This is a genomic window from Pseudomonas sp. QL9 (assembly GCF_041409665.1).
In the GTDB taxonomy this organism is placed as follows: domain Bacteria; phylum Pseudomonadota; class Gammaproteobacteria; order Pseudomonadales; family Pseudomonadaceae; genus Pseudomonas; species Pseudomonas knackmussii.
The window spans coordinates 5,829,354-5,885,140 of sequence record NZ_CP166971.1; the positions used below are offsets into that span (position 1 = coordinate 5,829,354).

A 55,787-nucleotide genomic window follows, 5' to 3' on the forward strand; every position below is an offset into this window, starting at 1 on the left:
TCAGGGTTCGCTGGCCCTGCTGTTGCTACTGCCCGGCCTGCTCGCCGCGCTGCTGCTCGCCTTCCGCCAGGCCTGGCGACACCTGGACGCGGGACTGATGCTTCAGCTCTGGCCGCTACACTGGATTCGCCTGCACCTCGGCGGAGCGGCCCTGCTCCTCAGCCTGTTCAAGCGCGACGCACGGAGGCCCGCCCGTGGCTGAAACCCTGTTCTGGCTCTGCCTGCTGCTGCCCATCTACGCCTACCTCGGCTATCCCCTTGGCCTGGCACTGCTCGCCTGGCGCACCCCGCGCGCAGAGATCCCGGCGCAAGCCCCGGCGCTGTCGGTGAGCCTGGTCATCGCTGCGCACAACGAGGCCCAGCACATCGCGCAGAAGCTCGATGTCCTGCTGCACCAGGATTACCCGGCTACGGCCCTGGAAATCATCCTCGCCAGCGACGGCTCCGACGACGACACCGTGCGCATCGCGCGGGCCCTCGGCGATCCGCGCGTGCGCGTGCTCGACCTGCCGCGGGTCGGCAAGGTGGAGGCGCTGAACCAGGCCGTGGAGCTGGCACGACACGAGGTCCTGGTATTCACCGACGCCGATAACCAATGGTCCGCCGACACCCTGCGCGAACTGCTCGCGCCGCTGGCTCATCCCCAGGTCGGCGCCTGCGGCGGGCACATGCTCATCCCCACGCGCGGCCATGCGCTGAGCCTGGGCGACCAGCTGTATCGCTACTACGAACTCTGGCTGCGCCGCGCCGAGAGCCGCACCGGCTGCATGGTCTCCGCCGACGGCGCGCTGCTGGCGCTGCGCCGCGAGCTGTTCGAGGCGATCCCGCCGCAGGTCAACGACGACTTCTTCCTCAGCACCTGCGCCAGCGTGGCCGGCAAGCGCATCGCCTACGCCGAGCGGGCGCGCGTGCTCGACCAGGGTGTCGACGAGGCTGGCAAGCAGTTCCGCCGGCGCCTGCGGGTCACCGTCGGCGGCCTGCAGAGCCTGGCCGTGCGCGCCGAACTGATGAATCCGCTGCGCCACGGCCGCTACGCCATCGCCCTGATCAGCCACAAGCTGATTCGCCGCCTGGCGCCGGTCCTGCTGCTGCCGCTGCTGGCCAGCAACCTGCTGTTGTGGGACGCCGGTACCTTCTACCGCCTGAGCCTGCTCGCGCAGTTGCTCGGCTATGCCGTGGGCCTGGCCGGTTTGCTCGACCGCGACGGGCGCCTGCCGAAACCGTTCCACCTGGCCGGCTTCCTCCTGGTGACCCTGGCCGGCATGGCCGCCGGACTCTGGCAGTTCCTGCGCGGCGAACGCTACGCGCTGTGGAACCCGCAGCAGAATCGCTGAGGTGAACATGCGCCAACAGATCAAACGCCTCGCCGGCACGGCCTACCTGCACTCCCCCATGGGCCGCCGACGCCTGCGCGGCGCCGGGGTGGTGCTGATGCTGCACCGCGTCCTGGCCGACGACAGCGAAGCCGCGCTGCCGCATCGCCGCGCGCTGTGCATCGGCCGGCAGAGCTTCGAGCACCTGCTGCAATGGCTCGGCCGGCACTTCGACTGCGTGCCGCTGGCCGAGCTGCTGGAGCGCCCGCACGGCGCTCGGCCGCGCGTGGCGCTCAGCTTCGACGACGGTTGGCGCGACAACGCCGAGCAGGCCTTCCCGCTGCTGCAGCGCTACGGCATGCCGGCGAGCATCTTCCTCTCCACTGACTTCATCGGCAGCCACCAGCGCTTCTGGTGGGAGGCCATCGGCGAGAGCCTGTGGCGCGACCCCGCGGCCGTTCCCGCGTTGATCGCCAGCCTCGCCGAGCGCGGCCATCCTCTGCCGGCACTATTGCGCGAACCCGGCCACAGCGCGGAACGCAGTGCCGCCCTCGCTGCCTACCTGCAACAGCTCAAGGCACTGGCCCCGACCACCCTGCAGCAACTGGCCGACAGCTGCCCGCCGGCGCCGCAGGCGGAAACCCTCGACTGGAGCCAGGTGCGCGACCTGGAAGCCTCGGGCCTGGTGCGCTTCGGTCCCCACGGCGCCAGCCACTCGATCCTCACCCAGCTCGACGGCCAGGCCCTGGCCGAAGACCTCGAGCGCTCGCGGCGAACCCTAGCGGAACACTGCGCGCAACCGCTGGCGGTGTACTGCTACCCCAACGGCGACCACAGCCCGCAAGTGCGCGAGGCGGTCGCCGCACTCGGCTACCGCCACGCCCTGGCCACCCGCCCCGGGCTGGTAGACGACCGCAGCGAAGCCCTCGGCCTGCCGCGCATCGATGTCGGCCAGCAGGCCGCGCGTAACCCGTCGTTGCTGGCCTGGCGCATCTTTCGCGGAGCACAGGCATGAAGGAGGGAGGCTTCGTCCGCAGCATGCTCTACAGCACCGCCACGCGGGTGGCGATGATCGCCCTGCGGCTGCTGCGCAATATCCTCCTGGCGCGCCTGCTCGGGCCGGCCGATCGCGGCCTGTTCGCGCTGTTCAGCACCCTGCCCGACCTGATCGGCGCCCTCACCAGCGGCGGGCTCAACACCGCCGTCGGCTACCAGGCGGCGCGGCACAAGCCGCTCGGCGTGCTGCTGACCCAGGTGCTGGTCTACGGCTGCCTGGTATCGACCCTGTTCACCCTGTTCTTCGTGGTGGTGATGCGCACCGTCGGCGTCGACCTCGCGCTGTCCCAGGACCTCGGCCTGCTGGCCTGGCTGCTGTTGCTCGCGGTGCCGCTGGCGGTGCTCAAGAGCGGCCTGCTGACCCTGCACAACGCCGACGGCCAGGTGAATGCCTACAACGTGATGCGCCTGCTCGAATCCTTCCTGCCGCTGGTGCTGTTCGTCGGCCTCTGGCTGCTCTGGCGCGATGCCCCCCTGCGCGCGGCGGTGGCGAGCTGGCTGGCTGGGCTGGCGCTGGTGATAGTGGTCGGGGTGATCTGGATGGCGCGGCTGCACAGCATCCGCCTGCGCTGGGAACGCGGCGAACAGGGCGAGTTGCTGCGCTACAGCGGGCGAAGCCACCCGAACGTGATCTTCCAGGAGATGCTGCTGCGCGCCGACTACCTGCTGATCGGCTCCATGCTGCCGCCCTCTGCGCTGGGCGAATACGCCCTCGCCAGCGCGGCGGCCGAGTTGCTGCTGATCGTTCCCGAGGCGGTGACCACGCCGCTGATGAAGCGCCTGCTGCAACAGGGCGAAGGCATCGACGAACTCACCCCCTTCGCCCTGCGCCTGACCGCCACCGTGATGCTCGTCGCCTGCATCGGCATGGCGATCATTGGCGAATGGTTGATAGTGCTGATGTTCGGCGCGCCCTACGCGCCCGCCTACCCGGCCCTGCTGGCGCTGCTGCCGGGGCTGTTCGGCCTGTGCTACGCGAGCATCCTGCGCCTGGACCTGCTGGGCAAGCAGCGACCCGGCGCGCTGTCGATCATGATGGGCCTGGCCGTGCTGCTGAACCTGGTGCTCAACGTCGTGCTCATCCCGCCGCTGGGCATCGTCGGCTCGGGCATCGCCTCCTCGATCGCCTACCTGGCCGTGGCCGTGGCGATGCTGGCGCTGTACTGCCGGATCAGCGGCGTGCCCTGGCAGCGCACGCTGATCCTGCTGCCCGAAGACGTGCGCCAGTTGCGCGCCATGCTGCAAGCCCGGGAGGCGGCATGCTGAGAGCGCTGCTCGGCCTTGGTGCTGCCCTGCTCGCCTCCCTCGCCCTGGCGGACAGCCCGACCTGGAGCGGCCTGCGCGACGGCGTGCTGTACCTGCGGCCGAGCGCCTGGGAACAGCTCGACATCCGCTGGCGCCCGGCCTGGCAGGCCGAGGCCAACCACGAGCAGCTGTACCTGCTCGACGGCAGCGGGCGCCTGGTCCGCCAGCTCGATATCCCCGCCGGCGGCGAGCGCGGCGAACAGCGCCTGGACCTGCCCACCGGCGCCGGTGACTACGCCCTCCACGTGCCCGGCTACAGCTTCCGCAGCTACGACGTCAGCCACGGCGAGGCCACCGCCTCGCAGTTCGAGCCGGCGAAACTGCACTTCTGCGCCGAGGTCGGCGACGGCACCCAGCTGTACTTCCGCGTCGGCCCCGACGAAAACGTGCAGCTCGCCGGCAAGCACTACGGCGGCGTCCACGGCCTGCGCGCCACGCGCCTGAGCGATGGCATGCAGGTCGAGCTGGCGTTGAAGCGCCACGACGCCTACGCCGAGTACGACAAGGCCCGTCTGCCGCTGTCGGCGCGCGAGGAGACCTGGCGCCTGGAGCTGCAAGGCAGCGGCAAGGCGGCCTTCTGGCTGGACGGCACCGCCAACCTCTTCGCGCTGTCGGCCAAGGCGCTGTTCCGCCCGCAATGGCAGCCTGGCCAGGTCGTCCTGACCCTCGGCGACAAGGATCTCGGCCCGGCGCCGCGCCTGGGCACCGCCCTGCCCTATGGCGTGCCGGACGCCACCGGCATGCAGCAGCTGGCAACCATCAATGGCAAGGCGGGCGGCTACTACAGCTTCGTCGACGTGCTGCCGCGCCAACCGCAGCGGGAGATCGCCTTCCGCCAGGCGTTCCAGCAGCAGCTGGGCATCGACCAGGACATCACCCTGCTGGCCGGCACCGGCCGCCGCGCCGTGCTCGACGCCGACCCGCAGACCTTCGCCGGTCTCGACGCCTGGCTGGCCGACAGCGCGCGCCTGCCGGGCAAGGGCCTGCACTACCTGGCCTTCGCCGACGAACCGAACCTCAACTACCCCGACTACGAAAGCTTCGCCCGCTACTTCGACGCCATGCTCCAGCGCGTGCGCGCCAACCCCGGCGCCCGCGCCGCCGGCGTGCGCATCGCCATGCCGGCCAGTTCGCGCCTGCTCGACGGGCCCTTCCGCCCCGGCGCCGAGCAGCGCCGCGGCCTGGACTGGGCACGCCAGTTGCTGGCCGCGCATGGCGACGAGATCGACGCCCTGGCCTGGCACGAATGGATGCAGCGCGACCTGCTCGCCACCCGCCGCTACCGCGACAGCGTGCGCCAGGCCGCCGACCTGGTCGGCCTGAACGTCGACGGCCGCCCGCGCAAGGCCCTGCTGCTGGACCAGACCAACATCTCCAGCGGCGACTCGCTGAGCCCCTACCAGCAGAACAGCCAGTACGCCGCGCTGTGGTGGGCTTCGGTGGTGTTCAACGCGTCCCAGGACGGCCTGCTCGACATGCTCCTGTGGTTCCAGGCGCAGGACGAGGACGCCTACACCAAGGGCATGCTGCGCGAAGACGCCGGGGCCACGCCCAAGCCGGTGGCCCTGGCCCAGCATTTCCTCCTGCAGCACTGGCTGGGCCACGTTCAGGCACTGGACAACTCCGCCTTCGAGGTAGACGCCCTGGCACTGCGCGACGGCAAGCGCCACAGCCTGCTGGGGGTGAACAAGGGTGTGCGGCAGCAGGCCGTGGAAGTCGCCGGAGGCGCGCTGTGCGCCGCCCGGCCAAGCCTGCGCCTGTTCGACAGCCAGGGATTGGAGCGCGACTGGCCGTTGACCTGCGAGAACGACCGGGCGCGCTTCGATCTGCCGGGCGAAAGCCTCTTCGCCCTGCGCTGGGAGGCCACATGATCCGCTTGCGCCACCTTGCCGCCACCCTGCAGCGTCGCGGCCTGCTGGGCACCCTGCAGCTGCTGCTGGAGCGGGTGCTGTTCAAGCACTGGGAACTGCTGGGCGTCGAACGGCGCCTGGACAAGCCGCTGGCGTTGCCGTCGGACCTGCAGTCGCCGCCGGCGCGGCAGATCACTGCCGAGCTGCTGCCGGCCTTCGAGCGCCGTTTCGCCAGCTACCTGCCGGCGATCCGCGCCATGCTCGGCCAGAACCTGCTTGGCCTCGCTCACCTCGACTCGCGCGGCGACGCCTTCGCCATGGTCTGGATCAGCGAACAGGACTACTTCGACGCCGGTCACTACCGCTGCTGGATGCGCGTACCGCCCGGTTGCATCTACCAGTTCGCCGGCGCGGTTGCCGAGAGCTATCGCGGCAACGGTCTGGCGCTGCTGGGCATGCAACGGGTCTGGGAGCATTACCACGCCCAGGGCTTCCACAGCACCCGCGCGCACGTGGACGTGCGCAACCTGCCGGCGCTCTGCCTGCACCAGCGCCTGGGTTTCCGCGAGACCGGCGAGAGCCTGCACGTCTACCGCCTGTTCAACTGCCTGTACTTCAACCGCCGCAGCCGCAGCCGCGAACCGCGCCTGGCGGCCCTGTGCGCCGCCGCCAACCATACCGGGCCGAGCATGGCCGGCCAGAAAGGAATCTGAACATGCGCCTGCAGTGGTGCCGCAGCCTGGCCGCCGCCGACTTCCCCCGCGACGACTACGAAGCGCTGCGCCAGCGCGTCGAGCAAGCCACCCCGTTCAACCGCCTGGGCTGGCTGCAAGGGGCCGAGGGAGCGCTGTCGCCCGGCCAGGACCTGCACGTGCTGCTCGGCTGGGATGGCCCGCGGCTGGTGCTCTGCCTGCCGCTGCTGGAATGCCGCGAACGCCGCGCCGGCCTGCCGTTCCGCGTGGTGCGCCACCTCGGTTATCCGCTGGCCGACCGCATCGCCCTGCTCATCGATGCCGGTCAGCAAGCGGCACTGGACGAAGTGCTGCAGTGCATCCGCCGCGACCTGCCGCACGCCCTCCTGCAACTCAGCGAACTCACCGCCGAACCCTCGCAGCGCATGCCTTGCGAGGCCTGGGCGCAGGCCAGCTGGTTCGCCGAACGGCGCCCCAGCTGCCGCGCGCCGGTCCACCAGATTGGCGAGGACGACCGCCGCGAACCCAGCGGCGACCTGCGCTACAAGCTGCGCAAGGCGCGCCGGCGCTGCGAGGAGATTGGCGCGCGGGTGGTCCGGCTGTGCCCCGATGCGAGCACCGCGCCGGCGCTGATCGAGGCCATCGCCGAAGTGGAGCAACGCAGCTGGAAAGGCGACGAAGGCGTCGGCATCTTTTCCGGCGCCCAGCGTCGTCATTGGATGGACCAGGCATTGCGCGGGCTGGCCGCCGAGAACTGCCTGCGCGTGGTGCTGCTGGAGCACGACGGTCGGGTGATCAGCTACCGCCTCGGCCTGTTCGACCAGGGCCGTCTCTATGACTACAACCTGGCCTTCCTGCCCGAATACGCCGCCCTCGGCGCCGGGCGCATGCTGCTGGACGAGTGGCTGCGCTGGGGCCTGGAAGAAGGCTGGCAATGGCTCGATGCCTCGCGGGTTCGCCTGCGCGGCTCCAACCACCAGTTGCACGAACGCCAGACCGGCGAGGTCGAGCACCTGCGCTGGAGCTTCTATTCGCGGCGCCCCAGCGGCCTCGCCCTGGGATTGGCCTACGGCGCCTGGCGCCAGCTCAAACCGCACCTGCAACGCCGGCGCCAGGCGGCGCCCAGCGCGGAGCCCAGCCCATGACCCAGAGCCGACTGGTCATCGTGAACGCCGACGACTTCGGCCTGAACGACGACGAGAACCGCGTGATAGTCGCGGCCTTCGCCGACGGGCTGATCAGCTCGGCGACCGCCATGGCCAACATGCCGGCCTTCGCCGCCGCCTGCGCACTGGCCCGCGAGCGCGGCTTCGCCGAGGCCGTCGGCCTGCATTTCAACCTGACCTACGGCCCGCCATTGAGCGCGGCGATCCGCAGCCAGCGGCTGTTCTGCGACAGCGCCGGACAGTTCGACCTGAGCCTGCCCCGGCACGCCCTGCGTATTCCCGCCAATGCCGCCGAAGCGGTGCGCGGCGAACTGCAGGCACAGTGGCAGGCCTGCCTGGCCCAGGGCATCCGCCCCAGCCATATCGACTCGCACCAGCACGTGCACAACCTCTGGCCCATCGCCCCGCTGGTTGCGGGTTTCGCTGCCGAACAGGGCGTGCCGGTGCGACTGGCGCGCAACCTGGGGCGCAACATCGGACCGGTGAAACGTGCCTTCAAGCTGCTGCTCAATCGCCGCCTGGCGGGTATTGCCGGCTGCACGGCGAACTGGGTTTGCACCCCGCGCGACCTGCGCGACGGCGTGCGGCTCGGCGGGCCGCTGGAGATAGTCGCCCACCCTACCCAACTCGCCGATGGCGATTTCGGCGACGCCTACCTCCCGGATGGCGAGTCCCTCCGCACACTGCTCGACAAGGCGCTGGCCGGCTATCGGCGCATCTCCTATCGCGAGCTGGTGGCGCTCGGCGGAACGGCCGAGCGCTGCTGCTGATCAGTCGGCCAGTTCCACGCTTTCGCGGCGCTGCCCGAGCAGCAGAGGGACTTCGGCGAGCAACGTCAGCACCACTGCACACCCAGCCAGCGCGAACAGCTCGCGGTGATTGCCGCCGCTGCTGGCGAACAGGTACGAGTAGGCATAGCCGGCCAGTGCCTGGAACAGCGCAAAGATCACCGTGGCACGGCTCCAGGCGGCGCCCTGGGCAACGGCGTCGGTCGGAAGCGCCTGCTGCACGCGGCCGAGGGTGAGCGGCACTATGCCCGGCGGGAAGCTGCCGATTACCAGCACAGCCGCGACCAGCACCGCTGGCTGTTGCGAGAGCACCAGCGCAGCTACCGCAATCACCTGAGCCAGCAGCGCGATGCGAGTGCTCGCAGCGACGCCGATGCGATCGGCCAGCACGCCGTAGCTCATCGGCCCGGCAATGGCGCCGAGTCCGTAGACCACCCAGAACAGTGCGGCGGAATGCGTGCCCCACTGCAGCCCTCGCGCCACGTAATCGACCAGGAACACCATCATCGGCACCAGCGTGACGGCCATCAGCGCGTACTGCGCGTAGATCAGGCGCAGCACCGGTGGCACCGCAACTTTCGCCTGCGCGCGGCTGGCTGCCGGCAGACGCGGCGCATGCGGCCAGCCGGCCCAGGCGATGACGGTCAACAGCAGCGAGAGCGCGCCCAGGCCGATCCAGGTCTGCCGCAGGCCCATCTCCAGCAGCAACGGCACCAGGGTGCCGGAGCCGGCGATGCCCAGGCCCAGGCCGAGGAACACCGCGCCGCTGGCCAGGCCCTTGCGTTCGCCGGGAATGAACGGCAGCACGGTGCCCGCCGCCAGGACCATGATGGCGCCGCCGGCCAGGCCGGAGAGGAAACGCCAGAGGAAGAACCAGGCCACCGACAGCGGGAAGGCACAGGCGACGAACGCCAGCGAGGCAAGCAGCATCATCAGCTGCAGCGCCACGCGCGGCGCCAACCTGCGCGCCAGCGGGCGGCCGACCAACGCGCCGGCCAGGTAGCCGACCAGGTTGGCGGCGCCGAGGTAGACCACGTCATTGGCGGCGAACCAATGGGCTTCGATCAGCGAAGGAATCAGGGGCGTGTAGGCAAAGCGCGCAAGGCCGATACCGACCAGGCTGGCGCACAAGCCGGCGAGGATTGCGTGCAAGGGATGCGGCTGGCGCTGCGCCGCCGCGGGGTTTGCTGGGTTCATGTCGGAATGTCCGCTGGCAAGTGGGAACGGCGCCATGCGCCGGCCGGGAGGCTTCGCCGGGCGCTCTCCTGTGGCCCTCGAAGCAATCTTTGACATGCATGTCATGATTGACAGTGTTGACATGTTTAACAGGCATGTCAACATTCGTCCGTTCACCACTCCCGGAGTCGCCCATGGCAGGCGTGAAGCAATTCGACGAAGACCAGGCGCTGGAACGCGCCCTCGAGGTGTTCTGGCAGCAGGGGTTCGCCGCCACCTCCATGCAGGACCTGGCGCAGGCCACCGGCGTGCTGCGCGGTTCGCTGTACAACGCCTATGGCGACAAGCAGGCGATGTTCCTGGAGGTCTTCCGCCGCTACCAGGAACGCTTCTTCGTGGCCGTGCGCGAGTTGCTCGCGAGCCAGCCCGCGGATGCGGCATTGGCGGCCTTCTTCGACTTCATCATCGAATCGATGACCAGCGGCGACCCCTCGCGCGGCTGCCTGACGACCAAGACGGCGACCGACGAAACCGCCATGGCCGAGCCGATCCGCGAAGCCCTGCGCGCCTTCCTCGACGGGCTGGAAGCGTTGCTCCACGAACGCTTTGACCAGGACGACGCCCGCGCGCTGCTGAACCTGGAGCCCGACCTGGCCGCGCGCCTGGTGGTCACCCTGACCCGCGGCATCGTCGTCATCGAGCGCGTGTATCAGGACCCGCAACGCCTGCGCGAAGCAGCCAATGCGCTGCTGGCGGTGCTGTTCAAGCGCGCCTGAAATCCCGACTCCCGTAGGAGCGAGGGGGACGCCTAGTTCTTGCTCGCGAACCGCACGGCACGAATGCCGACCCCGTAGGGCGAATAACCCCGAAGGGGTTATCCGCCGTTTCCGTGCTGGGCGGCGGCGCATAACCGCGAACGCGGTTATGCGCCCTACGGAGGGATCGGTACGAGGGATTTTCGAGCCCGTAGGAGCGCTGGACGCCCGCTGGAGAAACTCTCTCCATTTCCAATTAGGGAAATGTCCTACGCTGCGACTGCATTGCGGTCCTACAGGCTTCCTGCGTAGTTTTCGCCCGCCGCGATTTTGTCGCGGCCAGGCGTAGAAACCTGGAGTAGAAAAAGCGCTGTAGCAAAGAGGGTCCGGTCGTAAAGACCGGCCCCTCTTTGGCTGTCTATGGCGGACCGTGCAAGGCGGACTTCGGTCCGGCCGGTCTTTCTACCCGGTTTTCTACCCCTGCACGGTCCGCCTCCCTACTCCCGGTATTCCCGGTGGCGGCTTCTTGAACGAGCAAGGAGCGACAGCATGAGCCCTTCCGAATCCGTCCTTACCCCTTCCTTCTTCCTGCGTCACCACCGCCAGCTTCGCGGTGTGCTGATCGACAGCCAGGCCTGGTTCGTCGCCCGCGACCTGGCGCGCCTCACCAACAGCCACATCACCGAGCGGGTCGTCCAGCGGCTGGACGCCGACCAGCACCGCACGGCGCTCCTGGCGGGTCTGCAGGGTGATGTCGAGAAGGAACTGCTGGTCAGCGAAAGCGGTGTCTACGCGCTGTTGATGGTCAACTTCTACCACCCGGAAAACCGCAGCCTGCGCCAGTGGCTGAGCAACGAAGTGCTGCCGGTGCTGCACGACGCCCAGCAGCACAACCCGCACCAGCCCCGCCGCTATTTCGGCCCGGCGCTAGGCAAGCAAGTCGGCCTGCTGGACTGGCAAGGCGCGCTGTGGATGCGCGTATCGGATGCCGTGAAGCTGTGGGAAGCGCGGCCGTAATGCATGTGGCGGTGCAACCGGCGAGAACCTGAACCTGTAGGAGCGGCCCATGGCCGCGAATCGCGCGCATGGCGCGCTCCTACACGGCGGCTTCGGTGCGGGGTTTTTCGCGGATGAGATCCGCTCCTACAGGCAGATGCCGATATCACCGCCTACGCCGAACAGCCCCTCTCCCGCTTGCGGGAGAGGGGGCGGTTTACACCGCTCTCAGCAAGGATTGCCCTTGCCATGAACGCTCTCAGCCGGCGATGAACGCCCGGCGCTGAGCCTCGTCCAGCTCGGCCTGACGCTCCAGGCCGATGAAGCGCATCACCCGCTCGCCGCATTCGCCGTTGCGGATGCTTGCCGGGGCGGCGTCGACCTGCACCTGGCCGTGCTCCATGAAGATCACCCGGTCGGAAATCGACATGGCGAAGTCCATTTCGTGGGTGACGATGACCATGGTCATGCCCTCCTTCGCCAGGTCGCGGATCACGTTGAGCACGTCGCCCACCAGTTCCGGGTCCAGCGCCGAGGTCGGCTCGTCGAACAGCATGATCGCCGGCGCCATCGCCAGCGCGCGGGCGATGGCCACGCGTTGCTGCTGGCCGCCGGAGAGCTGGTGCGGGTACTTGTAGGCGTGGGCCAGCAGGCCGACCTTGTCCAGCAGCGCCAGGGCCTTCTGCTCGCAGATGTCGCGCCCGGCCTGGCCGTGGAAGCGCGGCGCCAGGGTGACGTTGTCGAGGATGGTGCGGTGCGGGAACAGGTTGAAGTTCTGGAACACCATGCCGATGTGCTGCACGCCTTCGCGCAAGCGGGCCGGGTTGGGCTTGCCGGCTTCGATGTAGGCCTTGCCGAACAGTTCGGTGGCGCCGCCGTCGATGCCTTCCAGGCCGTTGACGGTGCGGATCAGCGAGGTCTTGCCGGAGCCGGACGGGCCGATGATTGACACCACTTCGCCGTTGCCCACGCGCAGGTCCACGCCCTTGAGCACTTCATGCTTGCCGTAGCTCTTGCGGATGCCCTTGAGCTGCAGCGCCGGCGGCGCGCCGACCGGCGCTGCGTCGCGACCGGCCACCGGGGTGGCCGGGAGGTTCTTGCGCAGGCTTGCCACGCGCTCGTCGGTCAGGGTTTCCGGCTTGCGGGCGTTGAGGTCCAGGCGGTGCTCCAGGTACTGCAGGCCCCAGCCGAACAGGGTGACGATCAGCACGTAGTAGATAGCCACCGCGGAGAGGGTTTCCATCACCAGGAAGTTCTGCGCGTAGAGGCGCTCGCCGACCTGCAGCAGTTCGGTGAGGGAGATCACCGAGACCAGCGAGGTCAGCTTGACCACGGTGACGTATTCGTTGATCAGCGTCGGCAGCGAGATGCGGAACGCCTGCGGGATGACGATCAGGCGCTGGATGCCGATGCCGCCCATGGCCAGGGCGCGACCGGCTTCCTTCTGGCCCTTGGCCACGGAGATCAGGCCGCCGCGATGGATCTCGGCCATGTACGCCGCTTCGGTCAGCACCAGGGCGAGCAGGCCGGCAATGAACGGATCGGACAGCAGCGCGCCGCTGGCCGGGAAGAGTTGCGGCAGGTTGTAGACGAAGACCACCAGCACCAGCAGCGGCACGCTGCGGAAGAACCAGATGTACAGCCCGGTGGGCACGCGCAGCCAGCGCGAGGTGGAAAGCTTGGCGCAGGCGAGGAAGAAGCCCAGGACCATGCCGATCAGCCAGGTCAGGGCGCTCAGTTCGATCACCGTGACGCAGGCCTTCCAGAAATCTGGGAGGGAGAAGAGCGAGAAGAAGTAGTTCCAGTCGAATTGCATGGGTACCTCGGCGAACGGGCCCGGCGCGAGGCCGGGCCCGTCTTTCATGTTGCGTTAAAGCGGAATCACTCGGTCGCCGGAGCTTCTTCGAGAGCGTATTTCTTCAGCAGGGCAGCGAATTCGCCGCTGTCCTTGGATTGCTGGAAGGCAGTCTTGAGTGCGTCGTACAGCTCCTGGTTGCCCTTCTTCACGTACATGCCCAGGGTCTGCTTGTAGATCAGCTCGTTGGAGCTGACCACCACGCGGCCCTTGGAGCGCTCGGCGATCATGTGCGCGGCGCCGGAGATTTCCACCTGGGCGTGGACGTTCTTCGACAGCAGCGCCTGGGTCACTTCCGGCGCGGACGGGTATTCGCTCACGCTGATGGCGCCCTTGCCGTTGGGCACGCAGTAGGTCTTGGACAGCTCTTCGAACTTCGGCACCCAGGTGGTGCCCTTCTCCAGGCCGATCTTCATGCCGCAGAGGTCTTCGGGCTTCTGCGGGCGCTCCTTGCTGTCGGCCGGGACCATGATGGCCGCGCCGGTCTGCGCGTAGGGAATCGCCATGGCCTGGGCGGCACGCTCGGGGGTGACGTACATGCCCGAGATCACCGCGTCGAAGTGGCCGGCGTTAAGGCCCAGGATCAGGCCGGAGAACTTGGTGTTCACGAAGCTCGTCTTCAGGCCCATGTGCTTGGCCAGCATTTCGGCCAGCTCCGGATCGGAGCCCACGACCTTGTCGCCGTCATAGGACTCGAAGGGCGGATAGGTGATTTCCATACCGACCTTGAACTGCCCCGGCGTGGCGGTCACGGCGGCGCTGGCGGTCTGCAGGGTGCCCATCAGGGTGGCGCCGACAACGGCTGCGGCCAGGAGGGTGCGGGTGGTTTTCAGCATCGTGATTGCTCCAGTCGAGGGTTTTATGCGCGGCTTAAGAAGGCTGCGTCTGTTTTTTCAGGTGGCCGAAGCTGGACGGCTTGCGCGCCCGCTCCGGCAGTGCCAGTTCACCGTCGGCGACCTTGCGGCGCAGGTAGCTGTAGGTCTGCAGCGCCTGGCTCCACATGTGCTCGCCGATGGCGATGGTTTCGTACTCCTGGCCGCCGTTGTCGAACTGCGGCAGCGGGCGGATCTGCGTGTGGTAGTCGCAGGCATAGAACAGCGGGAACGAGTAGCGCTCCTCGCGCACCGTGCGGACGCGGTGAGCGGTGGCGACGAAGGCGCCGTTGGTCATCACTTCCAGCATGTCGCCGATGTTCACCACGAAGGCGCCCGGCACCGGCGGCGCGTCGATCCACTCGCCGTCTTCGTTCATCACTTCCAGGCCCGGTTCGGTGGCGTGGAGGATGGTGAAGCACTCGTAGTCGGTGTGCGCACCAATGCCCGGTGCATCCTGTGCTTCGCCATCGAAGGGGTAATGGATCAGGCGCAGCTTCGACGGCGGCCGGCTCACCAGCGGGTCGAAGTAGCCTTCCTCCAGACCCAGGGCCAGGGCGAAGCCGTCGAACAGCTTTCGGCCGAGGGCGAACACTGCCTGGTAGTAGGCGCTCACCTGCGACTGGAAGCCGGGGATCTCCGGCCAGCGGTTGGGCCCCAGCAGCGGCGTGCCGGCCAGTACCAGCGGATCGTCGGCGGGCACTTCGAAGCCGACGTCGAAGGCTTCCTTGTGGTCCGGCTTACCCTTGGAGTAGACCTCCTCGCCTTCCGGGACGAAGCCCTTGTGGCTTTCCGAGGCGCCGATGTAATGGCGCATCTTGGCTTCCAGCGGCTGGGCGAAGTAGTCCCGTGCTGCGGCTTGCAGACCCTCGATCAGCTTCGGATCGAGGCCGTGGTTGCGGATGTAGAGGAAGCCTACTTCGCGGGCCGCCTTGCCCAGTTCGGCGGCCACCGCCTGGCGGTCTTCCAGGCGTTCGCTGAACAGCCCGCCGATGTCGACGACGGGAATGGAAGTGAAAGCCTTGCTCGCTTGCTCCTGCATGGTCGATGGCTCCAGAAGGTCAGGATTCGAGGAAACGCTGGAAGTGACGGCGCTCTTCCTGCGCCATCCAGCGGTTCAGCGCCCACAGATCGGCGATCGGGGCATTGGTGAAAGGCAGGTGATGCAGGTAGCCGTCCGGGCCGAATTCCGGGGTCAGCGTGGTCACCTGCTGGCCGCGAGCCTGCTGGGCGCGCCACACGGCTTCCCAGTGCTTCTGGTGGAAGGCCAGCGCGTTGGCGTATTCCGGCGCGCCGGGGTGCGGCACCTGCGGGCCCTGGTCGTAGCCGACGCGGGCCTGGATGTGCTGCACGCGCTCGACGAAGGGCGTGAGGTCGTCGGCGGGGTCGTCGAGCAGGCGCTCGCAGACCACCACCCAGTGGCTGATATCGGTGGTGAAGCGCAGCTCGGGCACCTGGCGAATCAGCTCCAGGGTCACCCAGGGGCTGTACAGCGAACGGGCGCGGTGAATCTCGAAGAGGCAGGTCAGTTCCTGCGCGGCGGCCAGTTCCAGGGCGCGGCCGAAGAAGTCGACCTGCGCGGCCAGCGACCAGCGATCGTTGCCGGCCAGGGTGTTGACCAGGCGCGGCGACAGCTCGGCGGCGTAGCCCAGCTTGCGCTGCAGGTCGTCCAGGTGCACCTGCGGGCTGGCCGACTGGTCGGGCAGCACGTCGTGGGCGGTGAACAGGGTCGCGATGTAGGGCACCCCTTCCGCGACCAGCAGCCGTGCGTACTCGGCGCGAAGGGCGGGATCGAGGGGCAGGCGCGCTTCCAGGCCGTCGAAACCGGCCTCGCGCAGTTCGGCGATGGCCTGCGGCCAGCCATGGGTGTAGCCCCACAGGGTGCGGAAGATCTCGAGTCGCATGAACGAACTCCGGACAGGGTGAACCGCGCCGTCAGGCACGGCGAAGCATTCGGCGGGAGGTTCAGCGCACGGGCGCAGCGACTGAGAGCGTCAGGCGGCGATACGGATCGGCGGACGTTGGGGAGGATGCGGAACGGGAGAAATGCGCAAGCATGGACACGGTGGTATTCCTCTGACAGACCGCTGTTTCGCGGACCTGTACTCGCCGATTGTTGTTGTGCGCCTGGCGTGTTGCCGGCGGGCTTTGGCAGTAGGAACAGCAGCGCGGTCGAAGCTTTTCAGGTGCCCCGATCCGCGTACGCCAAGGCCTCTGTGGCTTGGCGTGGGTGCAGTTTTCGCAGCTTGCTGCAGCGGGAAAAATAGCCCTGCGCAAATAATTACTTCAGATATTTCTGAAGTAATCCTGGCGGTAAACCGTGGGAATTTTCGCTCAGACGAAAGCATCGACCAGCGCGCGGTCTAGATCGCGGCTTGTCGTAGGAGCGGACCTTGTCCGCGATCGCGGGCATGGCCCGCAACTACGGATTGGTTACCCGTTAAGCCCCTGCTGATACACCGAGAGGTGCACGTACACCGCCTGCAGCAGCGGCGTGTCCAGCCCGGCTTGCTGACCGCGTTGCAGCAAGTCGCCGATGATCTGCTCGGCCTCCACCGGATGGCCGCCAATGAGATCGCGGTACATCGACGAAGTCTGTGGCGACCCGCGCAGGGTCAGCAGGCGCCGGGCCTCGCCGAGAAAGGCCTCGCTCGGCGGCTCGCCCACCGTGCGGACCACCGCGACCACTTCGTCGATCAGGCGCAATGCGAAGGCACTGCCCTGGGGCGCCGCGACCACCTCGCCGATGCTGCCGCGCATCAGGCAGGTGATGCCGCCCAGGGACGCCAGCAGAATCCACTTCTCCCACATCTCGCGATGGATGCTGGCAGACAGGCGCGCGTCGAAGCCGGCGCCGCGCAAGCATTCGTCCACTCGCTGGATGCGCTCGCTCTGGCTGCCGTCCATCTCGCCGTAGGCCAGCTCGTTGAGGGTGCCGTATTGCACGATGCGGCCTTGTGCATCGAGGGTCGAAGCGATCTTGCAGACACCACCCAGCAACACCCCGGCGCCGAAGCGCCGGGTCACCGCGTCGACGTGATGCATGCCGTTGAGCACCGGCAGGATCATGCTGTCCGGGCCGATGGCGGGTGCCAGATCGTCCAGCGCAGCTTCCAGCGCATAGGCCTTGACCGTCAGCAGAACCAGGTCGTAGGGGCCGTCCAGGCTGTCGGCGGTGACCAGGCGAGGCGCCAGGCTGAAGTCGCCGTGGGAGCTGAGCACTCGCAGGCCATTTTCGCGCAGCACCTGTTCGCGCGCCGGGCGCACCAGGAAGGTGACATCGCGCCCCGCCTGCGCCAGGCGCGCGCCGAAGAAACCACCGGTGGAACCTGCACCCACTACCAGAATGCGCATCGCGTTTCTCCCGTCGAGCCCTTAAAAGGATCTGCCCAGAACATTGCGTGTATATACGCGCAATGCGCCGAAAATGCATTCGCGGGCGCGGATAGGTGCATCTCAGGCCGGATAGTGGCGGTCGAGGAAGTCCAGCAGTCGTTCGTTCACCGCCTCCGGACGCTCGTTCTGGATCCAGTGGCCGCAGTCCAGCCAATGCATTTCCAGCTGCGGCACCACATCCACCATGCGCTTGAGGGTGTAGGCCTCCAGGCGTGCCACCGGATCGTGCTCGCCCACCAGGAACAGGGTCGGCTGCCGCACCTGGCGGCCGGCCAGGGACTCGTTCCGCTGCCAGTTGCGCTCGAAATTGCGGTACCAGTTGAGCGCACCGCGGAAGCCGCGGCCGGCGAAAGCGCGGATATAGAAGTCGAGATCGTCACGGCTGCACCACGCGGGCAATTGCTCCGGCGCCGACTGGCCGTCGAACAGGCGCGCGCCGGCCGGTTTGTCCTGGAGGAACGGGTCCTCGTCGCCGGGATCGCGGAAGAACAGGCGCAAGCTGCGTTCGATGTCGGCATCCAGCTCCGCCTCGGCGACGCCTGGCTGCTGGAAATAGAGGATGTAGTTGAAGCGCTCGGCGAAGGCTGCGGCGAGGATCTCCGTGGCCGGGCGCTTGGGCCGGCCGGCATAGGGGACCGAGAGTGTCGCCAGGGCGATCACCCGCGCTTCATCGAGCAGCGCCAGGTGCCAGGCCACCAGGGCGCCCCAGTCGTGGCCTACCACTGCCACGCGCTGCTGACCGAAAGCGTCCATCGCCGCACGGATGTCGCCGCACAGGGTCGGCAGTTCGTAGTCCTCGACCGCCGGCGGCGCGTCGCTGGCGCCATAGCCACGCATCTCCGGTACGAACACGCGATAACCGGCGGCGGCCAGCGCGGGAATCTGCGCGCGCCAGGAATGCCAGCACTCGGGGAAGCCGTGCAGCAGCCAGACCGGTCGCCCGTCGGCGGGCCCGGCCACGTGCACGTTCAGATGAATGCCGTTCAACGGCAGCAGGTGTTGCTCGATTGCGTCCATGTCCACCTCCGATCGAGCGGCCACGCTAGCAGGCACCCGACGACGGCGAAACGACCATTCACTGGCGCAATGCCACGGCTGTCGATATAGCCAAACGGCAGCAGGGTAATCGCCAGTGGTGCTCAACGGGAGTGCGGCGCGTCCCACTCCGGCAACTTCCGACGAATGGCCCGGCGCCTCTGGGCTCTGCCTTACAGCCCGAAGACGGACGCTGTAGGACGGCGCTGTCGGAAGTGTCATACGCACGTTACAGATGCGCTGCTAAGCTTCTGTTCCCGGCGTAATTTTCCGCAGACCCGAATCTCTTCAACGAGCGAGAGGGCGAGTGCGATGGAAATACCCTACCCGCTGTTCAAGGAACTGGTCGAAGACGAGTTCCAGGGCATGAGCTGCCACTGCGCGCTGAATCAGGACCGCACCGCGACCCTGGCGTTCCGCCTGAACGACCCCAAACGCACGGCCTACGAGATTCCCGCGATCGATTTCGCGAGCGCCAGCTACTGGGACCTGAGCCTGCTGATCATCGACCTGCGCAACCACCTCGAAGCCGTCGAGGCACACGCCTCGCTGCGACTTAGCGCCTAGATCGCCCTCACTCGGCGCCGCCCTGGCGAAACTGCCCCGGCGCCATGCCGCTCCAGCGGCGGAACGCCTTGGCGAAGGCGCTTTCATCGGAGAACCCCAGCCGCTCGGCGACTTCCGCCAGGCGCGGCGTCTCGCGCAACAGGCGTTCGGCCATGCGCTGCAGCACCTGTTCGCGCAGCAGCTTGAAGCTGCTGCCCTCCTCCGCCAGCTTGCGGTTCAGGTGCCGGCCGCTGAGGTTGAGATGCTCGGCAACCCGTTCCTTGCCCCACTGCGGATGCACCTGCAGCAGTTGCTGCACCTGCACGGCCAGGCTCTGTGCGCCCAGCCGGCGCAATTGCTCGTCGGCCAGTTGCCGCAGATGCTCGCGCATCGGCCCGTTGGCCTGGATCAGCGGCGTGCGCAGGTCGGCCACGGCGAAGCTCAGGCCAGGCTCGGGCGCGTCGAAGACCGGGGCGATCCCGAGCAGATCGGCATACAGACGCACCTCTCCGCGCGCCGCATGCGCCATCTCCACCCGCTGTGGCCGCGCACGTTCGCCGGTGATCCAGGCGGTCAGGTGCACCAGGCTAGCCAGCACCGCTTCCACCCGTTCGGCGCGACGCACCCGGTAGCTCGGCAAGTAGCGCAGGGTGACGGCATCGGCCTCGCGCTGCAGGACGAACTCGCTGCCCTCGCCAATGATCGGGTAGTACTCCAGCAGCCCTTCCAGGGCCTCGCTGAGGGTTTCGCAGCTCATCAGCAGCGCGCCGACCATGTCCAGGTGGCCGACCTGCAGGGCACTACCCAGGCGCAGGCCGATCAAGGCATCGCTGCTGGCGGCGCACAGCGCCTCCCAGAACTCGTCCTGGCGCGCCAGCGGGATGCGCGCCTCGTCACCCAAAGCTCGCAGCGCCGGCGGCACGGCCAGGCCCAGACGCTCGGCGGCCTGGAGCACGCCCTGGGCGTAATGCACGGTGATGGAGGGAGATCGGGTCATGACGTCCTGAATTAACCGGAAAAGGTCCTGATTCGCCATTACAGCGGGGCGGGCGGGCCCATATGCTTGCCCAATACGACAACAAAAACAAACCGAGCCCTTGCATGCCTACCACCCTTGCCACCGGAAGCTCCGGCACCACGCGGGAGCTGCCTCGATGAACAACGTGCACCTGGAGTTCGCCAACAGCTCGATGCTCGCGCTCAACGCGATCATCGCGCTGATGATGTTCGGCGTGTCGCTGGAACTGCGCCGAGAAGACTTCACCCGCATCCTGCGCGCACCCAAGGCGCCGCTGATCGGCATGCTCGTGCAGTTCCTGCTGCTGCCGGCGGGCGCCTGCCTGCTCGCCAACCTGCTGCCGATCGACCCGCAGCTGGCCCTGGGCATGATCCTGGTGGCGACCTGCCCGAGCGGCAGCTTCTCCAACGTGATGACCTGGCTGGCGCGCGGCAACGTTGCGGTCTCGGCCAGCGTGACTGCGGTGTCGGGGCTTTCCGCCGGCTTCTTCACGCCGTTCAACTTCGCCCTCTACGCGAGCCTTGCGCCGAACACCCGCGCGCTGCTCACGCAGATCCACATCGACCCGCTGGAGCTGGTCGGCACCGTGGTGCTGGTGCTGCTCCTGCCAATGCTCGCCGGCATGTTCCTCGGCCGTCAGCGCCCGGGCCTGGCGCGGCGCCTGGAAAAGCCCATGCGGATATTTTCGCTGCTGGTGCTCGCGGCCTTCGTCGGCATGGCTTTCGTGAAGAACTACCAGCAGTTCCTCGGCTACTTCCACCTGTTCTTCTGGCCGGTGCTGCTGCTCAACGGCGGCGCCCTGTTGCTCGGCTACCTCTGCGCGCGCCTGTGCCGGCTGGGCGAAGCGGACGTGCGCGCCGTGACTCTGGAAAGCGGCATCCACAACTCCGCCCTGGGCATGGCGCTGATCCTGACCTTCTTCCCCGAGGCCAGCGGCATGTTGCTGATCGCCGCCTTCTGGGGCTGCTGGCAGCTGCTCTCCGGATCGCTCCTGGCGCTCTACTGGTCGCGCCGCGCGCCCGCCGCCGGCAGCGCGCTCGCTGCCGGAACCCGGTGACAGCGCCATGCCTTACGCCATGCCCGCCCTCGGCGGCTTCATCCTGCTCGCCTACACCCTCGAAGCGGTCACCGGCTTCGGCAGCGTGGTGGTCGCGCTTTCACTTGGCGCGCTGCTGCTGCCGATCGACCAACTGTTGCCGGTGCTGGTGCCGCTGAATGTCGGCCTGACCGGATTTCTGGTCTGGCGGCACCGCGCGCTGATCGACACCCGCCTGCTGTTCGCCACTCTGCTGCCGGGGATGCTGCTCGGCATGCTCGTCGGCTACCTGCTGCTGCCGCACCTGCAACCGCAACTGCTCAAGCGCGGCTTCGGCCTGCTGATCCTCTGGTTCGCCGCCCGCGAGCTGAGCCGCAGCTGGCGCGACGAAGCCCCGCGCGGCCAGACCCCGGCCTGGCTGCTGCGCCTGACGACCGGCGCCGCCGGCATCTGCCATGGCCTATTCGCTTCCGGCGGGCCGCTGCTGGTCTACGGCCTGGCAACGCTGCGCATGGACAAGTCGCGCTTCCGCGCAACGCTGGTCAGCGTCTGGTTCACCCTTAACGGCCTGCTCACCCTGGCCTTCCTCGCCGACGGCCGCCTGCTGCCCGCCCTGCCCCGCGTGCTGGCCTTCGCGCCCTTGCTGCCGCTCGGCCTGTGGCTGGGCGAACGGCTGCACCGGCGCTGCGCCGAACGGCATTTCCGCCTGACCATCCACCTTCTCCTGCTGCTGAGCGGGACCCTGCTGCTGTCGCCCTGGAGCCTCCCATGAGCTACGACGTCATCATCAAGAACGGCCTGTACTTCGACGGCAGCGGCGCACCCGGCGAGCTGCGCCACCTGGGCATCCGCGACGGCCGCATCGACACGCTCAGCCTCACCCCGCTGGACGAGGACGGCTGCCCGCAGGTGCTCGACGCCGCCGGCAAATGGGTCATGCCGGGCTTCCTGGAAATCCATTCGCACTACGACGCCGAAGTCATAGCCGCGCCGGCGCTCAAGGAATCCGTGCGTCATGGCGTGACCACGGTGTCCGTCGGTTCCTGCTCGATCAGCATGGTGCTGGGCGAGGCCGAGGACTGCTCCGACCTCTTCACCCGCGTCGAGGCGGTGCCGCGCGACATCGTCCTGCCGATCCTCCGCGACAAGCGCACCTGGCGTGACGCCGCCGGCTACCGCGCCTTCTACGAGCAGCAGCCGCTGGGGCCGAACCTCTGTTCCTTCCTCGGCCATTCCGAGCTGCGCGTCGCGGTCATGGGCCTGGAGCGCGCCATCAGCGGCGCCAAGCCGACCGAGGCCGAACTGCAGCGCATGGAGCAACTGCTCAACGAGGCGCTGGATGCCGGCTGCTTCGGCCTCTCGGTGATGACCACGCGGCTCGACAAGATGGACGGCGACCGCGCCTGGTCCAGCCCGCTGCCCTCCACCTTCGCCACCTGGAAGGAATTCTCCCGCCTGTTCGCCGTGCTGCGCCGGCGCAATGCGCTGATGCAGGGCGCGCCCAACGCGGTCACCAAAGTCAACGTGTTCGCCTTCCTCTGGCAGGCCCACGGCTGGTTCCGCCGGCCGCTGAAGTCGAGCATGCTCACCGCCCTCGACCTCAAGTCGCAGCCCTTCATGCACCGCGTCACCCGCGCCTCCGGCTGGCTGGCCAACCGCGTGCTGCGCGGCCGTTACCGCTGGCAGACGCTGCCGGCGCCCTTCGTGGTGCGCATCGAGGGGCTGAACATGAACGGCTTCGAGGAGTTCGGCGCCGGCGAGGTGCTGCGCGACATCAAGGACCCGGACGAACTCTACGCGCGCATCCAGGACGCTGAGTTCCGCGCGCGCTTCCGCAAGGACATCAAGGCCACCCTGAGCATCGGCCTGTGGCATCGCAAGCTGTCCGACTGCTGGGTGCGCGAGTGCCCGGACGCCAGCCTGGTTGGGCGCAACTTCGAGGAAATCGGCCAGGCGCGCGGGCAAGACGCGGTGGACGCCTTCTTCGACCTGGCCCTTGAACATCGCAATGCACTCAAGTGGACCACCTGCTACGGCAACCACCGCCCGCAGGTGATGCAGAAGTTGCTGAGCAGCCCCTGGACCCAGCCGGGCTTCGCCGACTCCGGCGCGCACCTGGCCTCCCACGCGCAGTACAACTTCGCACTGCGCTTCCTGAAGTACGTGCACGACGCCGAGAAAGCCGGCCAGCCGTTCATGGACACCGGCCACGCGGTGCGCCGCCTGACCGGCGAGCTGGCCGACTTCGCCGGCCTGGACGCCGGCTACATCCGCGTTGGCGACCGCGCGGACGTGGCGATCATCAACCCGGCAGGCCTCACCGACGAGCTGGACGAAGTGCAGGAAGCGCCCATGGAAAACCTCGGCCTGGTGCGCCTGGTGAAGCGCAACGACGACGCCGTCGAAGCCACCCTGATCAACGGCCGCGTGGCCTACCAGCGCGAACAGGGCTTCGCCGAGGCGCTGGGCAAGGAGCAGGGTTTCGGCCGCTTCCTGTCCGGGAAGGATGTGCTGCCGGCATAGCCGCCGGCACTGCTCTTCGTAGGAGCGAGCTTGCTCGCGAACCAGGACCCGCTGCGAGGCTGTTCGCGAGCAAGCTCGCTCCTACAAGTTCAGTCTCAGGTGCGGCTATACCAGGCGACGCCATCGGCGTCGTCACGGACTTCCACCAGCCCGCGCTGCAGCAGGTAGTTGAGGTTCGCCAGGCATTCACCGGTGGCCAGCGGCAGCAGGTCCTGGTCGATGCGCCGGGCGAAGAGCGCGCCGAACAGGTCGATGGCGCGTTTCGGGCCTTCTTCCAGTAACGCCTGCAAGCGCTCCAGGGCCAGGCCATGGCCGCGTTCCAGGTGATCCATGCGCGCGTGCAGCGGGCGAAACGGCTCGTTGTGCGCGGGCAGCACCAGCACGTCGTCGGGCACTTCACGGCGGATCTTCACCAGCGACGCCAGCCACTGGCCCAGCGGGTCGGCCGCTGGTTCCGTGGGGAACACCGAGACGTTCGGCGAGATGCGCGGCAGCACCTGGTCGCCGGCGATCAGCAGCTGCAGGTCCGGGCAATGGAAGCTCGCGTGCTCCGGCGAATGGCCGCTGCCGACCACCACCCGCCATTCGTGCTGGCCGATGCGGATGCGTTCACCATCGCGCAGGCGCCGATAACTCTCCGGCAGCGGCCAGATGTGCTTGCCGAACCCGCCGAAGCGCGCGCGGTACTGCGCAATGGCCGCGTCGTCCCAGCCGGCGCGGCGGTAGAAGCGGATGCCTTCGGGCGGCGCCTCGCGGCCGTTGTCGGCAACCAGCACGCGGCAGTTCATGTATTCGCCGAAGGTCATCCAGAGCTCGCAGCCGAACTCGCGGGTGAGCCAGCCGGCGAGGCCGACGTGGTCGGGATGCATGTGGGTGACGAACACCCGCGTCGGCCGCCGTCCGCCCAGCGGGCCTTCCGGGCCGAGGAGCGTGCGCCAGGCGTCGAGTGTGGCTGCGGTGTGCATGCCGGTGTCGAACAGCGCCCAGCCGTCGCCGTCTTCCACGGCCCACAGGTTGATGTGGTCGAGGCTCAAGGGCAGCGGCATGCGCAGCCAGTGCACACCGGGGGCGATCTCGCGGCTTTCACCGGTCAAGGGCGCGGGGCCGCAGGGGTAATCCAGGGGAATGCGTTCGGGCTTCATGGCAATGGCCTGGCTGAGTGGGTTGCCGTCGATTCTCGGGCATATCACGCCACCGCGCCCCCTCAAAATGGGTGATTCGGCCAGCGAATGGCGCATATACCCTCGAAAATATCGCGTTCACCCCCGCCCCCACTTCGCGAGACTCGCCGGTCGGCCACGCCTGCGCTATCGTCGCCGCCGGCGCCAAAGGCGCACTCCATCCACCTGAGAGGAAGAACAACAAAGATGAGCACCGCAGACACCACCCTCGGCATCCGCAAGATCGGCGTGATCGGCGCCGGCACCATGGGCAACGGCATCGCCCAGGTCTGCGCCGCGGCCGGCCTCCAGGTGGCCATGATCGACGTCAACGACGCCGCCGTGCAGCGCGGCCTGGCGACCATAGACGGCAACCTCGAGCGCCTGATCAAGAAGGAAAAACTGGCCGCCGCCGACAAGCCCGGCATCCTTGCGCGCATCACCGGCAGCACCGACTACGCCGCGCTGAAAGACGCCGACCTGGTGATCGAAGCGGCCACCGAGAACCTCGAACTGAAGCTGCGCATCCTGCGCCAGGTGGACGAGTTGGTAGCGCCCGAGTGCGTGATCGCCAGCAACACCTCGTCGATCTCCATCACCCAGCTCGCGGTGGTCGTGCGCAATCCGCAGCGTTTCATCGGCATGCACTTCTTCAACCCGGTGCCGGTGATGGGCCTGCTGGAAGTCATTCGTGGCTTGCAGACCTCCGACAGCACCCACGCGCTGGCCATGAACTTCGCCAGCATCGTCGGCAAGACCGCGGTGAGCGTGAAGAACGCCCCGGGCTTCGCGGTCAACCGCATCCTGGTGCCGATGATCAACGAGGCGGTCTTCGTCCTGCAGGAAGGCCTGGCCAGCGCCGCGGACATCGACGCCGGCATGCAACTGGGCTGCAACCACCCGATCGGCCCGCTGGCCCTGGCCGACCTGATCGGCCTGGACACCCTGCTGGCGATCATGCAGGTGCTCTACGACGGCTTCGGCGACTCCAAGTACCGCCCCGCGCCGCTGCTCAAGGAAATGGTCGCTGCCGGCCGCCTCGGCCGCAAAGCCGGCCAGGGCTTCTTCAGCTACTGACCCGCACGCTGGGAGCCCCAGGCTCCCGGCCGCTCGCCCAGCCCTTTCGCACGATCCCGTTGGCCGCCTCTATTGCCCCCGGCCATATGCACTATCAAGCGCATTCATCATTAGCCAGCCAACTATTTGCTAATTTGAACGCCATCAGGTTCTAGCACCTGGTTTTGAAGCATCAGGCCATTACCACTCCCCGCTTCCCCCGCGACTCGGTAATGGCCTTTTTTTCGTCCGCGAAAAAGTGCACCGTCAGAAAGGCTTGTCGCCGAGGATGGTCGCGCGGTGCATCACCCGGCGCTGCGGGCGGTAGTCGTCGACCGCGTAGTGCTGGGTCACGCGGTTGTCCCAGAAGGCCACGTCGTTCTCCTGCCAGCGCCAGCGCACGCTGAATTCCGGACGGCTGAAATGGGCGAACAGCAGGTCGAGCAACGCGCGACTTTCCGCGGCCGAAACTTCGTTGATGCGCGTGGTGAAACCGTCGCTGACGAACAGCGCCTTGCGCCCGGTCACCGGGTGGGTGCGGATCACCGGATGCGAGCGCGGCGGGTTCTTCAGCCGTGCCTCTTCTAGGCGCGCGAGGTCGGCGTCGGTGGCGCCGAAACGCTCCTGGGGGAAGGACTTGCTGATGTCGTGGGTGGCGGTCAGGCCGTCAAGCAACTGCTGCAGCGGCTTGGACAGCGCCTCGAAGGCCGCGATGCCGCTGGCCCACAGGGTGTCGCCACCGTAGGCCGGCAGTTGCTTGGCAGCCAGCACGGCGCCGAGCGCGGGGGTTTCAAGGAAGGTCACGTCGGTGTGCCAGATGGCGTTGTCGCGCACGTCGGTGACGGCAGTGTCGAGGACGATCACCTCGCGCTGCTCGGGCACGCTCGGGTAGATCGGGTGGATGTGCAGGTCGCCAAAGCGGCGGGCGAAGTTCACATGCTGCGCCGGGTTCAGCGGCTGGTCGCGGAAGAACAGCACCTGGTGCTGCAGCAGCGCCTGCTCGATGGCCTGCTGCTGGGCGTCGTCCAGCGGCTGGCGCAGGTCGATGCCGGAGACAACGGCGCCGAGGGCCGGGCTGATGGGTTCGATGGTCAGGGTGGTCATTTTTCTCTCTCGAAGTCTCGTACGCGAAGCCGGGCCCGTGCCCTACTCCCAGGATGCAAAGCGACGCTGCAGCCAACGCAGGCCCAGTTCGAAGCTCAGGGCGATGGCGGCGATCAGCAGGATGCCCAGTACCACCACGTCGGTGGCGAGGAACTGCGCGGCCGACTGCACCATGAAGCCCAGGCCGCGGTTGGCGGCGATCAGCTCGGCGGCGACCAGGGTCGACCAGCCCACGCCCAGGGCGATGCGTAGGCCGGTGAGGACTTCCGGCAGCGCGCTGGGCAGGATCACGTGGCGCACCACCTGCCAACGATTGGCGCCGAGGCAACGCACGGCCTGGATGCGCGTCTTGTCGACACGACGCACGCCGGCGGCGGTGGCGATCAGCAGCGGCGCGAACAGTGCCAGGTAGATCAGCAGCACCTTGGACAGCTCGCCGATGCCGAACCAGATGACGATCAGCGGCAGGTAGGCCAGCGGCGGGATCGGCCGGTAGAACTCCACCAGCGGATCGAGCGCGGCGCCCACCAGCGGGTTGAGGCCCATGAGGATGCCCAGTGGGATGGCGGTGAGAACCGCCGCGCCAAGCGCCAGCAGCACGCGCAGCAGGCTGGTGCCTATGTGCTGCCAGAGGCTCGCGTCGACGTAGCCTTCGCCAAGCAGGCGCTTGAAGGTTTCCACCAGTTGTTCGGGGGCCGGCAAGAACAGGGTGTCGACCCAGCCGAAGTGGGTCGCCAGCCACCAGAGCGCGAAGAGCGCACCGAGGCTGCCGGCGGCGGCCCAGCGGCGCGGATCGCGCGGGCGCGCCACGGCGCTGCGACGGTTTGCGGGCAACTTGGTGGTCAGGGTATCAGTGGGCATGTTCGGCCTCCGGCTCTTCCAGGAACTCATCCAACAGCGCCTGACGTAGGCGACCGAACTCGGGATCGGACTTGATCGAACGCACCGGCTCGCCGGCCGCGTAGCGCCGCGCGAAGTCCGGGCGCAGGCGCTTGACGATGCGCGCCGGCGGGCCATCCATGACCACCAGGTCGGTGGCCAGGAACAGCGCCTCGTCGACGCTGTGGGTGATCAGGAAGAGGCCCTTGCCGGTCTTGCGCCACAGGTCGAGGGTCAGCACCTGCATGCGCTCGCGGGTCAGCGCATCGAGGGCGCCGAAGGGTTCGTCGAGCAGCAGGAAGTCCGGCTCCACCGCCAGCGCGCGGGCCAGGCCCAGGCGCTGCCGCTGGCCGCCGGAAAGCTGCGAGACACGGTAGTGCGCGTGCTCCTGCAGGCCGACCAGGGCGAGCACCTCGCGGGCACGGGCCTCGCGTTCGGCACGGCCCAGGCCACGGATGCGCAGGCCCAGGGCGACGTTGTCGAGGGCATCCAGCCAGGGCATCAGGGCGTCGTCCTGGAACACCACGCCACGCTCGCCACCGGGGCCTTCGAGGGTGCGGCCATCGATCTGCACGCGGCCGCGGTCGGGTTGCTGGAAGCCGGCGAGAACATTGAGCAGGGTCGACTTGCCGCAGCCGGAAGGGCCGAGCACCACCAGGGACTCGCCCTTGGCCACGTCCAGTGTGAGTTCATGCAGCACGCGCCGGGTCTGGCTATGCTGCTCGAAGGAGAGGCTCACGGCCTCGGCCGTTAGACGGCTCATGTTTCTGCCCTCCGTAGGGTGAGAAGGAATCCTGGGTATTTCCTGATGACCCTGTAGGAGCGGCCCATGGCCGCGATTCGCGCGCATGGCGCGCTCCTACAGGGAATCGTTCTTGTGCGAAGGGCGAATAACCGCGTAGCGGTTATCCGCCGCCACCGCGCCTCAGCGCTGCCCGACCTGCACCGACTCCGCCTGGCGCACGTACTCGGCGCTGACGTACGGCGAGTAGTCCTTGAGCACCGAAGGCACGCGCTTCTGCTCTTTGAGGAAGGCCGCGGTACCGGCGATGTCCTTGGCGGTGCCGCCGCCCAGCAGAGCGCTGGAGAGCTGTGCCTGGGTCTCGGGGAAGGCCGAGCCGGCGAGCAGTTCAGGCACGTCGGCCGCAGAGGCGCCGGTCAGCCGGGCGATCTTCTTTGCCTGCTCGGAATCGGCGGTCCACTGCGCCTTGTGGGCGTTGTAGTCGGCGAAGGAATCCAGGGTCACGCGGGCGAACTTGGCCAGCACTTCCGGGTGTTTCTCGGCGAAATCCTTGCGCGCTACCCAGACCTCGAAGGTCGGTGCGCCCCACTTGCCCACTTCCGCGGCGTCGGTCAGCACCTTGCCGCTCTTCTTGATCTCGCCCAGGGCCGGCGACCAGACGAAGGCGCCGTCGATATCGCCACGACGCCAGGCGGCGGCGATCTCGGTGGGGTTGAGGTTGACGATCTTCACCTTGCTCGGGTCGATGTTCCAATGCTTGAGCGCGCCCAGCAGGCTGTAGTGCGAGGTGGAGACGAAAGGCGTGGCGATGGTCTTGCCGACCAGGTCTTCGGGCTTCTCGATCTTGCTGCCGTTGCGTACCACCAGGGCCTCGGCCGCGTTGATCTGCGCAGTGACGATGAAGGCCACGATCGGCAGGCCGCGCGAGGTGGCGGCGGCCAGCGGGCTGGAGCCGAGGTTGCCGAGCTGCACGTCGCCCGAGGCGATGGCGGTCACCACTTCGGCGCCGCTGTTGAAACGTCGCCAGTCGAGCTTCTCGCCGATGGCTTTTTCATAGGTGCCATCGGCCTGGGGAACCTTGGTCGGATCGATGCCGGTCTGGTAGCCGAGGGTGATGTCGGCCTGGGCGACGCCGGCGATACCGGCCAGGGTGAGCGCGGCCAGCAGGCGGCGCGGGGCGAAAATGGATTTCATGGCGTTGCTCCTCAGGGACTGGGCGGCCGCCTGCTGAGCGAGGACGGACCACGGGACGTTTTCAGGGGGATCGGGGCGTGTCCGGTGGTCCGGTAGGAGCGAGATTACAGATATAAGAAATTAGAAATAAATACTTTTTGGTTATTTGCATATGGCGCCTGGATTGAGTCCACGATCAGTGTCCAGGCCCCTTTTGGCGGGCGTTCCCGACATCGAGCCGATCCAGGGCACCGAGCACCCGCTGTTGCGCGTGCATCCGGAAAGCGGCAAGCGCGTGCTCTTCCTCAGCGTGCACACCGAGGTGGAAATCCGCGGCGCCGATCCGCAGCAAGGCAAGGCGCTGATCGAACGCCTGCGCGCGCACCTGCAGAAACCCGAGCTGATCTACACCCACAAGTGGCAGGTCGGCGACATCGTCTGGTGGGACAACCAGGCCACCCTGCACGCCCGCAACGCCTTCCCCGCCACCGAGCGGCGCCGCCTGAAGCGCATCAGCCTGAGCGGCAGCCGGCCGTTCTGAGGCCATTGGGTACGAGCCGCGGCCGACCGGTCGCGGTTCATCGTCGCCCCTCGACAGTCGCGCTCCAGCGGCAATCCGCGCGGCAGAGCCCTTGCTGGCTTTCTGTGCGCCCAGGCGCAAAAACACGTACGCCAAACGCCAATCCTGACCGAACGCTTTTCCTTACCGTTCTGGAGCCTCTCACTCCATTACAAGAAGGGTTACGGTCATGGCTGGCGCACTTTCCAACACGCAAACGACTCCCGAACTCCCCATCCCCGAGGACCAGCGGCTCGGCCGCTGTTCCCTGACCATGGCCTGGTGGGGCATCTGCAGCGCGATGTTCTACCTGGTCGTCGCCGCCGCCCTGGCCATGGGCTACGGCACGCTGAACGCACTGATCGGCCTGGTGCTGTCGGTGCTCAGCTACGGCGTCATCAACGCCGTCATAGCCCGCCACGCCATCGCCAGCGGGCTGTCCGTCGCGCAGTTTTCCCAGGTGCTGTTCGGCCGCAGCGGCGCGGCGCTGGCCACGCTGATCTTCAGCGCCACGGCCATCTACTACAGCGTCTTCGAAGGCTCGGTGATGGCGGTGGCGCTGCACCGCTACCTGCCGGGGCTGGAACTGCACGCCGCGTTCCTGGTAGTGGTCGCCTACAGCGTGCTGCTGATCTTCGGCAATGCCATGCGCTGGCTCGACAAGCTCAACGGCGTGCTGCTGCCCTTCTACCTCCTGGGCCTGGTGGCGGCGGTGGCGATGGCCATCGGCGAGTACGGCTACTCCTCGGCCTGGTTGAGCCTGGCGCCCAAGGGCGGGCCGGTGGCCCACGGCTGGTGGAACTGCTTCACCTACTTCATGGGCGTCTGGGTGCTGATGATGTACACCTGGGACTACGCCCGCTTCGGCAAGCCCGAAGACAGCACCTACCACGCGCGCTTCAACTTCGGCATGCCCTTCTACACCGTGGCCTTCCTGCTCAACGGCCTGGTCGGCATCTTCCTCGCCGCCACCATTCCCACCGAGGGCGGGCTGAGCGAGGTCTCGGTGGTACTGGCGATCATCCAGCTCATGGGCCTGGGCGGACTGCTCTTCGTGTGGATCAGCCAGACGCGGATCAACACCGGCAACTTCTTCCTCGCCGCCACCAACCTGCAGGCCTTCTGCAGCCACTTCGGCCTGCGGCGCGTGCCCTACGTGGCCTGGGCGCTGCTGACCGGCGCGCTGGTCTACCTGCTGATGCTGCTCGACGTGTTCAGCTACATCCTCCAGGCGCTGGCCTACCAGAGCCTGTTCATCGTCGGCTGGGTCGCCATCACCCTGGCGCACCTGCTCGGGACGCGTAGCGTCCGCTACCGGCTCGACCAGCAACCGGCCTTCCGCGTCCGCGGCCTGCTGGCCTGGTTGCTGTCCGCCGCCGCGGGCATCGCCCTGCAACTTTCCGGCAACGCCGACCTGGCCACCGCCGCAGCGCCGGCCGCCTTCGTCGTGGCCTTCCTCGTGTACCGCGCAGCGCCCCTGCTGCTGCGTCGCAACCAGCTCCAGGGCGATCTGGGCTGACTTCCGGCCGCCCGCCGGGGCGGCCCCTCACCTGCAACCACAACAAGAAACCCGGAGCGGTTCATGTCACTGCAACGCACTCGGCTTACCTCGATTTATGCAGCCCTTCTCACCCTCGGCCTGGCCCAGCACGCCAGTGCGGTGGAAGTCACCGATAACCTCGACCTCGGCGGCGCCCTGCGCGGGCGGCTCGACTACGACCCCGACCGGGACATCTCGAAGCTGAGCTTCGACACCTTCTTCCTCACCGCCGACTACCACTCCGACACCTGGATAGCCGCCGCCAAGTACCGCTTCTACGGCGACGCCTATCCCTACCAGTACACCGACCGGGTCGGCGACATCGCCTTCGCCGAGTACGCCTGGGTCGGCTATCGCTTCACTCCGGAACAACAGTTGCAGGTCGGCCAGACCGCCATTCCCTTCGGCCTGGCGCCGTATTTCGGCAGCACCTTCTTCGAGACCCTCGGCAACGTGATCGGCCTGGAGGACACCCAGGACATCGGCTTCAAGTACCTGGCCCGGCAGGGCGAATGGGACCTGCAGGCGGCCTACTACCCGATTCCCGCCGAACAGGGGCGCGGCACCAGCCGGGGTGGGCGCACCTACGGCACCAGCGTCGCCAGCGCCGACAGCTATGTCGTCGACGGCAGCGACAACCACGAGAAGAACATCCTGGTCGGCCGCGTCGCGCGCAGCTACCAGGCCGACAGCTGGAATGGCGAGGTCGGCGCCTCGCTGCTCACTTCCACGCTGGAGAACCAGGACACCGATCGCGACGGCCACCGTGTCGCCGCCGCCCTGCACGCCACCGCGCAGCACGGGCCCTGGGGGCTCCAGGGCCTGGCGGCACGCCAGCAGATGACCCCGGAGAATCCCGGCGACGACCGTCTGGTGAGCTTCGGCAGCTTCGACGGCACCTTCAACGTCGCCGCCAAGGGCAACCTCTACGTGGCGGACCTCAGCTACAGCCTGCCGGGGCAATACGGCTGGCTTTCAGGCGTGAAGCTCTATGCCAACTACAGCCTGTTCGACAAGGACGAATCCGCCTTCAAGGACTCCCAGCGCTTCATCGCCGGCACCTCGTTCAGCCTCGGCCCGCTGTGGATCGCCCTGGAGTGGCTGCACGGCCGCAACGACCCCTACATAGGCGGCGGCAGCTACACCCAGAGCCTCGGCGCCGGTGGCACCAGCCACTGGGAAAACCAGCTCTACAGCAACATCGGCTACTACTTCTGACCCCGGCGGGGGCGCGCTCCGCCGAGTGCGCCCAAACGCAACAAGGGGTACACCCAGCGACAAGCCAGCCACCCCGCCCCGGCCTTAGCGTATGCAGCAAGGGCCGCCTGCGGCGGTCCTCACCCGAAGCACAAGAACAAGCGTTGGTGCCCTATGAAAACAGTTGATCCGATCACCCTTGCGGTTGTCCGTGGCGCGCTCGAAACCGCGCAGCGCGAAATGACCCTGACCCTGGAAAAGACCGGCCGCTCCAGTGTGTTCAACCTGGCCCATGACTACTCCAACTCCCTGTTCGACCACCTCCCGGAGATGATCCTGCAGGGGCAGGACATCCCGATCCACCTGGGCTCGCTGATCCCGGCGATGAAATGCGTGGCCGGCTTCTTCGGCGACGACATCGCCGAAGGCGACGTGATCTACCACAACGACCCCGCCTACAAGGGCAGCCATATCCTCGACTGCTGCATGTACAAGCCGGTGTTCTACCAGGGCGAACTGGTCTTCTGGGCGGTCTGCAAGGGCCACCTCACCGACATCGGCGGCCCGGTGCCGGCCGGCTACAACCCCGACGCCAAGGAGATCTACGCCGAAGGCCTGCGCATCCCCCCGGTCAAGCTGTGGGAGAAGGGCCAGCGTCGCGAGGACGTGATCAACCTGCTGCTCACCAACATGCGCGCCCGCCCCTATCAGGAAGGCGACCTCAACGCGCAATACGGTGCGTGCAGCGTCGGCGAGCGCCATCTGCTGGAGCTGCTCGACAAGTACGGCGTAGAGCAGGTGCGCGCCTGCATCGCCGAGCTGAAGAACATGGCCGATCGGCACATGCGCGCCCTGCTGCGCGACGTGCCGGACGGGCACTACAGCGGCACCGCCGTGCTCGAGGACTCCGGCCATGGCCTGGGCGAGCTGGCGATCACCGCACACGTTGAGATTCGCGGCGAAGAGGCGCACATCCGCATCGAAAGCCCGCCGCAGGTGCCCTACTTCATCAACTCCTACGAGGGCAACTCGGTCTCCGGCGTCTACCTCGGCCTGATGATGTTCGCCCAGGTCGCCCCGCCCTATAACGAAGGGCTGTACCGCTGCGTCAGCGTGGATGTCGGCCCGCGCGGCACCCTGTGCAACGCCGAGGAGCCGGCGCCTCACGTCAACTGCACCACCACGCCGATGGAAACCCTGGCCGACGCCGTGCGCCAGGCCCTGGAGCAGGCCTCGCCGGAGCGCGTGACCGCCTCCTGGGGTCACGCCAGCGGCATCAACATCGCCGGCCACGATCCGCGCAACGGCAACAGCGAATACGTGACCATGGTCCTGGCCTCGATTATTTCCGGCGCCGGCGCCAACAAGGTGATGGACGGCTGGCACGCCTGCGGGCCGCTGTGCTGCTTCGGCGCGCTGATGAGCGGTGACATCGAGCTCCTGGAACACGCCTACCCGATTCTGATCCACCGCTACAGCCTGATGGCCGACAGCGGCGGCGCCGGCGAATTCCGCGGCGGCTCCGGCACCCGCCTGGAGATCGAGCCGCTGGAACACGCGATGACCGTGGTCGGCTTCGGCGAAGGCCGCCAGTTGCCCACCGCCGGCGCCGCCGGCGCGCGCAACGCACTGGTCGAACCCAAGCTCGGCCGGCTGATCCACCGCCGCGCCGATGGCGAGGAAACCCACTACACGCAGAACCCCATGCTGAGCGTCCAGCCGGGCGAGCGGATCATCAACATCAACCCCGGTGGAGGGGGTTACGGCGAGCCACAGCGTCGCCCGCTGGCGGCGGTCCTGCAGGATGTCCGCAACGGTCTGGTGTCGCCGCAGGGCGCGGCCCTCGACTACGGCGTGATCCTCAACGCCGATGGCCACCTCGATGAAACCGCCACCCGCGCCGCGCGCGGCCAGTTCTGACCGGAGATCCGACATGCGCAACCAATATCGCCTGGGCATCGACGCCGGCGGCACCTTCACCGACTTCATCCTGGCCGACCGCGACGGCGGCGTGCAGCTGTTCAAGGCCCCTTCCACCCCGCAGGACGGCACCCTGGCCATCCGCGCGGGCCTCGCGCAGATCGCCGACGCCACCGGCCGCACGCCGGCCGAGGTGATCGCCGCCTGCGACCTGTGCATCAACGGCACCACAGTCGCCCTCAACGCGCTGATCGAGCGCACCGGCGTCAAGGTCGGCCTGCTCTGCACCGAAGGCCACGAGGACAGCCTGGAAATCCGCCTCGGCCACAAGGAAGAAGGCTACCGCTACGACGCCCACTACCCGCCAGCGCACATGCTGGTGCCGCGCCACCTGCGCCGCCCCATCGGCGGCCGCATCCTCGGCGATGGCCGCGAGCACAGCCCGCTCGACGAGCGCGCGGTGCACGAAGCCATCGAGTACTTCCGCGCCGAAGGCGTGGAAGCGGTGGCCATTTCCTTCGTCTGGTCGGTGCGCAACCCCAGCCATGAAAAGCGCGCCGCCGAACTGGTGCGCGCGGCGCTGCCGGGCGTGTTCGTCTGCAGCGGCAACGAAGTCTTCCCGCAGATCCGCGAATACACCCGCACCTCCACCACCGTGGTCAACGCCTACCTGAGCCCGGTGATGGCCCGCTACGTGGAACGCATCGACAGCCTGTTCGAGGAGCTGGGTGCGCAGCAGCCGGTGCGCTACTTCCAGTCCAACGGCGGCCTGGCCCCGGGCCATGTGATGCGCGACCGCGCGGTGAACGCGATCAACTCCGGCCCGGCGTCCGCGCCCCAGGCAGGCCTGTCGGTCGCCCGTCCGTTCGGCATCGACAACGTGATCACCGTGGACATGGGCGGCACCTCCTTCGACATCACCCTGACCAACGCCGGGCGCACCAACTTCAGCAAGGACGTCGACTTCCTCCGCCAGCGCATCGGCGTGCCGATGATCCAGGTGGAAACCCTCGGCGCGGGTGGCGGCTCCATCGCCCATCTCGACGAGTTCGGCATGCTCCAGGTCGGTCCGCGCAGCGCCGGCGCCAAGCCGGGGCCAGTCTGCTACGGCAAGGGCGGCACCGAGCCAACCGTCACCGACGCCAACCTGGCGCTGGGCTACCTGCCGGATGGCGCGCTGCTCGGCGGCAGCATCCGCCTCAACCGCCAGGCCGCGCTGGACGCCATTCGCAGCCGGATCGCCGAGCCGCTGGGGATCAGCGTCGAACGCGCGGCCTTCGGCATCACCACGCTGGTGAACCTGAACATGGTCAACGGCATCCGCCGCGTGTCCATCGAGCGTGGCCACGACCCGCGCGACTTCGCCCTGATCGGCGCCGGCGGCGCGGCGGGCATGCACGTGGTGCGCCTGGCCGAGGAAATCGGCATGCAGACGGTGCTGATTCCCAAGGTCGCCTCCGGCCTCTGCGCCTTCGGCCAGATCCTCTCGGACGTGCGCTACGACCAGCTGACCAGCCTGCCGATGCGCCTGGACGCCGGGCACGTCGACCTGCCCCGGCTCAACCGCGCCCTCACCGAGCTGCGCCAGCAGGGCCTGGTCAACCTGCGCGACGACGGCTTCGGCGACGAAGCCAGCAGCTGCCACTACACCCTGGAGATGCGCTACCTCGGGCAGATCCACGAGTGCAGCGTGGAGCTCGAGCGCCACCAGCTCGACGAAAGCAGCCTGGCCGAGCTGATCGAGTCGTTCCACAGCCGCCACCAGACGCTCTACTCATACAGCGAAGCCAGCAGCCCGGTGGAGCTGGTGAACCTAGAATGCTCGGTAATCGGCCACCTGCCGCGTCCGCCGCAGCCGGAGCTGCAAGGCCCGCCGAACCCGCCGCGCGCGGTGCCGGACAGCCTGCGGCCGATGCTCTTCAGCGCCGGCGGCGACTGGCAGTCGACCGCCGTGTTCGACGGCAACCGCCTGCTGCCGGGGCAGACCGTGCAGGGCCCTTGCGTGATCGAGGAAGACACCACCAACATCGTGGTACCGCCAGGCTGGCAGGCGACCCTCGAACCCTCGGCCACCTACCGGGTGACGCGCGGCGCTTGATGTAACGTGCCAGCGCGTCGATCATCGACCCGTTACCAGCCCGGCAGCCCAGCGCTGCCGGGCTGTTCACACAATAACAAGAGCTGCTTGAGTAGCTTGCTTGCAGTTCCTTTTTTCCAGGCTGCCCTGTTCGAAAAAGGACGAACCATGCCCCAAGAACTATCGACGCACAGCTGGGCGCAGCCGGAGCGCCAGGCGCGCTGGGCAGAAGCCATCAGCGACACCTATTTCGCCCTGAGCCTGGAGTTCGCCGCCGACCGTCCGTTCGACGGCCAGCTGCAGCGCTGGAGCACACCCAGTACCGCACTGAGCCTGTCGCGCCTGCGTTCCAGCGAGCTGGGCTACTCCCGCAGCAAGGCACAGATCGGCCAGGACCACGACGCCTTCTACCTGGTGACGGTGCCGCGTCGCGCCGATGTGCACTTCGAGCAGGATGGCCGCCAGCTGAGTTGCAGCCCCGGCGGCTTCATCGTCGAACGGGGCGACTCGCCGTACCGTTTCCACTACGGCGCCGATAACGACCTCTGGGTCCTCAAGCTCCCGGAGCGCGCGCTGAAGAACCACCTGCGCGGCCCCGAGCGCTACACCCGCTACTGCTTCGATGCCACCCAAGGCCTGGGCCGGGTCTTCGTCGAGCAACTCGACCTCTGCGCCCGGCATTTCGACGACTGCCCGCCGGAGGCTCGCCACCTGCTGCTGGAGCAGAGCCTGTCGACACTGCTGCTGGCCCTGCAGCAGGACGAGCGCGTGCTCGGCAGCGAAGGCTCGAATCTCAGCACCCTCCACCTCACCCGCGTAGAACGCCATGTGGCGCAGAACCTCGGCGACCCGGACCTGTCGCCGCAGTCCATCGCCAGTGCCTGCGGACTGTCCGTGCGTTACCTGCACAAGCTCTTCGCCAGTACGCCTTTCACCCTCGGCGAATGGGTGCGGCAACAGCGCCTGGAAGCGGTGCACCGCCAGCTGCGCGACCCGCAGTGCCACCTCTCCATTGGCGAACTCGCGTTCCGCTGGGGCTTCGGCGACCAGGCGCAATTCACCCGCGCCTTCCGTCAGCAATTCGGTTGCACCGCGCGGGAAGTACGCAACTCCATCACCCACTGAAGCGTTCGAGGCTGGCGCGCATCCGTCGCGCCAGCCCTGTTTGCGACAAGTCCTTCGGCAATCGCAGCGCCCGTACTGGTCGCCCCGCCACTGCCCTTGCTACCCTGCCGCGCGGCGCGACCGAGCGGTCATGCGCCGCTCCCTTCAGCTGCCTGCCGCCCGCCACGATGAACAACCGCTCCGCCCGCCTCGGCCTCGCCTGCCTGGTCGTCACCTCCACCGGCTGGGGCCTGAACTGGCCGGCCATGAAACTCCTGCTACAGGAATGCACGCCGCTGTTCGCCCGTGGCACGTCCGGGCTCTGCGCGGCGCTGCTGATCGGTGCGCTCGCGGTGTTCTCCGGGCAGTCCCTGCGGGTGCCGTCGGGAGAGCGGCTGCGCCTGGTCGCGGCAGCGTGCTTCAACGTGGTGGTCTGGATGGGCTTCTCGACCCTGTCGATGCGCTGGCTCAGCGTCAGCCAGGGGGCGCTGCTGGTCTACAGCATGCCGGTGTGGGCGATCCTGCTGGCCTGGCCGATCACCGGGCGGCGGCCGAGCCTGGCCGCCGTGCTCGGCCTCGGGCTGTGCCTGGTCGGCATCGGCCTGCTGTTCGCCGGCAGCGCCCATCCGCTGACCCTGGACAAGGCGCCGGGGGTGTTCTTCGCCCTGGCCGCGGCCGTGTTGTTCGCCCTCGGCACCGTGGCGATGGACCCGCCACGCCTGCCGCCGCTGAGCAACGTGGCCTGGCAGCTGGTCATCGGCTGCTTGCCGATGGCGCTCTACGGCTGGTGGTTCGAGCGCCCCGACCTGGGCCGGCTGACCGGCACCGGCTGGACGGTGTTCGTCTACATGACCCTGGTGCCCATGGGCCTGTGCTACATCGCCTGGTTCGCCGCGCTCAAACGCCTGCCGCCGGCGCTCGCCTCGATCAGCACGCTGTTGACCCCGACGGTTGGTGTGCTGGCGGCTGCCGTGATGCTCGGCGAGCCGCTGGGCCTGCGCGAGTTCGCCGCCCTGGCGCTGACCCTCGGCGGCATCGCCTGCGCGCTGCTCAAGCGCTGAAGGCGGGGCCTCCAGGCGGCCCCGCGTACGCCCATCAGTCGCCGTCCGGGCAGTTCTGACCCCACACCGGATAGCGCAGCAAGTGCTGCTGACCCTGGTGATCCTCATAGAGCATTTCCACTTCGCGGATACCGCAGAAATCCAGGTCGGCCGGGCGCAGCACCTTGGCGATGTCCGGGTGGCTGCCGTAGCGGTAGTCCTCGACCGGCGGCGTCGGGCCGGCGGCGAAGGCGGCCGAGGCACCGGCCAGGCTCAGGGCGAATAGCAGCGGTTTGAGGGTGTGGATTTTCATGGGCGTTCTCCCGGTACAGGGGACGGAGTGGCGGCCGGCAAGCGGCCGCCGGTCATGCTGGCCAGGACGCCATCGCGGCGGACCAGGCCATGGAACAGGGCTGCCGCGATGTGCAGCAGGATGGTCGCGATCAGCAGCAAGGCGATGACGCCATGCGCGCTACGCAACAGGCTGTGAAGCCACACTGACGGGTCGACCAGCGCCGGCAACTCGTGGCCTTCGACCAGCACCACCGGGTAGCCACCGGCCGACTGCATGGCCCAGCCCACCAGCGGCTGCAGGATCAGCAGCACATAGAGCACGACGTGCGAAGCGTGGGCGATGCGCTGCTGCCAGCCAGGCATCTCGGCCGGCAACGACGGCACCTGGCTGCGCAGGCGCACGAACAGGCGAATCAGCACCAGCACCAGCAGCAGCGCACCGAGCGGCTTGTGGATCGACACCAGCAGCGCATGGCGCGGCGAGACGCTGGCGACCATGCCCAGGCCGATCAGCAGCATGGCGATCACCAGCACGGCCATCAGCCAGTGCAGGACGCGCAGGGTCAGCGGGAAATACTCGGGACGGCGGCTCATGGGTGCTGCTCCTGGGCCGGCAGCGCGGCCTGTTCGCGGGTACGGCGGTTGAAGGATTCCGAATAGGCCGCGGAGCGCGCGCTCAGCAGCGGATCGTCCGAGGCGCGGATGCCATCGGGCAGGACCAGCGGGTCGTAGTTGACGTCCTGGCAGGGCCCGCCTTGCTCGGCCACGGCGCGCTCGATGACGACTTCGCCGGCATCGATGCTGCGGCGGTTCTGCGGCCATGCACGGGTGGCGTCGTCGGTGGGGTCGCCGGGCTCGCCGAGGGTCAGTTGCAGGTGCCAGCGCACCGGGCCCTGGGCCAGGCGCTGCTGCAGGTCGGCGGCGAGGAAGTTCGCTTCGTTGCGCTGCTCGGCGGCGAGCGGCTGGTAAGGCGTTTGCGGCTGCACCGACCAGCGCACCGGGTGCTCGCGGCCCTGGGCGTCGACCAGCAGGAAAGCGTTGAGGCCGTAGTAGGCGCTATTGGCGTAGCTCGACGAGGGCACGGCGGTCTTCACCCAGCTGAGGAAGGCGGCGCTCTCCGGGTGCGCCTTGAAGAACGCCCCCATCTTCGCCGGATCGGGCTTGCCGGTGCCCGGCTGCGGCTGCGAGGCCTGCTGCAGTTCGTAGAAGGACTGGGCATCCTTCACCACGAACACCGGCATGGCATTCATCCCGGTGCGCCATTCCTCGCCGTGCTCGGGCAGGAAGCGCAGGGCCAGGCTGCGGATCGGCGCGGCGCCGTCGCTGGCGGCCGGGTTGCCGCCGGGAATCGCCAGGCGCCCCACTATCGGCACCGAGCCCTTGGCGAAGACAGCGGCGCGGGAAACCTCGCTGCCAGCGCCATTGCTCTCGAAATGGCCGACCACGCAAATGCCCTTGGCGTGGTTGCGCCGGTAGGCCGGGTGCACGCCGCCGTTCTGCTCCAGCACGTTGACCAGCTTCGCCGGGGTCAGGCGTTGCGGGGAGAACAAGCCGGCGGCAAAGGCGAAGGCGGCGGCCAGGCCGCCCACGGCGACGGCTATCGCCGCCAGGCGCAGGGGCAGGTTCGGTGGCGCCGAAGTGGGTTCGGTCATGGGGTGCGTCCTCGTTCGGGGTTCATGAGCCCGTACGACGCACCGCGAACCGGGTTATTCCCGCGACGGGAAAATTTCCGAAAGTCGAGGGGCGCTGGAATAAACTCCACGGGGGTTCGTCATACGGGCTCAACGACCATCGGAGCCGGCCCCGCCGCATCGAGATGAACACACTGGACGACCATCAACTCCGCGAACTGCTGCCGCGCCTGCGGCGCTTCGCGCTGTCCCTGACGCGCAATGCGGCGAGCGCCGACGACCTGGTCCAGGCCACCCTGGAAAAGGCCCTGTCCGCTTGGGGCGGCAAGCGCGGCGACGGCGACCTGCGCGCCTGGCTGTTCGCCATCCTCTACCGGCTGTTCGTCGACGGTCAGCGCCGCGCCCGCCGCTACGCCCGCATCCTTTCGCTGTTCGGTGGCGAAGAGGAGCACAGCGCCTCCACCGAGGACATCGTCAGCGCCCGCTCGACCCTGGAAGCCTTCGAGCGCCTGCCCGCCGAGCAGCGCGCCCTGCTCACCCTGGTCAGCGTCGAGGGGCTGAGCTACCGCGAGGTCGCCGAAACCTTGCAGATTCCCATGGGCACCGTCATGTCGCGCCTGTCGCGAGCGCGCCAGGCCTTGCGCGCGCTGAGCGAAGGCAGCAGCGGTTCCCCTTCCCTACGGGTACTCAAATGAACGCCATGACTCCCAACGACAACGACCTGCACGCCTACGTCGACGAGCAGCTCGACCCCGAGCGTCGCGAGTGGGTGGAAGCCTGGCTCGCCAACCACCCCCACGAAGCCCGGCGCGTCGAGGCCTGGAAGCAGGACGCCCAGCGCCTGCGCGCCGCCCTCGCCAGCGCGGCGCTGCCGCCGGCCCCGGAGCTGGATCCGCAGCACATCCGCACCCGCCTGCGCGCGCGCCGGCAATCGCGCCTGGCCATTGCCGCCGCGTTGCTGGTGGCCCTCGGCGTCGGCAGCCTCGGCGGCTGGCAGGCCCGCGACATGAGCCTGGCCAAGGTCGACAAGCCGATGCAGGACGCGGTGCAGGCCTACCGCCTGTTCGCCGAGAACGGCAGCGGCGCACGCCTCGACACCGCCTCCGGCGACAACGTCCGCGCCTGGCTCGGCCGATACCTGGAAAACGCCAGCCTGCCGGCCGACCTCGACCAGCTCGGCCTGCGCACGGTCGGCGCCCGCCTGCTCGCCACCGAGCAAGGCGCGGCAGCGCTGGTGGTCTACGAGGACGACCAGGGCCACCGCCTGAGCTTCTTCATCCGCCCGCCGGGCCCGGCCAACCACCTGTTGCCCCACGGCCAGCGCCAGGATGGCGAGTTGCTGACGCGCTACTGGAGCAAGGGCAATTACAACTACGCCGTGGTCAGCCGCAGCGACGATCCGCGGGTGGATCAGGTGGGGCAGTTGCTGGGGTTCTGAGTGCCCTGCCGCAGTTGTCGGCGTGCCCTTGTAGGAGCGAGCTTGCTCGCGAACCACACGACACGGTGTTCCCCCGTAGGAGCGGCCCATGGCCGCGATTCGCGCGCATGGCGCGCTCCTACAGGTGGGAATCGATGTGGGGATTTTCGCGGATGAATCCGCTCCTACAGGATGACGCCGGGATTTTGCGCAGACGCCGACCAGCCCCCTCTCCCGCTTGCGGGAGAGGGTTGGGGAGAGGGATTGCAGCCAAGCCAAAATATCGACGTATCCGGGGAGCTCTGTTCGCGAGCAAGCTCGCTCCTACAGCAGGGAATTGGTGCGGATGAGGGTCGGGCCCGGTCTTGGGCCGCTAGAACCCACCCGATGACGCGGAAGCACTCGGCGTATGGCACGCCTTGCACGAGCGCACCGGGCCGGTCTGGCGGAAGGCTTGCAGGTTCTTGAGGTGGCAGCTTTCGCAGAGCTGGTGGAAGTCGTGCTCGATGGTGACGGCCAGCTTCGGCGTCTCCTTGTGGCACAGGATGCAGGTGCGCGTGCCGGTAGGCGCCGGAGCTGAGTGGTCGTTGAAGTCGTGATGGCACACCACGCAGTTGATGCTGCCGTGGTTGCTGTGCTCGAAGTTCATCGGCAGCACCGGGTGGGTGCTCACCAGGCGGTCGTGACCGCTGCGCGCGCCTATCGCGAAGGCCACCAGGAACGGGATCAGCAGCAACCAGTACCAGCGCTTCATAGCAGCGGCAGGTCCACGCTGCTGAGCAGCGAATAGGCGCCGGCCAACACCAGGCCGGCGACGAGCGCGGCGACGCTCAGGCGCGTGGCCAGGTAGGCGCTGTGCCGGCGACGTCCACCCTCGGCGTAGTGCGGGGTCTTGCGCGGCAGCAGCGGCCAGGCCAGCGCGGCGACGCTGAGCGCGCCCCACAGCAGCAACTTCCAGGTCGCGCCGCTGTAGTAGCCGGCACCGATCATATGCCCCGCCGCCAGGGCCACGATCAGCGCGCTGGCCCAGTAATGCGTGCGGCGGAAGTCCGCGTGCTTGCGCCACAGCTTGCGACGTACGGCGGTGAGGCTCAGCGGCACCATCAGCAGCAGGATCAGGGTGGCTGCGTCGCCGGCGAGCATGTGCCAGGCTGCGCCGGGCAGCAGCTCTTCGCGCACCAGCGGCTCGTCCACCAGCAGCACGCCGATGTGCAGGGCGAGCAGCGCCACGGCGACGAAGGACAGGTCGCGGTGCAGCACCATGAAGAATTTGCCGTCGTGCCGCGGCTGGGCCATCGGCTTGCCGGTGTAGGCAAACAGCAGGAGGAAGAGCGCGCCGGCGAGCATGCCGGCGGCGTTGGCGAAATCCCAGGCCGGGCTCACCCCGGGCATGGCGCCGAGCAGGAAGATGGCGGCGAACGGCAGCAGGCAGCCCAGCGCGAGGCGCAAGGTCAGTGCGTACATTCGATCACCCTCCTCCTTTTGAACGACTCCACCAGCCTATGCCGCTGGCGGATGAAGCGGCGCAGCGTGCCGCCAGGCGGCACGCTGCGCAAGCCCCATCAGTGGGCGATGCACACCGACTTGATCTCGGTGTAGGCCTCGACCACGGCGCGGCCGAACTCGCGGCCCATGCCCGACTGCTTGACGCCGCCGAAGGGCATGCTCGGGTCGAGCAGCACGTGGGCGTTGACCCAGACGGTGCCCGACTCGATGCGCGGCACCAGGTTCATGGCCTTGGTCAGGTCGTTGGTCCAGAGGCTGGCGCCCAGGCCGTACTCGCTGTCGTTGGCCATCTCGATGGCTTCGTCCTCGGTCTTGAAGGACAGGACAGCCAGCACCGGACCGAACACCTCGTCGTGTGCCACGGACATGCTCTGCTTGACGTCGGCCAGTACGGTCGGACGCACGAAGAAGCCGTTGCAATCCATTGGCTCACCACCGCAGACCACGCGCGCGCCTTCCCGGCGGGCGGTCTCGATGTGCTTGAGCACCGAGGCCTGCTGCTTGCGCGACACCAGCGGGGTGATCTGCGAGCTGTCGTCCATGCCTTCGCCGATGCTCATGCCGGCGACTACGGCGCCCAGCTTCTCGACGAACTCGGCGTAGCGCGACTCGTGCACATAGAAGCGCGAGGCCGCGGCGCAGACCTGGCCGCTGTTGAGCAGGCCGCCCAGTAGCGCGCCTTGCACGCATTTGTCGATGTCGGCATCGGCCAGGATGATCATCGGGTTCTTGCCGCCCAGTTCCAGGGCGAAGCGGGTCATGTTCTGCATCGCGGCGATGCCGACGCTGCGACCCACGGCGGTCGAGCCGGTGAAAGAAACCTTGCTGATCAGCTTGTGCGAAGCCAGGCCGCCGCCGATGCGCGCGCCGTCACCGGTGACCAGGTTGAACACGCCGGCCGGCACGCCCGCCTCGAAGGCCAGCTCGGCTAGGCGCAGGGCAGTCAGCGGGGTTTCCGACGCTGGCTTGATGACCACGGTGTTGCCGGTGGCCAGCGCCGGCATCAGCTTCCATACGGCGATCATCAGCGGGAAGTTCCACGGCACGATGCCGGCGACCACGCCTACCGGCTCGCGGCGGGTGAAGGCGGTGAACTTGGTGCCCGGCGGCAGCGGGATGGAGACATCCAGCGACTGGCCTTCGATCTTCGTCGCCCAGCCGGCCATGTAGCGCATGAACTCCACAGTGGCGCCGACGTCGAGCATGCGGGTCAGGTTGATCGACTTGCCCTGGCTCAAGGTCTCCAGCTGGGCCAGTTCCTCGGCGTTCTGCTCCACCAGGTCGGCGAAGCGCAGCAGGATGCGCTCGCGGTCGGCCGGACGCAGGTCGGACCAGACGCGCGACTTGTAGGCGGCGTGGGCCGAGCGCACGGCGCGGTCGAGCATGTCGGTATCGATGTCGGCGATCTGCGCGATGGCTTCGCCGGTGGCCGGGTTGAGCACGTCGCTGGTGGGGCCGTCATAGGCCACCCAGGCGCCGTCGATGAAGCAGCCGTGGCGGCGCTGGAGGAATTCGGCGACCTGCGGCAGGGTTGCAGTGATGCTCATGGTGACTCCTGTTCTTCGTTCCCGCGGGCAAGGCCGCGATCAGGCAGGGAACCGCAGCCCCGGCAGGCGCCGGGGGCGGCCAGGGAAATTCAGTGCTGTTGGCTCAGCCAGAGGCTCAGGGCCTTGCGCTCGTCGGCGTCGGCCAGGCCCTGGTACGGCATGTAGGTGCCGGGCACGGCGGTCTGCGGCTGGGCCAGGAAGGTTTCGAGGTTGTCGCGGGACCAGGTGGCGCCGTGGTCCTTCATCGCCTGGGAGTAGCTGAAACCAGCCAGCGAGCCGGCCTTGCGCCCGACCACGCCATGCAGGTTCGGACCCATGATGTTCGGGCCGCCGGCATTGGCGGTGTGGCACAGCGAGCAGTCGCGCTCGAACACGGCCTGGCCCTTGGCGGCATCGTCGGCCAGGGCGAGGCCGGACTGGACGGCGCCCAGGGCCAGCAGGAGGCCGCAGAGGCCGGTCTTGATTCGGGTTTTCACGGTGAACAGCATGGCGATCGCACTCTTGTAGATTTTCTTCGGACGCACCTGGGGCACGGCCGGTCGAGGTCGATTGTCGCCACGCGGGTGGATGCGGGTCTTTTTGTCTGTGCCAGTCGTGTTGGCAGGAGTGCCAATAGCGGGGGTCTAGTCCCTGTGCCGTTCGCTTCTAACCCGTAGGAGCGCGCCATGCGCACGATTCGCGGCCATGGGCCGCTCCTACAGGGACACACCGTGCCATGCGGTTCGCGGTTATGCGCCGTCGCCCGGCACGAAAACGGCGGATAACCCCTTCGGGGTTATTCACCCTACGAAGAGCGCCGGCACGCGTTGCTCTTGGGTCCCTGCGTTCGCGGGGAAGACGGAGATGGCGGGGATGGCGTGAACGTGTGCAGGAGCGGACCTTGTCCGCGAAAAGCATCGCGGATGAGATCCGCTCCTACAGAGGCATTGGTGCCGCGAGGGGCGGTGTCGCCACCGCCCCGCCCTCAATGCGCGTAGCGCTTGCGGTATTCGCCCGGCGACACGCCGAAGCGCGACTTGAACGCCGTCGAGAAGTAGCTCGAATCGGAGAAGCCCCAGGCGTAGCCCAGCGCCGAAAGCTTCTGCTCGCCGGCGGCGTTGCGCAGGGATTCGGCGCAGAAGTCCAGGCGGCGGTTCTTGATGTACTGCGCCACCACCAGGCCTTTCTTGGCGAACATGCGGTACAGGCCGCGCACCGACACGCCCACTTCGCGGGCGATCAGCTCCGGGCAGAGCTCTTCGGCGCCGATGTGCTCGTCGATGAAGGCCAGCGCCTTGCGGAATAGCCGCTCATGGCTGTCGCACTCGGCCTCCTGGTTTGCCAGTGCCGGGCGCAGCAGGCTGACCAGGGCGTCGAGGGTCGCCTCGCTTTCCTGCATGCCCAGGCCGTCCTGGCGGCTGGTTTCGAGCACCAGGGTGTTGGCCAGGATCGCCACCGGCGAGCTGGCCGGAATGCGCCGCGCGCAGGCGATGCCGGTGTGGCGCAGGCCGCGTTCGAGCACCTGGCGCGGGAGGATCAGCGACAGTTGCCGCGAGTTGTCCTCGTAGGTCATGTCGCACGGGCGGTTGGCGTCGACCAGGGTGATGTCGCCGCGCGACAGCACCACACGGCTGCCGTCCTGCTCCAGGTGCGAGCGGCCTTCCAGCTGGAATACCGCATAGAAGTGGCCATTGCCGCTGGCGCTGACTTCCTTGCTGGTCCGGTACAGGTGCACCTGCGCCATGTCGACGACGCTGAGCTTGATGGCACCTTCCTGGTACTCCCGCAGCTTTCCGTGGAAGGACGGCCCCAGGGTGCGCGCGTCGAAACGCCCGCAGGCCTGGTTGACCTGACCCAGCCATGCCTCGAAAGCCTCATCCCGGTAGATCGATGATGGGTTCATGACCTGCAAAGCCTCATACACGCATTTGTTGTTATCAGCGGACGCCTAGGCGCACATCCGTCATTTCCGATCTCGCGACCGGTGGTTCCGCAGCGCCGCCTCAGTACGGCGCTTTCAAAGCACGGTTCGGGCCAATCCGCTTCAGTTCAGCCCGCCGAAACGCCGGTAGAAGCTCTCGCCCACGTCCGGCAAGGGGCCGTCGGCGGTCTCCAGGGCGCTGTTCAGCCACTCTTCCGCCTTGGCGTACACCAGGCGGTAGAGGTTGCGACACAGCTGGCGCGCGGCCCGCCCTTCCCAGTCGCCAGGAAGCAGCTCGTCGGGCAATTGCGGGTCACGCAGCAGCAGCTTGCGGTATTCGTGGATCAAAAGGGTGCGCGCCAGGAAACAGTCCTGGGCGTCCAGTTCGGCCTGCTCGCGCAGCGCCTGCCAGAGCGGGCGGAACAGGCGGATGAATTCGCTGTAGTGCTGGCCGAGCTCGTCGATCTTCCAGCTCTCGCGCACCTGCAGGCGCATGGCGCGGGAGGCCAGCACTTCCTGGGCGTGGGTCTCGAAGACGATGCTGTCGTCCAGCGCGTCCAGGTCGAGCAGGGTCGCGGTGACGTCGGCGCGCTCGCAGCGCGGGCAGGCCAGCACGGTCGGGGCAATGGCGCCGAAGCCCTGCCATTCCAGTTCCTCGCGCACCTGCTTGCGCTTGTCGGCAGACAGCTGCGAGAGCATGACCAGCGTCCAGGCGCCGTCCCAGCCCTGCACGCCAGCGCTGTAGACCCGCTTGAAGGCCTTCTCGAAGCGCCGCCGGCCGGTGCCGGTGAGGCTGTAGTAGCTGCGCCGGCCGACTTTCTCGGCGGTCAGCCAGCCTTCCTTGGTCAGGCGGAAGATCGAGGTGCGGATCAGCCGCTCATTGATCCCCATGGGCTCCAGCAGGCCGATCAGGCTACCCAGCCAGACGGTTCCGCCGTGCGGTTCGATCGCGTCGCCATAAAGGGTGATGATCAGCGAACTGGCGCGGATCGGCGTCTGTTCCTGGAAGCGGGTAATCAGCTGGTTCAGCGGGGCGAGACTGCTCATGGCTCGGTTGGGCGCGGAGAAAGCGCCGACTATACCCGTCCGCCGTACGGCCTGGCCATTGGAGCGAACCCCAATGCTCATGCGCCCTGCCCCTTCGGCCGGAACCCCGAGTCGCCCATGCGCGGACGGCCCTCCTCGACCGCCGCCAGCGGCTGGCATTCCACCAGGCTGGCCAGGCAGCGCTTGGCCAGCTCCTGGTATTCGGCGGTGCCACGCTGTTTCCAGGCGATCTCTTCGGCGCTCAGCTCACGCTTGACGCTGGCCGGCGAGCCCATCACCAGGCTTTGCGGCGGGCACTCGAAGCCGGCCTTGACGAAGGCTGTGGCGGCGACGATGCAGCGCTCGCCGATGCGCGCCTTGTCCATCACCACCGCGTTCATGCCGATCAGCGCGTCGACACCGATGACGCAACCGTGCAGCACTGCGCCGTGGCCGATATGACCGTTGCGCTCGACGACAGTGTCGCTGTCGGGGAAGCCGTGCATCACGCAGGTATCCTGCAGGTTCGCCCCTTCTTCCAGGACGATCCGCCCAAAATCACCGCGCAATGCCGCCAGCGGACCGACATAGCAGCCCGGGCCGACGATGACGTCACCGATCAGCACCGCCGTCGGGTGCACGTAGGCGGTCGGATGAACCACCGGGGTCAGGCCGTCGAGGCTGTAGCAAGGCATCTCAGGCTTCTCCGCGAGGGTCAAGAGGCTCCAGCACGGCGGCTCGGGCGAACGGCATGGATAAGGCTCCTTTTTGCACATCGGCACTCGTGGGCGCCAGCAAGGCGGGACGGAAAGCACTCCGTCATGATTCGTCGTTTTGAAAATCTTGTATCACAACAAATCCGAACGTCAATGGAGCAAATGCTGTATCGCTTTTCAAAAGCCCGCCAGCAGACCAACGGCAACCCATGAATACATGGCTTGAAGGCCCCATATACCGGCCCTTAGGAGCACACCCGGTAATCCGGGCTCACCGCAGAGGCCTCCATATGAGACACATAAATAACTTTTATTCTTGTTGTTTTGTATCGCTTTAGGCATATACTGAATCCACGCCAGGCTCCGCCCGCCCGTCATTCGGCCAGCGCAGCCCATAACAATTCCAACGAAGCCGGCCCAGAGCCGTGCGTGCAGCCTGAGGAGCTTTCCATGCCTCGTACCCTCGCCGTGCAGGCGCCAGAGGACGGCGTCCGCTTGATCACCCTGCAGCGCCCCGAAGCGCTCAACGCCCTCAACACCGAGCTGCTCGGTGAGCTGGCGGCGGAGCTCGACGCCGCCGAACGCGATGCCGAAACCCGCGTGGTGGTCATCACCGGCAGCCGCAAGGCGTTCGCCGCCGGCGCCGACATCAAGGAAATGGCCGAGCGCGACCTGGTCGGCATCCTCAACGACCCGCGCGTCGCCCACTGGCAACGCATCACCGCCTTCTCCAAACCGCTGATCGCTGCGATCAACGGCTTCGCCCTGGGCGGCGGCTGCGAACTGGCGATGCACGCCGACATCCTCATCGCCGGTGAAGACGCCCGCTTCGGCCAGCCGGAAATCAACCTCGGCATCATGCCCGGCGCCGGCGGCACCCAACGCCTGCTGCGCGCGGTCGGCAAGTCGCTGGCCATGCAGATGGTCCTCACCGGCGAAGCCATCGACGCCCGCCTCGCCCAGCGCGCGGGCCTAGTCAGCGAAGTCACCCAACCCGAATTCACTGTCGAGCGCGCCCTGCAGATCGCCAAGGTCATCGCGCGCAAGGCGCCGCTGGCCGTGCGCATGGCCAAGGAAGCGCTGCTCAAGGCCCAGGACACGGATCTGGCCAGCGGCCTGCGCTTCGAGCGCCACGCCTTCACCCTGCTGGCCGGCACCGCCGACCGCGAGGAAGGCATCCGCGCCTTCCAGGAAAAGCGCCCGGCCCAGTTCAAGGGTCAGTGACGGCCCGTCGCCGCTGATCCGCCTACTGTTAATGACCCGATTGAAATCACCCGATTGATGGAGCGAGCCCGCCCATGAACTTCGAGCACATCCTGTTTTCCATCGAGGACGGCGTCGCCTTCCTCAGCCTGAACCGCCCGGATCAGCTGAACAGCTTCAATACGAAGATGCACGGCGAGGTGCGCGAGGCGCTCAAGCTGGTGCGCCAGAGCGAAGAAGCCCGCGTGCTGCTGCTGACCGGCGAAGGCCGTGGCTTCTGCGCCGGGCAAGACCTGTCCGACCGCAACGTCGCCCCGGGCGCCGAGATGCCCGACCTGGGCGAGTCCATCGAGAAGTTCTACAACCCGCTGATCCGCGCCCTGCGCGACCTGCCGTTGCCGGTGATCTGCGCGGTCAATGGCGTGGCCGCCGGCGCCGGCGCGAACATCCCGCTGGCCTGCGACCTGGTCCTGGCGGCGCGTTCGGCCAGCTTCATCCAGGCCTTCTGCAAGATCGGCCTGATCCCGGATTCGGGCGGCACCTGGACCCTCCCGCGCCTGGTCGGCATGGCCCGCGCCAAGGCCCTCGCACTGCTGGGCAATCGCCTGTCCGCCGAGCAAGCCGAACAGTGGGGCCTGATCTACCAGGTGGTGGACGATGCCAACCTGCGCGAGGAAGCCCTCAAACTCGCCCGCCACCTGGCCACCCAGCCGACTTACGGCCTGGCCCTGATCAAGCGCAGCCTCAACGCCAGCCTGAACAACAGCTTCGACGAGCAGTTGGAACTGGAGCGCGACCTGCAGCGCCTTGCCGGCCGCAGCGAGGACTACCGCGAGGGCGTCGGCGCCTTCATGGAAAAACGCACCCCCAGCTTCAAGGGCCGCTGATCATGCAAGCACTCGAAACCACCGCACTGGTCGCGGTGATCGGCGCCGGCGCCATGGGTGCCGGCATCGCCCAGGTGGCGGCCCAGGCCGGCCACCCGGTGAAGCTCTACGACAACCGCCCCGGCGCCGCCGCCCAGGCCGTCGAAGGCATCGACCGGCAGCTCGGCAAGCTGGTGGAGAAAGGCAAGCTCGCTGCCGAACAGCGCAGCGCCATCGTTGCGCGCCTGCAGCCGGCGGAAGCCATCGAGACCCTGGCCGACGCGCGCCTGGTGATCGAGGCCATCGTCGAGAACCTGGAAGTGAAGCGCGGCCTGCTGCGCCAGCTGGAAGAAATCTGCGCGGCAGATTGCATCCTCGCCAGCAACACCTCTTCGCTGTCCATCACCACCCTGGCCGCCGGCCTCAAGCACCCCGAGCGCGTCATCGGCATGCACTTCTTCAACCCGGCGCCGATCATGGCGCTGGTGGAAGTCGTCTCTGGCCTTGCCACCGCGCCGGAGCTGGCCAAAGCCCTGCACGCCACCAGCAGGAACTGGGGCAAGCAGCCGGTGTACACCCGCTCAACCCCCGGCTTCATCGTCAACCGCGTGGCCCGTCCGTTCTATGCCGAAAGCCTGCGCCTGCTGCAGGAAGGCGCAGCCGATTGCGCCAGCCTCGACGCCCTGCTGCGTGACGCCGGCGGCTTCCGCATGGGCGCCTTCGAGCTGACCGACCTGATCGGCCACGACGTCAACTACGCCGTGACCTGCTCGGTGTTCGACGCCTACTACGGCGACTTCCGCTTCCAGCCCTCGCTGATCCAGAAGGAGCTGGTCGACGCCGGCCGCTTCGGCCGCAAGACCGGCCGCGGCTTCTATGACTATTCCGAGGGTGCGGAGCGCCCGCAGGCTGCCGACCTGACCAGCGCCGCCGAAGTGGCGAGTTGCTTGGTCGAAGGCGACCTGGGCGTGGCCCAGCCGCTGGTGCAGCGCCTGAAGGACGCCGGCGTGCAGGTGATCCAACGCGCCGGCAGCGGCCTGCTGCGGGTCGGCGATGCCGTCCTGGCCCTTTCCGACGGCCGCCTGGCCAGCCAGCGCGCCAAGGAAGACGGCCTGCGCAACCTGGTGCTGTTCGACCTGGCGCTGGATTACGCCAAGGCCTCGCGCCTGGCCATCAGCTGGTCCGCCGACACCACTCCGCAGGCCCGCGATGAGGCAGTCGCCCTGCTGCAACGCGCCGGCCTGAAAGTCACCGCCCTGGCCGACCTGCCGGGCCTGGCCGTACTGCGTACCGTGGCCATGCTCGCCAACGAAGCCGCCGACGCCGTGCTGCAAGGCGTTGGCTCGGCAGCGGACATCGACCTGGCCATGCGCGCCGGGGTGAACTACCCGCGCGGCCCGCTGGCCTGGGCCGAAGCCATCGGCATCGGCTACGTGCTCGACACCCTGGACAACCTGCAACGCAGCTATGGCGAGGAGCGCTACCGCCCGTCCCTGCTGCTGCGCCGCAAGCACGCCGAAGGGAGCCGCTTCCATGACTGATCGCAGCCCCGAACAACTGGCCCGCGCCTGCGCCGACGCCATGTTCAGCCGCGACCAGGCCTCCCAGCGCATGGGCATGCGCCTGCTCGACGCCGGCCCCGGCAGCGCGAAGCTGGCCATGCCGGTGCGCGAGGACATGATCCAGGGCCACGGCACCTGCCACGGCGGCTACCTGTTCGCCCTGGCCGACTCGGCCTTCGCCTTCGCCTGCAACAGTTACAACGACGCCACCGTGGCCATCGGCTGCAGCATCGACTACGTGGCCCCGGCGCGCCTGGGCGACGAACTCACCGCCACCGCGAGCGAGCAGAGCCGCAGCGGCCGCACCGGCAACTACGACGTTCGAATCGAAAACCAGCACGGACAGCTGATCGCCCTGTTCCACGGCAAATCCTACAAAGTGCGCGGCACCGTGCTGGCGCAGGAGACCTCCGAATGACCGACCTGACTGACGCCCTGATCATCGACGCGGTGCGCACGCCCATCGGCCGCTACGCCGGCGCCCTGAGCGCGGTGCGTGCCGACGACCTCGCCGCCGTCCCGCTCAAGGCCCTGATGCAGCGCCACCCGGAGCTGGACTGGAGCGCCATCGACGACGTCATCTACGGCTGCGCCAACCAGGCCGGCGAAGACAACCGCAACGTCGCGCACATGGCCTCGCTGCTGGCCGGCCTGCCGACCTCCGTACCCGGCACCACCATCAACCGCCTGTGCGGCTCGGGCCTGGACGCCATCGGCAACGCCGCCCGCGCCCTGCGCTGCGGCGAAGCCGGGCTGATGATCGCCGGCGGCGTGGAATCCATGTCCCGCGCGCCCTTCGTCATGGGCAAATCCGAGCAGGCCTTCGGCCGCAGCGCGGAAATCTTCGACACCACCATCGGCTGGCGCTTCGTCAACAAGCTGATGAAGGCCCAGTACGGCATCGACTCCATGCCGGAAACCGCGGAGAACGTCGCCGAACAGTTCAACATCTCCCGCGCCGACCAGGACGCCTTCGCCCTGCGCAGCCAGCACAAGGCTGCCGCCGCACAGGCCCGTGGCCGCCTGGCGAAAGAAATCGTCCCGGTGGAAATCGCCCAGCGCAAAGGCCCGGCGAAGATCGTCGAGCACGACGAGCACCCGCGTGGCGACACCACCCTCGAACAACTGGCCAAGCTCGGCACGCCCTTCCGCGAAGGCGGCAGCGTCACTGCCGGCAACGCCTCGGGCGTCAACGACGGCGCCTGCGCCCTGCTCCTGGCCAGCCCGGCGGCTGCCCAGCGCCACGGCCTGAAGGCACGCGGCCGGGTGGTCGGCATGGCAGTGGCCGGGGTCGAGCCGCGCATCATGGGCATCGGCCCGGTGCCGGCGACCCGCAAGGTGCTGGAGCTGACCGGCCTGTCGCTGGCGCAGATGGACGTGATCGAACTCAACGAGGCCTTCGCCGCCCAGGGCCTGGCGGTCCTGCGCGAACTGGGCCTCGCGGACGACGACGAGCGGGTCAACCCCAATGGCGGCGCCATCGCCCTGGGCCACCCGCTGGGCATGAGCGGCGCGCGCCTGGTCACCACCGCGCTGCACGAACTGGAAGAACGCGGCGGCCGCTACGCGCTGTGCACCATGTGCATCGGCGTCGGCCAGGGCATCGCCCTGGTCATCGAGCGGCTGTAACGGCCCGCGCCCGACGGACGGTGCCTGCTGCGGCAGGCATTCCAAAGAGCCTGTCCAAGGGCGCAAAGACCACGAAGAACAGGGGGCGTATCCTGCTCCCATGACACTCGCAGCCCGCACGCGGGCTGGCGCACAAGAACAATTCGAGTGAACCCATGAACATGTACTACGACGCCGAACGTGCCCTGCTTGACCCGATGGAAACCGCCAGTATCGACGAGCTGCGCCAGCACCAGCTGGAGCGCCTGCGCTGGAGCCTCAAGCACGCCTACGAGAACGTTCCGCTGTACCGCAAGCGCTTCGACGAAGCCGGCGTGCACCCGGACGACCTGAAATCCCTGGACGACCTGGCGAAGTTCCCCTTCACCGGCAAGAACGACCTGCGCGACAACTACCCCTACGGCATGTTCGCCGTGCCGCAAAGCGAGATCGTGCGCCTGCACGCCTCCAGCGGCACCACCGGCAAACCCACCGTGGTCGGCTACACGCAGAACGACATCGACACCTGGGCCAACGTGGTGGCGCGCTCGATCCGCGCCGCCGGCGGGCGCAAGGGTGACAAGGTGCACATCTCCTACGGCTACGGCCTGTTCACCGGCGGCCTGGGCGCGCACTACGGCGCCGAGCGCCTGGGCTGCACCGTGATCCCGATGTCCGGCGGCCAGACCGAGAAGCAGGTCCAGCTGATCCGCGACTTCCAGCCGGACATCATCATGGTCACCCCGTCCTACATGCTGAACCTGGCCGACGAGATCGAACGCCAGGGCGTCGACCCGCACAGCCTCAAGCTGCGCCTGGGCATCTTCGGCGCCGAGCCGTGGACCGCCGAGCTGCGCCGCGCCGTGGAAGAGCGCCTGGGCATCACCGCCCTGGACATCTACGGCCTGTCCGAGATCATGGGCCCGGGCGTGGCCATGGAGTGCGCGGAAACCAAGGACGGCCCGACCGTCTGGGAAGACCACTTCTACCCCGAGATCATCGACCCGGCGACCGGCAAGGTCCTGCCCGACGGCGAATACGGCGAGCTGGTGTTCACCTCGCTGTCCAAGGAAGCGCTGCCGATGATCCGCTACCGCACCCGCGACCTGACCCGCCTGCTGCCGGGCACCGCACGCCCCATGCGCCGCATCGACAAGATCACCGGTCGCAGCGACGACATGCTGATCATCCGCGGCGTGAACGTGTTCCCGACGCAGATCGAGGAGCAGGTGCTGAAGGTCAAGCAACTGGCCGAGGTCTACGAGATCCACCTGTACCGCAACGGCAACATGGACAGCATGGACGTGCACGTCGAACTCAAGCACGACCTGCAACTCGATGCCGAGCAGCAGAAGCAAGTCGCCAACGAGCTGGGCAAGCAGATCAAGACCTACATCGGCATCAGCGCCCGCGTGCTGATCCAGCCCTTCCACAGCCTCAAGCGCTCCGAAGGCAAGGCCTGCCACGTGTTCGACAAGCGCAACCAGGGCTGACTCTCCCTGCAGCGCCCTTCAAAGCCCCGCCTTGTGCGGGGCTTTTTCTTTGCTGGGGCGGCGCGGCCATGCCATCCGCGAACGGCCAT

General features: G+C 67.9%; 52 protein-coding genes and 1 pseudogene (1 of these 53 only partly in view). 30 read left to right on the plus strand and 23 right to left on the minus strand.

Annotation, left to right across the window (positions count from 1 at the left end; genetic code table 11):
- The 8 genes in view from ACA097_RS27065 to ACA097_RS27100 are tightly spaced (at most 2 nt apart) and all read left to right on the plus strand, a layout consistent with a single transcriptional unit that may run on beyond the window.
- Positions 1–202 carry the 3' end of a glycosyltransferase gene (locus tag ACA097_RS27065; protein ID WP_371367338.1) on the plus strand. The gene continues 764 nt to the left of window position 1, outside the view, so the window shows 202 of its 966 coding nt (coding positions 765–966); the start codon falls outside the window, past its left edge; the stop codon is at positions 200–202.
- Entirely contained in the window at positions 195–1,334 is a 1,140-nt protein-coding gene (locus tag ACA097_RS27070; protein WP_371367340.1) for a glycosyltransferase, read from the plus strand. Before ACA097_RS27065 ends, ACA097_RS27070 begins: the two co-directional genes overlap by 8 nt.
- A 1-nt stretch (position 1,335) precedes the next feature.
- A complete protein-coding gene (locus tag ACA097_RS27075) occupies positions 1,336–2,328 on the plus strand; it encodes a polysaccharide deacetylase family protein (protein ID WP_371367342.1) in 993 nt (330 codons plus the stop codon).
- On the plus strand, positions 2,325–3,635 hold the full coding sequence (locus ACA097_RS27080; RefSeq protein ID WP_371367344.1) for a lipopolysaccharide biosynthesis protein: 1,311 nt from the start codon (positions 2,325–2,327) through the stop codon (positions 3,633–3,635). Before ACA097_RS27075 ends, ACA097_RS27080 begins: the two co-directional genes overlap by 4 nt.
- Positions 3,629–5,545, plus strand: coding sequence for a hypothetical protein (locus ACA097_RS27085; protein WP_371367346.1), 1,917 nt, complete (start codon positions 3,629–3,631; stop codon positions 5,543–5,545). The genes ACA097_RS27080 and ACA097_RS27085 overlap by 7 nt, the downstream gene beginning before the upstream one ends.
- Positions 5,542–6,237: an N-acetyltransferase gene (locus ACA097_RS27090; protein ID WP_052355277.1), complete on the plus strand. Its 696-nt coding sequence runs from the start codon at positions 5,542–5,544 to the stop codon at positions 6,235–6,237. The genes ACA097_RS27085 and ACA097_RS27090 overlap by 4 nt, the downstream gene beginning before the upstream one ends.
- Positions 6,238–6,239: 2 nt before the next feature.
- Positions 6,240–7,361: a GNAT family N-acetyltransferase gene (locus ACA097_RS27095; protein WP_371367349.1), complete on the plus strand. Its 1,122-nt coding sequence runs from the start codon at positions 6,240–6,242 to the stop codon at positions 7,359–7,361.
- Complete coding sequence (locus ACA097_RS27100; RefSeq protein ID WP_371367351.1) at positions 7,358–8,152, plus strand: carbohydrate deacetylase; 795 nt, start codon at positions 7,358–7,360, stop codon at positions 8,150–8,152. The genes ACA097_RS27095 and ACA097_RS27100 overlap by 4 nt, the downstream gene beginning before the upstream one ends.
- Here ACA097_RS27100 and ACA097_RS27105 read toward each other — a convergent pair whose 3' ends face one another.
- Positions 8,153–9,367, minus strand: coding sequence for a YbfB/YjiJ family MFS transporter (locus ACA097_RS27105; protein WP_043257293.1), 1,215 nt, complete (start codon positions 9,365–9,367; stop codon positions 8,153–8,155).
- A gap of 173 nt (positions 9,368–9,540) precedes the next feature.
- Between ACA097_RS27105 and ACA097_RS27110 the strand changes: the two genes are divergently transcribed.
- Both ACA097_RS27110 and ACA097_RS27115 read left to right on the plus strand, forming a co-directional pair.
- Positions 9,541–10,122 (plus strand): TetR/AcrR family transcriptional regulator, encoded by a 582-nt coding sequence (locus tag ACA097_RS27110; protein WP_043252462.1) that lies wholly within the window; start codon positions 9,541–9,543, stop codon positions 10,120–10,122.
- Between the two features lie 528 nt (positions 10,123–10,650).
- Positions 10,651–11,118, plus strand: coding sequence for a Bro-N domain-containing protein (locus ACA097_RS27115; protein WP_371367353.1), 468 nt, complete (start codon positions 10,651–10,653; stop codon positions 11,116–11,118).
- Positions 11,119–11,356: 238 nt separating this feature from the next.
- Here ACA097_RS27115 and ACA097_RS27120 read toward each other — a convergent pair whose 3' ends face one another.
- From ACA097_RS27120 to ACA097_RS27145, 6 genes are all read right to left on the minus strand, one after another.
- Positions 11,357–12,913 (minus strand): amino acid ABC transporter permease/ATP-binding protein, encoded by a 1,557-nt coding sequence (locus tag ACA097_RS27120; RefSeq protein WP_371367355.1) that lies wholly within the window; start codon positions 12,911–12,913, stop codon positions 11,357–11,359.
- A gap of 65 nt (positions 12,914–12,978) precedes the next feature.
- Positions 12,979–13,788, minus strand: coding sequence for an ABC transporter substrate-binding protein (locus ACA097_RS27125; RefSeq protein ID WP_371367357.1), 810 nt, complete (start codon positions 13,786–13,788; stop codon positions 12,979–12,981).
- 34 nt (positions 13,789–13,822) lie between these two features.
- The gene (locus ACA097_RS27130; RefSeq protein ID WP_043252456.1) at positions 13,823–14,866 is read right to left on the minus strand and encodes an isopenicillin N synthase family oxygenase; all 1,044 of its coding nucleotides are present in this window, start codon (positions 14,864–14,866) and stop codon (positions 13,823–13,825) included.
- Positions 14,867–14,885: 19 nt separating this feature from the next.
- Positions 14,886–15,728 (minus strand): sugar phosphate isomerase/epimerase family protein, encoded by an 843-nt coding sequence (locus ACA097_RS27135; RefSeq protein WP_371367359.1) that lies wholly within the window; start codon positions 15,726–15,728, stop codon positions 14,886–14,888.
- Between the two features lie 529 nt (positions 15,729–16,257).
- The gene (gene panE / locus ACA097_RS27140) at positions 16,258–17,178 is read right to left on the minus strand and encodes a 2-dehydropantoate 2-reductase (protein WP_043252451.1); all 921 of its coding nucleotides are present in this window, start codon (positions 17,176–17,178) and stop codon (positions 16,258–16,260) included.
- Between the two features lie 102 nt (positions 17,179–17,280).
- Positions 17,281–18,237: an alpha/beta fold hydrolase gene (locus tag ACA097_RS27145; RefSeq protein WP_371367361.1), complete on the minus strand. Its 957-nt coding sequence runs from the start codon at positions 18,235–18,237 to the stop codon at positions 17,281–17,283.
- A gap of 330 nt (positions 18,238–18,567) precedes the next feature.
- On the opposite strand from ACA097_RS27145, the gene ACA097_RS27150 reads away from it, so the two are divergent.
- Positions 18,568–18,822 (plus strand): hypothetical protein, encoded by a 255-nt coding sequence (locus ACA097_RS27150; RefSeq protein WP_043252447.1) that lies wholly within the window; start codon positions 18,568–18,570, stop codon positions 18,820–18,822.
- 7 nt (positions 18,823–18,829) lie between these two features.
- Here ACA097_RS27150 and ACA097_RS27155 read toward each other — a convergent pair whose 3' ends face one another.
- Positions 18,830–19,798: an AraC family transcriptional regulator gene (locus ACA097_RS27155; RefSeq protein WP_371367363.1), complete on the minus strand. Its 969-nt coding sequence runs from the start codon at positions 19,796–19,798 to the stop codon at positions 18,830–18,832.
- A 157-nt stretch (positions 19,799–19,955) separates the two neighbouring features.
- Between ACA097_RS27155 and ACA097_RS27160 the strand changes: the two genes are divergently transcribed.
- The 3 genes from ACA097_RS27160 to ACA097_RS27170 are packed head-to-tail and all read left to right on the plus strand — an operon-like array spanning position 19,956 to position 23,378.
- Positions 19,956–20,876, plus strand: coding sequence for a bile acid:sodium symporter family protein (locus tag ACA097_RS27160; protein WP_371367365.1), 921 nt, complete (start codon positions 19,956–19,958; stop codon positions 20,874–20,876).
- Between the two features lie 7 nt (positions 20,877–20,883).
- The gene (locus ACA097_RS27165) at positions 20,884–21,627 is read left to right on the plus strand and encodes a TSUP family transporter (protein WP_371367367.1); all 744 of its coding nucleotides are present in this window, start codon (positions 20,884–20,886) and stop codon (positions 21,625–21,627) included.
- Positions 21,624–23,378 (plus strand): amidohydrolase family protein, encoded by a 1,755-nt coding sequence (locus tag ACA097_RS27170; RefSeq protein WP_371367369.1) that lies wholly within the window; start codon positions 21,624–21,626, stop codon positions 23,376–23,378. The genes ACA097_RS27165 and ACA097_RS27170 overlap by 4 nt, the downstream gene beginning before the upstream one ends.
- A gap of 95 nt (positions 23,379–23,473) precedes the next feature.
- Here ACA097_RS27170 and ACA097_RS27175 read toward each other — a convergent pair whose 3' ends face one another.
- Positions 23,474–24,520: an MBL fold metallo-hydrolase gene (locus ACA097_RS27175; protein ID WP_371367371.1), complete on the minus strand. Its 1,047-nt coding sequence runs from the start codon at positions 24,518–24,520 to the stop codon at positions 23,474–23,476.
- Positions 24,521–24,745: 225 nt separating this feature from the next.
- Between ACA097_RS27175 and ACA097_RS27180 the strand changes: the two genes are divergently transcribed.
- Positions 24,746–25,615 (plus strand): 3-hydroxybutyryl-CoA dehydrogenase, encoded by an 870-nt coding sequence (locus tag ACA097_RS27180; protein ID WP_371367373.1) that lies wholly within the window; start codon positions 24,746–24,748, stop codon positions 25,613–25,615.
- A gap of 246 nt (positions 25,616–25,861) precedes the next feature.
- Here the strand turns inward: ACA097_RS27180 and tauD are convergent, their stop codons facing one another.
- From tauD to tauA, 4 genes are all read right to left on the minus strand, one after another.
- A complete protein-coding gene (tauD, locus tag ACA097_RS27185) occupies positions 25,862–26,698 on the minus strand; it encodes a taurine dioxygenase (RefSeq protein WP_371367375.1) in 837 nt (278 codons plus the stop codon).
- Between the two features lie 42 nt (positions 26,699–26,740).
- The gene (gene tauC, locus ACA097_RS27190) at positions 26,741–27,559 is read right to left on the minus strand and encodes a taurine ABC transporter permease TauC (protein ID WP_371367377.1); all 819 of its coding nucleotides are present in this window, start codon (positions 27,557–27,559) and stop codon (positions 26,741–26,743) included.
- The gene (locus tag ACA097_RS27195; protein WP_371367379.1) at positions 27,549–28,340 is read right to left on the minus strand and encodes a taurine ABC transporter ATP-binding protein; all 792 of its coding nucleotides are present in this window, start codon (positions 28,338–28,340) and stop codon (positions 27,549–27,551) included. The genes tauC and ACA097_RS27195 overlap by 11 nt, the downstream gene beginning before the upstream one ends.
- Before the next feature lie 162 nt (positions 28,341–28,502).
- The gene (gene tauA / locus ACA097_RS27200) at positions 28,503–29,513 is read right to left on the minus strand and encodes a taurine ABC transporter substrate-binding protein (RefSeq protein WP_371367381.1); all 1,011 of its coding nucleotides are present in this window, start codon (positions 29,511–29,513) and stop codon (positions 28,503–28,505) included.
- Between the two features lie 205 nt (positions 29,514–29,718).
- Here tauA and ACA097_RS27205 point away from each other — a divergent pair.
- From ACA097_RS27205 to ACA097_RS27235, 7 genes and pseudogenes are all read left to right on the plus strand, one after another.
- A pseudogene (locus ACA097_RS27205) lies at positions 29,719–30,033 on the plus strand (TauD/TfdA dioxygenase family protein); the annotation flags it as partial.
- Between the two features lie 208 nt (positions 30,034–30,241).
- Positions 30,242–31,570 (plus strand): cytosine permease, encoded by a 1,329-nt coding sequence (locus ACA097_RS27210; RefSeq protein ID WP_371367383.1) that lies wholly within the window; start codon positions 30,242–30,244, stop codon positions 31,568–31,570.
- A 63-nt stretch (positions 31,571–31,633) separates the two neighbouring features.
- The gene (locus tag ACA097_RS27215) at positions 31,634–32,809 is read left to right on the plus strand and encodes a porin (protein WP_371367386.1); all 1,176 of its coding nucleotides are present in this window, start codon (positions 31,634–31,636) and stop codon (positions 32,807–32,809) included.
- A 153-nt stretch (positions 32,810–32,962) separates the two neighbouring features.
- The gene (locus ACA097_RS27220) at positions 32,963–34,708 is read left to right on the plus strand and encodes a hydantoinase B/oxoprolinase family protein (RefSeq protein WP_371367388.1); all 1,746 of its coding nucleotides are present in this window, start codon (positions 32,963–32,965) and stop codon (positions 34,706–34,708) included.
- 13 nt (positions 34,709–34,721) lie between these two features.
- Entirely contained in the window at positions 34,722–36,806 is a 2,085-nt protein-coding gene (locus ACA097_RS27225) for a hydantoinase/oxoprolinase family protein (protein WP_371367391.1), read from the plus strand.
- A gap of 147 nt (positions 36,807–36,953) precedes the next feature.
- Complete coding sequence (locus ACA097_RS27230; RefSeq protein WP_371367393.1) at positions 36,954–37,910, plus strand: helix-turn-helix domain-containing protein; 957 nt, start codon at positions 36,954–36,956, stop codon at positions 37,908–37,910.
- A 167-nt stretch (positions 37,911–38,077) separates the two neighbouring features.
- A complete protein-coding gene (locus ACA097_RS27235; protein WP_371367395.1) occupies positions 38,078–38,950 on the plus strand; it encodes a DMT family transporter in 873 nt (290 codons plus the stop codon).
- A gap of 34 nt (positions 38,951–38,984) precedes the next feature.
- On the opposite strand, the gene ACA097_RS27240 is transcribed toward ACA097_RS27235, so the two are convergent.
- From ACA097_RS27240 to ACA097_RS27250, 3 genes are read right to left on the minus strand one after another with little or no spacing between them, the layout of a single operon-like run.
- Positions 38,985–39,242 (minus strand): DUF2790 domain-containing protein, encoded by a 258-nt coding sequence (locus ACA097_RS27240; protein ID WP_371367397.1) that lies wholly within the window; start codon positions 39,240–39,242, stop codon positions 38,985–38,987.
- Positions 39,239–39,817 carry a cytochrome b gene (locus ACA097_RS27245; RefSeq protein WP_371367399.1) on the minus strand — a complete coding sequence of 193 codons (579 nt, stop codon included), beginning with the start codon at positions 39,815–39,817 and terminating at the stop codon, positions 39,239–39,241. Before ACA097_RS27245 ends, ACA097_RS27240 begins: the two co-directional genes overlap by 4 nt.
- Positions 39,814–40,875 (minus strand): catalase family peroxidase, encoded by a 1,062-nt coding sequence (locus ACA097_RS27250; protein WP_160287131.1) that lies wholly within the window; start codon positions 40,873–40,875, stop codon positions 39,814–39,816. Before ACA097_RS27250 ends, ACA097_RS27245 begins: the two co-directional genes overlap by 4 nt.
- Before the next feature lie 164 nt (positions 40,876–41,039).
- Here ACA097_RS27250 and ACA097_RS27255 point away from each other — a divergent pair, with 164 nt between their 5' ends.
- Positions 41,040–41,549, plus strand: coding sequence for a sigma-70 family RNA polymerase sigma factor (locus tag ACA097_RS27255; RefSeq protein ID WP_371367401.1), 510 nt, complete (start codon positions 41,040–41,042; stop codon positions 41,547–41,549).
- A complete protein-coding gene (locus ACA097_RS27260; protein ID WP_371367403.1) occupies positions 41,546–42,292 on the plus strand; it encodes an anti-sigma factor in 747 nt (248 codons plus the stop codon). The genes ACA097_RS27255 and ACA097_RS27260 overlap by 4 nt, the downstream gene beginning before the upstream one ends.
- A 352-nt stretch (positions 42,293–42,644) precedes the next feature.
- Here ACA097_RS27260 and ACA097_RS27265 read toward each other — a convergent pair whose 3' ends face one another.
- The 7 genes from ACA097_RS27265 to paaY all read right to left on the minus strand — a co-directional run bounded on the left by ACA097_RS27265 (position 42,645) and on the right by paaY (position 48,945).
- Positions 42,645–43,025, minus strand: a complete 381-nt coding sequence (locus ACA097_RS27265; protein ID WP_371367405.1) for a cytochrome c3 family protein — start codon at positions 43,023–43,025, stop codon at positions 42,645–42,647.
- Positions 43,022–43,735, minus strand: a complete 714-nt coding sequence (locus ACA097_RS27270) for a ferric reductase-like transmembrane domain-containing protein (protein WP_160287127.1) — start codon at positions 43,733–43,735, stop codon at positions 43,022–43,024. The genes ACA097_RS27265 and ACA097_RS27270 overlap by 4 nt, the downstream gene beginning before the upstream one ends.
- Before the next feature lie 98 nt (positions 43,736–43,833).
- Positions 43,834–45,324, minus strand: coding sequence for an aldehyde dehydrogenase family protein (locus ACA097_RS27275; RefSeq protein WP_371367408.1), 1,491 nt, complete (start codon positions 45,322–45,324; stop codon positions 43,834–43,836).
- An 89-nt stretch (positions 45,325–45,413) separates the two neighbouring features.
- Positions 45,414–45,848, minus strand: a complete 435-nt coding sequence (locus ACA097_RS27280) for a c-type cytochrome (RefSeq protein WP_330873408.1) — start codon at positions 45,846–45,848, stop codon at positions 45,414–45,416.
- A gap of 440 nt (positions 45,849–46,288) precedes the next feature.
- Positions 46,289–47,206: a transcriptional regulator FeaR gene (gene feaR / locus ACA097_RS27285; protein WP_371367410.1), complete on the minus strand. Its 918-nt coding sequence runs from the start codon at positions 47,204–47,206 to the stop codon at positions 46,289–46,291.
- Positions 47,207–47,347: 141 nt separating this feature from the next.
- Positions 47,348–48,271, minus strand: a complete 924-nt coding sequence (gene paaX, locus ACA097_RS27290) for a phenylacetic acid degradation operon negative regulatory protein PaaX (protein WP_043252403.1) — start codon at positions 48,269–48,271, stop codon at positions 47,348–47,350.
- Between the two features lie 77 nt (positions 48,272–48,348).
- Complete coding sequence (gene paaY / locus ACA097_RS27295; protein ID WP_371367412.1) at positions 48,349–48,945, minus strand: phenylacetic acid degradation protein PaaY; 597 nt, start codon at positions 48,943–48,945, stop codon at positions 48,349–48,351.
- Positions 48,946–49,416: 471 nt separating this feature from the next.
- Here paaY and paaF point away from each other — a divergent pair, with 471 nt between their 5' ends.
- The 6 genes from paaF to paaK all read left to right on the plus strand — a co-directional run bounded on the left by paaF (position 49,417) and on the right by paaK (position 55,698).
- Positions 49,417–50,190 carry a 2,3-dehydroadipyl-CoA hydratase PaaF gene (gene paaF / locus ACA097_RS27300; protein WP_160287123.1) on the plus strand — a complete coding sequence of 258 codons (774 nt, stop codon included), beginning with the start codon at positions 49,417–49,419 and terminating at the stop codon, positions 50,188–50,190.
- Positions 50,191–50,264: 74 nt separating this feature from the next.
- Positions 50,265–51,056 (plus strand): 2-(1,2-epoxy-1,2-dihydrophenyl)acetyl-CoA isomerase PaaG, encoded by a 792-nt coding sequence (gene paaG, locus ACA097_RS27305; protein ID WP_371367414.1) that lies wholly within the window; start codon positions 50,265–50,267, stop codon positions 51,054–51,056.
- A 2-nt stretch (positions 51,057–51,058) separates the two neighbouring features.
- Complete coding sequence (paaH, locus tag ACA097_RS27310) at positions 51,059–52,576, plus strand: 3-hydroxyacyl-CoA dehydrogenase PaaH (RefSeq protein WP_371367416.1); 1,518 nt, start codon at positions 51,059–51,061, stop codon at positions 52,574–52,576.
- Positions 52,569–53,015 carry a hydroxyphenylacetyl-CoA thioesterase PaaI gene (gene paaI / locus ACA097_RS27315; RefSeq protein ID WP_371367418.1) on the plus strand — a complete coding sequence of 149 codons (447 nt, stop codon included), beginning with the start codon at positions 52,569–52,571 and terminating at the stop codon, positions 53,013–53,015. The genes paaH and paaI overlap by 8 nt, the downstream gene beginning before the upstream one ends.
- On the plus strand, positions 53,012–54,226 hold the full coding sequence (gene pcaF, locus ACA097_RS27320) for a 3-oxoadipyl-CoA thiolase (protein ID WP_371367420.1): 1,215 nt from the start codon (positions 53,012–53,014) through the stop codon (positions 54,224–54,226). The genes paaI and pcaF overlap by 4 nt, the downstream gene beginning before the upstream one ends.
- A gap of 155 nt (positions 54,227–54,381) precedes the next feature.
- Positions 54,382–55,698, plus strand: coding sequence for a phenylacetate--CoA ligase PaaK (gene paaK, locus ACA097_RS27325; RefSeq protein WP_043252387.1), 1,317 nt, complete (start codon positions 54,382–54,384; stop codon positions 55,696–55,698).
- The last annotated feature ends 89 nt before the right edge of the window (positions 55,699–55,787 follow it).

Excerpts from the sequence above, each read along its gene's own strand:
- ACA097_RS27230 (WP_371367393.1), top strand. The coding sequence starts at position 36,954 with ATGCCCCAAGAACTATCGACGCACAGCTGGGCGCAGCCGGAGCGCCAG.
- ACA097_RS27215 (WP_371367386.1), top strand. The coding sequence starts at position 31,634 with ATGTCACTGCAACGCACTCGGCTTACCTCGATTTATGCAGCCCTTCTC.
- ACA097_RS27275 (WP_371367408.1), bottom strand. The coding sequence starts at position 45,324 with ATGAGCATCACTGCAACCCTGCCGCAGGTCGCCGAATTCCTCCAGCGC.
- ACA097_RS27175 (WP_371367371.1), bottom strand. The coding sequence starts at position 24,520 with ATGAAGCCCGAACGCATTCCCCTGGATTACCCCTGCGGCCCCGCGCCC.
- ACA097_RS27245 (WP_371367399.1), bottom strand. The coding sequence starts at position 39,817 with ATGAGCCGCCGTCCCGAGTATTTCCCGCTGACCCTGCGCGTCCTGCAC.
- paaF (WP_160287123.1), top strand. The coding sequence starts at position 49,417 with ATGCCTCGTACCCTCGCCGTGCAGGCGCCAGAGGACGGCGTCCGCTTG.
- tauD (WP_371367375.1), bottom strand. The coding sequence starts at position 26,698 with ATGACCACCCTGACCATCGAACCCATCAGCCCGGCCCTCGGCGCCGTT.
- ACA097_RS27080 (WP_371367344.1), top strand. The coding sequence starts at position 2,325 with ATGAAGGAGGGAGGCTTCGTCCGCAGCATGCTCTACAGCACCGCCACG.
- pcaF (WP_371367420.1), top strand. The coding sequence starts at position 53,012 with ATGACCGACCTGACTGACGCCCTGATCATCGACGCGGTGCGCACGCCC.
- ACA097_RS27105 (WP_043257293.1), bottom strand. The coding sequence starts at position 9,367 with ATGAACCCAGCAAACCCCGCGGCGGCGCAGCGCCAGCCGCATCCCTTG.
- ACA097_RS27235 (WP_371367395.1), top strand. The coding sequence starts at position 38,078 with ATGAACAACCGCTCCGCCCGCCTCGGCCTCGCCTGCCTGGTCGTCACC.
- paaG (WP_371367414.1), top strand. The coding sequence starts at position 50,265 with ATGAACTTCGAGCACATCCTGTTTTCCATCGAGGACGGCGTCGCCTTC.
- ACA097_RS27265 (WP_371367405.1), bottom strand. The coding sequence starts at position 43,025 with ATGAAGCGCTGGTACTGGTTGCTGCTGATCCCGTTCCTGGTGGCCTTC.
- paaK (WP_043252387.1), top strand. The coding sequence starts at position 54,382 with ATGAACATGTACTACGACGCCGAACGTGCCCTGCTTGACCCGATGGAA.
- paaH (WP_371367416.1), top strand. The coding sequence starts at position 51,059 with ATGCAAGCACTCGAAACCACCGCACTGGTCGCGGTGATCGGCGCCGGC.
- ACA097_RS27145 (WP_371367361.1), bottom strand. The coding sequence starts at position 18,237 with ATGGACGCAATCGAGCAACACCTGCTGCCGTTGAACGGCATTCATCTG.
- ACA097_RS27125 (WP_371367357.1), bottom strand. The coding sequence starts at position 13,788 with ATGCTGAAAACCACCCGCACCCTCCTGGCCGCAGCCGTTGTCGGCGCC.
- ACA097_RS27120 (WP_371367355.1), bottom strand. The coding sequence starts at position 12,913 with ATGCAATTCGACTGGAACTACTTCTTCTCGCTCTTCTCCCTCCCAGAT.
- ACA097_RS27150 (WP_043252447.1), top strand. The coding sequence starts at position 18,568 with ATGGAAATACCCTACCCGCTGTTCAAGGAACTGGTCGAAGACGAGTTC.
- ACA097_RS27100 (WP_371367351.1), top strand. The coding sequence starts at position 7,358 with ATGACCCAGAGCCGACTGGTCATCGTGAACGCCGACGACTTCGGCCTG.
- ACA097_RS27095 (WP_371367349.1), top strand. The coding sequence starts at position 6,240 with ATGCGCCTGCAGTGGTGCCGCAGCCTGGCCGCCGCCGACTTCCCCCGC.
- ACA097_RS27255 (WP_371367401.1), top strand. The coding sequence starts at position 41,040 with ATGAACACACTGGACGACCATCAACTCCGCGAACTGCTGCCGCGCCTG.
- ACA097_RS27225 (WP_371367391.1), top strand. The coding sequence starts at position 34,722 with ATGCGCAACCAATATCGCCTGGGCATCGACGCCGGCGGCACCTTCACC.
- ACA097_RS27085 (WP_371367346.1), top strand. The coding sequence starts at position 3,629 with ATGCTGAGAGCGCTGCTCGGCCTTGGTGCTGCCCTGCTCGCCTCCCTC.
- tauC (WP_371367377.1), bottom strand. The coding sequence starts at position 27,559 with ATGCCCACTGATACCCTGACCACCAAGTTGCCCGCAAACCGTCGCAGC.
- ACA097_RS27090 (WP_052355277.1), top strand. The coding sequence starts at position 5,542 with ATGATCCGCTTGCGCCACCTTGCCGCCACCCTGCAGCGTCGCGGCCTG.
- ACA097_RS27170 (WP_371367369.1), top strand. The coding sequence starts at position 21,624 with ATGAGCTACGACGTCATCATCAAGAACGGCCTGTACTTCGACGGCAGC.
- panE (WP_043252451.1), bottom strand. The coding sequence starts at position 17,178 with ATGCGCATTCTGGTAGTGGGTGCAGGTTCCACCGGTGGTTTCTTCGGC.
- ACA097_RS27220 (WP_371367388.1), top strand. The coding sequence starts at position 32,963 with ATGAAAACAGTTGATCCGATCACCCTTGCGGTTGTCCGTGGCGCGCTC.
- ACA097_RS27165 (WP_371367367.1), top strand. The coding sequence starts at position 20,884 with ATGCCTTACGCCATGCCCGCCCTCGGCGGCTTCATCCTGCTCGCCTAC.
- ACA097_RS27195 (WP_371367379.1), bottom strand. The coding sequence starts at position 28,340 with ATGAGCCGTCTAACGGCCGAGGCCGTGAGCCTCTCCTTCGAGCAGCAT.
- ACA097_RS27135 (WP_371367359.1), bottom strand. The coding sequence starts at position 15,728 with ATGCGACTCGAGATCTTCCGCACCCTGTGGGGCTACACCCATGGCTGG.
- paaX (WP_043252403.1), bottom strand. The coding sequence starts at position 48,271 with ATGAGCAGTCTCGCCCCGCTGAACCAGCTGATTACCCGCTTCCAGGAA.
- ACA097_RS27115 (WP_371367353.1), top strand. The coding sequence starts at position 10,651 with ATGAGCCCTTCCGAATCCGTCCTTACCCCTTCCTTCTTCCTGCGTCAC.
- paaY (WP_371367412.1), bottom strand. The coding sequence starts at position 48,945 with ATGCCTTGCTACAGCCTCGACGGCCTGACCCCGGTGGTTCATCCGACC.
- ACA097_RS27210 (WP_371367383.1), top strand. The coding sequence starts at position 30,242 with ATGGCTGGCGCACTTTCCAACACGCAAACGACTCCCGAACTCCCCATC.
- ACA097_RS27270 (WP_160287127.1), bottom strand. The coding sequence starts at position 43,735 with ATGTACGCACTGACCTTGCGCCTCGCGCTGGGCTGCCTGCTGCCGTTC.
- ACA097_RS27240 (WP_371367397.1), bottom strand. The coding sequence starts at position 39,242 with ATGAAAATCCACACCCTCAAACCGCTGCTATTCGCCCTGAGCCTGGCC.
- ACA097_RS27130 (WP_043252456.1), bottom strand. The coding sequence starts at position 14,866 with ATGCAGGAGCAAGCGAGCAAGGCTTTCACTTCCATTCCCGTCGTCGAC.
- ACA097_RS27160 (WP_371367365.1), top strand. The coding sequence starts at position 19,956 with ATGAACAACGTGCACCTGGAGTTCGCCAACAGCTCGATGCTCGCGCTC.
- ACA097_RS27180 (WP_371367373.1), top strand. The coding sequence starts at position 24,746 with ATGAGCACCGCAGACACCACCCTCGGCATCCGCAAGATCGGCGTGATC.
- tauA (WP_371367381.1), bottom strand. The coding sequence starts at position 29,513 with ATGAAATCCATTTTCGCCCCGCGCCGCCTGCTGGCCGCGCTCACCCTG.
- ACA097_RS27250 (WP_160287131.1), bottom strand. The coding sequence starts at position 40,875 with ATGACCGAACCCACTTCGGCGCCACCGAACCTGCCCCTGCGCCTGGCG.
- paaI (WP_371367418.1), top strand. The coding sequence starts at position 52,569 with ATGACTGATCGCAGCCCCGAACAACTGGCCCGCGCCTGCGCCGACGCC.
- ACA097_RS27110 (WP_043252462.1), top strand. The coding sequence starts at position 9,541 with ATGGCAGGCGTGAAGCAATTCGACGAAGACCAGGCGCTGGAACGCGCC.
- ACA097_RS27155 (WP_371367363.1), bottom strand. The coding sequence starts at position 19,798 with ATGACCCGATCTCCCTCCATCACCGTGCATTACGCCCAGGGCGTGCTC.
- ACA097_RS27260 (WP_371367403.1), top strand. The coding sequence starts at position 41,546 with ATGAACGCCATGACTCCCAACGACAACGACCTGCACGCCTACGTCGAC.
- feaR (WP_371367410.1), bottom strand. The coding sequence starts at position 47,206 with ATGAACCCATCATCGATCTACCGGGATGAGGCTTTCGAGGCATGGCTG.